Consider the following 57,671-nt stretch of genomic DNA (forward strand, 5'->3'; position numbering starts at 1 on the left):
ATAAAATGGATGAGAATAATCCGTTCTTGCGTTTTGAAGAAATTGAAGATCACATTCGTGATTTAGAGCTTCGCATGAATGAAGATCATGAGCGTGATACATTTGATATGAAAATTGCAAAACTTGAGCGTGAAATGAAAGAAAAAAATGAAGTATCTTTAGACAAAGAAGTAATAAAATAATTGTAGTATATTATAAAACGAGCTTATGATATAGTGATAGAAGAAAAGGTGTTGGCAGGCAATACCTTTTTCTTCTATTTATATGTAACAAGAAGGGGGGAGCTGAAATGAAGAAACAATTTTCAAAATCACAACTAGTGGGGATGCTCCTCATCATATTTGGATTTGGTCTTTTTCTTGATATGGTTCTCGGGCATTTTGAACCAGGGGCTCTTATTTTTGCGTTTATTATGATTATGTTCGGAAGGCACTATCGAAAAAAGAATCGTTATGTGAGAGGGAATGTATTTTTATTTGTCGGGGGGATTGTTTTTTTATTCTTCCTGTTTTCATCAGCGGCCTTCGTACTCGTTGTATTTGCTTGCTTAGCTTTCATTGGTTATCAGCTTATTCAAGGACAGCAGAAGCCCAAAGCGATACAAGTAGAAATTAAGGAAAAAGGATATATAGATGAAGAAAAGCAAATCTATCGCACAGAACCATACCTTAAAAATATAATGGTTGGTAACATAAGAATGATGGATCATATTTATGAGTTAGAAGATATTAATGTCCAGTATGGAGTCGGTGATGTTGAAATCGATTTGACGACGGCAATGATTCCAGAAGGGGAAACGGTCATTGTTATTCGTGGCGTTATTGGTAACATTCGTTTGTATGTTCCATATGATATTGAACTATCTTTAAACCATTCTGTCATCATGGGGAGAGTTTTGCTTCCGGGTCATGAAGAAACAGGTTTTAATCGAAATGTTACGTTTAAGACAGAACAGTATAAAGAAGCTCCTCGACGTATTAAAATTATTTCTTCGCTTGTCGTAGGCGATACGGAAGTGAGGAAAGTATAATGAAAAAGCAAGGAAATATTTCATGGATGTATATTCGTTATTCTATGTTATCTTCTGTTAGTATTGCACTTATTTGTACAGTTGTATATGTATGGAAAAGCGGGCAAGGTGTATATGATTTATTATGGAAAGAATCCATTGCTTCTGTTCCAATTGGCTTGTTAATTATCAGTACAAGTCTTCTTATGGGTGGAATTGTAGGGTATGCGATTGGTTATTATATGCAGCAGCGTATTCAAGGCTTGAATACTTTCTTGTTTGAAGTAGAGCGTGGGAATTTCCCAAAGGATGTTTCGTTTACTGCAGAAGATGAATTTCATGAAGTAGAGCGAAAAGTAATTGCGCTTGCTCGAAGATTAGAGGAACAGGCTGGGCTATTTCAAAAAGTAACGAATGAACGAGCTCATTGGAATGAAGAAATGAGACAAGAAGCGATTTCACAAGAAAGGCATCGACTAGCAAGGGAACTGCATGATTCAGTGAGTCAGCAGCTTTTTGCAATGTCTATGATGATGTCAGCGATTAATGAACAGGTAGATCATATGCCAGAAACAACGAAAAAGCAATTGCAACTTGTGGAAAATATGGTTGTAAATGCGCAATCGGAAATGAGAGCATTACTTTTGCATTTACGTCCTGTACAATTAGAAGGTAAAAAATTAACAGAAGGCATAGAAGAACTGTTAACAGAACTTTCTAGAAAACAACATATGAAAATAGAATGGTTGATTGAACCGATTCAATTAAAAAAAGGTGTGGAAGATCATTTATTCCGTATTGTACAAGAGGCGTTGTCTAATACATTACGACATGCAAAAGCAAAGAAAACAGAAGTACGTCTTCGCCAAATTGACCAATATGCTATTTTAAAGATAATTGATGATGGTGTTGGATTTGAAGTAGGTGTTAATAAGGCAGGGTCATATGGCTTAAGATCTATTCAAGAACGTGTTCATGAAATTGGAGGAACATTAAAAGTACTTAGTTTTCCGAATAAAGGCACGCAAATTGAAGTAAAAGTGCCAATTATGATAGAGAGAGGGGAGGAACATCATGATTAAAGTATTGCTTGTTGATGATCATGAAATGGTTCGGATGGGTGTATCCGCCTATTTATCGACTCAACCGGATATTGAAGTGGTTGGAGAAGCCGAAAATGGAAGAAAAGGTTCAGAATTAGCATTAGCACTAAAGCCAGATATTATTTTAATGGACCTTGTTATGGATGAAATGGATGGTGTTGAGGCAACGCGTGCTATTATTCAAAAATGGCCAGAAGCAAAAATTGTAGTCGTGACAAGCTTTTTAGACGATGAAAAGCTGTATCCTGTCATCGAAGCTGGGGCAACAAGTTATTTATTAAAAACATCAAGAGCAAGTGATATTGCTGATGCAGTGAGGGCGACTTATGATGGGGAAACGGTGCTAGAGCCGAAAGTTACTGGGAAAATGATGTCTCGTATGCGCCAAAAGAAAGAACAACCGCTTCATGAAGATTTAACGGAACGAGAGTCTGAAATTTTATTATTAATTGCAGAGGGAAAAAGTAATCAAGAAATTGCAGATGAACTATTTATTGCACTAAAAACTGTGAAGACACATGTAAGTAATATATTAAATAAATTGAATGTAAGTGATCGTACGCAGGCGGTTATTTATGCGTTTAGACACCAATTAACGAAATAAGATGGAACTTCCACTGGAGATGACTTGTTTCATTAGTGGAAGTTTTCTTTATTGACGCATTTATTTGAAAGCGTTATCATTTAGTTAGAAACACTACATACAAAGGGGGAGAGTGTATGTTAGTTCAAACAATATTTGAAAAGAGTAAAAAAGAAAAGTTAGAGAATTACGTGAATGCATTGCAAGCACTTCAGGAGCAATATGATATTGAAACAGATTGTATAGCAATCATTGAAGCGACAGAAGAATATTATTTATTTTTAGTAAAACAAATAGAATGTTATGATGTTGTAAAAGTAGAAACAGTTGATACGAACCTTGAGTATTATACAAAAGCATATAAAGTAAGTAGTTTTAATCATAATTCTTATCAAGTATAAAAAAACTCCCTTAAATGGGAGTTTTTTACATTAGGATACTTTAGGTTTAGAAGGGGTTTCCATTAATGGTACTGGTTTTGTACCTTTTAACTTAGCGACTACAAGACCGATGATTGCACCAGCTAGTGCAGGTAAGACCCAACCGATTCCTTCGTTATAGAATGGAATAAATTCAAAGTAAGAAGTAATGAATGTCACTGGCATATTCCCTTGTTTTAATCCATCAAATATACTTACGACTGCAGCTCCAATTAAAGAGCCAACATAAACAGAACGATAACCACCGAAGTACTTATGAAGTAGTGATAATAGCACGAGCACGATAGCGATTGGATATACCACTAGTAAGATCGGTACAGAGATTGCAATGATTTTTGTTAAGCCTAGGTTTGCTACTAGAAGTCCTAATGCACAAATGGTGCCTGCTAGATTTTTGTATGAAAATTTTGTAAATAAAGTTGAGAAATATTGGCTACATGCAGATACAAGTCCAACGCATGTTGTTAAACAAGCAAGTGTAACGATGAGTGCTAATAAGGAAAGTCCATATGGACCAAATAATTGTTGAACGATAACTGTAAGTAATTGTCCGCCATTTTTTGCATACCCAAGTGAAACACTCGTTACACCTAGCCATCCAAGTGCTCCGTATACAAGAACGAGCCCTGTAGCTGCAATTAGCCCTGCTTTTGTCGTTGCGATTGCAACTGCCTTGCGATCTTTTACACCTTTTGAGCGGATTGCATTCACGACGATAATTCCAAATGCAAGAGCCGAAATTGTATCCATTGTTAAATATCCTTCCATAAATCCTTTGAAAATTGGAGAAGTTTGATACTCTTGCATTGCTGGACCGGATTGTCCTAGTGGTGTAAAGACACTTTTTACAAATAATACGAAAATAGAAAATAATAAAATAGGTGTTAACACATTTCCAATGCGATCCACTAGTTTAGAAGGGTTTAAGCTGAGCCAATATACAATGGCAAAGAAAATGATTGTATAAATCAATAATGTGAATCCGCTAGCACGAACTTCTTCTGGTAAAAAAGAACTAACACCCATTTCGTAAGCGACGTTAGCGACACGCGGAATTCCCATCGACGGACCAATGGCAATATAGACAACAACTGTAAAGAAGATTCCGAACATTGGATGGGCATGACTTGCAAGCTGCTGCATTCCATTTCCTGAAAGAGAGATGGCAATAACAGTTAATAGAGGTAGACCAACCCCTGTTAGTAAAAAGCCAAGCATTGCTGACCAAAAGTGCTCACCAGCATTTTGTCCAAGCATTGGAGGGAAAATTAAATTACCTGCTCCAAAAAATAAAGAAAATAGCATAAGACCTGTGGAAAAAACATGTTTTTTTGATACAGTGTTCATTGTTTTCCTCCTTTTTATAAAAATTCATTTGTAAGAACACAAAAAACTCGCCCCTTAATAAAGGGACGAGTTATATTTACCCGCGATACCACCCTAGTTCATACATGTAGAAATACATCTATATGCATGCGGCTTTACAACGTACAACATGATACGTGTTCCTTGTAACGGGGGACGACCGGTAAGAACTTACTACATCGTTCGGTTCTACTTCTCGGAGATGATTTTCGGTTACGCACTGAACATTGGCTTTCAGCAAAATACCAACTCTCTGGGGAACAGCTTTATAACGTACTCGTTCTCGTCAATGAATTTTGTTCAAGTATTCTGAAAGTATTTTCACATGTTTTTTTAATAAAGTCAATAGATTTTTTGAATAAAATTTTGAGGAAATGTATCTATATGAGAAATAGAGCGAATATAATTGGCAAAAGCTTCTTGATCTGTCGGATATTCAGTACGATTTCTTCCTGTTTTAAAAGTTGTAAATTTATCTCTCCCATTTGCTAAATCAGCTAAAGCTCCGTTTGTGTTACCGCCTGTTGTATTACCACCAAGGTGGGCAAGAATAACAAATGCATGAATACCTTTCTTTTGTAGTTGATGTACATAGGAGTTAATGGAAGAAGCTTCATCCAAAAAGAGAATAGAGCGAAAAAAATCAGTTTGATAAGAAAAGGGAGCAATAGAAAATAGTTCATATTAACACCCCTCTATTAAACTTATTTTAGGGTGTAGATTTTACTGGTTGATCGCGTGTTTCTCGTGCGCCGATGGGGAGCAAATATGTAAATTAAAAAACGACATGAAACCATTCTTTTCTTGCCCCGTACGAAGTGAAAAAAGGAGAAAATGAGTATGGTTTTTTTGTTTTTTTCATAGCAGCGATTTATGTGCCAGCAAATCAAAACGGATTTATATAAAATGCTTAAAAATTTAGATGGGAGCTGGAGAAAACCTGCATTGCTGAAGTTTCACTTTATTGTATGAGGAGTGGGAGGGAATCTTTTATAAAAAGTACGTAAAAGTATAGAGGAAATGTAAATTTTTTTGATAAATATGACAATTTGAAGCGGAAAGGCAGGAATCTTTTTTATCAATAGAGAATAATACTACAATCCACTTGCTGGAAAGAACAAACCAAGAAGAGGTGACGGAAATGCTTGCGATGGGTGTATTGTTTGGAATTATAGTAATTTGTGGTTTCATATGGTTATATTATTCGCGTTCGTTTAAACAAGCAGAGGTGTTACTCTTTCAAAAAGGAAGTTTGTTGACAAGTCAATCTAGATATTTAGTATGTTCCAAATGTGGAAGTGCACAGGCCAGAAGTGGAGGATATCAAGAGTGTTGCAAAATTAGGTTATGAAAGAAGCCTCACAAAATTATGTGGGGCTTTCTTCAGATTTTGTGGCACTCCAAATGGTCCAGCGATCTTGTTCGATAATTGGAGCTATGTTGTGTAGCTCAGTATGAATATGATGTAGAAGCTGAGAAAGTTCATTATCCGTTAATTCGTATAAAATAGATCGACCTGTTCGTGGTGATAAATCTTGTAGCAATGCTTCAATAGAATCATGGATTTTTCGAACTTCCCATATTGTTTGAAGGGGAAGTGGATGCATACCGTTTTGTGCTATTAATTGCTGTATATGCGTTGCTTTCGGTCTTCGTTTTTCCTCTATTTGAATGAGCTTAGGATAGACGGAGAAAAAATATCCACGAATATGTTCTGGACTTCCAGGAATTGTACAATCTTCGATGGTGCGATCTTGAAGAATAAGTATTCCATTTTTCTTTAAGATACGTGAGGCCTCTTGCAAAAATTTCGGGATGTCTTGTAAATGATGGATAACAGCACGAGAAATGACAACATCAAAAGTTTCATTAGTAAATGGCATATGGTGGGCATCACCGTGAATGAATGAGATATTTTGGATGGAAGTGCAATTTTCTGCTGCTGCTTGCAACATCTTTTCGGAAAAATCGAAGCCAACGACATTGTTAGCTCCCATAAGAGCCAGTTCTTTCGTATAAATACCACCACCGCAGCCAATATCAATTATGTTTTTACCACTTATATCAATAATATTTCGAATCATTTCACACCAAGAAAAATCTGCTTTTCGTGTAGCGTAGGTGTACTTATTGTTCGCGTCATGAAAATTAATGGACATATGAAAACCTCCCTTCGTTTTTAGTATAACTCATTTCATCATACATAACGTTTTTGTTTCATTTTGGGTAACAATAAGTTTTTCTTATTGTGCTAGATAGGAGGATTCGGAGTGAGCAGAAAATGTTTGGTAATGATATTTATTTTTTTATTAGTATCGTGTAGCCAAGTTGAACAAAAAAAGGAGAAAAAACAAGTAGAAGAGACGGTGAATTCTATGCAGGAAAGTATACAAGTAACAATTATGCAGAAAGGAAAGGTCGAAAAGGTTTTCAAACAAGAGGAAGCGAAGAGGATAGTGAATATTCTGGATAATGCTGAAAAACAACAAATAACAGGGAGTTTTGGAGAGCCAGAGTACGAAATTCAAATTGAGAACAACGGAAAGAAGAAAACATATCGTGCATGGTTAAGAGGAGAAGATCGGAAAGGTTGGTTACAAGATGAAAAAGGTACGTATATGCTTACAAAATCTGATACAGAACAACTTTTATCTATACTCCCACTTGTTCCTAAATCAACAAGTGATGATACAAAAGTGAATGTATTAACAGAAGTGACAAAAAAGGATTTGCAAATTACCGCTTTTCATATTAAAACAAATGAAAAGAACATAAATTATACAGTATTTTATACGATTTCGGATTCTTTATATAAAATATTAGAAAAAGAAAGAGAGTACTATTTTCAGTTGATTTTTCCTACTAAAATACAACAAGTGATTGGAAAGAAAACAAGTGAAATAATGAAAGGTGAGAAAGTGAAAGAGGGGTATAAACAATATGAAGTGAATATTGTTGTACCAATAGAGAATGCATCAGCTTCTCAAATAAAAGCATTAGAAACTTACTATGATAATTATGATTTACAAGTATTGAATCATAAAAAAGAAAAAGTAGGTGCATTTCAAAATATTATTCAAATTGTAAAAGATTATGGTGAAAAAATGAATTTACAAAGATAGCGAAACTCTTTCCTAGGAAATGATAATAGAGTGAACCGAAAAGGTTCACTCTATTATTTTGTTTTTGTAGATGGCTCATTTAGTGATTTTCGCGTAATAAGATAGGAAATCATAAGAGCAGAAAGAATAATAAGAATAATAAATAGATGCTTTGGTAACAAATCGAATAGTAAGGCATAGCCAACGGTATAAAAGATTAATGACGAAGCCAAAAAGGAAAGGGTGCTAATCATAAAGGATTGTAATGTCATTTCTTTTCTACCTCCTTTCGTTATTAGTTTTGGCTAAAATTGGATGAAATAAACGTGATTTCCAATAAAAGAAAAAAATATGGCATAATAGAGAAAAAAAGATGAAGGAGAGAGGTATGAAAAATAATACAAAAGGATTATGGGGAATTGTAGCGGCCGTGGGCATATTTTTGCTTTCTAAGTTGAAATGGGTATTTGCGATTTTTAAACTCGCAAAATTTTCAACCGTATTTAGTATGCTATTATCACTTGGGGCATATGCGGCTATATATGGATGGAAATTTGGTGTAGCACTGATTTATCTGCTTTTTGTTCATGAAATGGGGCATTTGTGGGCAGCGAAACGAAAAGGTATACCTACGTCTCCAGCAATCTTTATTCCGTTTATGGGTGCTCTTATTGGAATGAAAGAGATGCCAAAAAACGCAAAGGATGAGGCTTACCTTGCTTATATGGGCCCTCTTTTTGGTTTGTTATCATTTTTACCAGCAATTCCGCTCTATATGATAACAAAGGAACCATTTTGGGCTCTTGTTATTTTACTTGGAAGTATGTTGAACTTTTTTAACTTGATTCCAGTTTCTCCGCTAGACGGGGGACGAATTATTTCTGTTGTAAGTACAAAAATTTGGATGTTAGGTCTCGCTGTATTACTTGGATATTCTATTTTCTTTAAGAGTATCATGGGTGGGTTCATCTTTATAATTGGTTGTATGGAGCTCTATCGGGTGATGAAGCGAAATAAACCAATTGAAGAATTGGGATATAAAGTAGATGTGATGAGAGTTTATCTTGCGAAACTTCAAGAAGAACAAGAGGAAACAGAAGCTGTTCATCGAACGCTCTATATGATCCATCATGAAATGAAGCTGTTAAAGCAAAAAGAAAAAGAGAAGCAACTAGAAGTAGAAGAGCGTCAAAAGATTGAAGTGTTGGAGTACGTACTACCAAAGTTTGAACCGCTTGACTATGTACCATATGAAGATGAAAAAGAAGAATATTTCATTCGGATAAGAGAAGCTTTAGAAGTCTCAGAAAGAAAAATGAACGAATGGGAAAAAGAAAAGAAACAACAAGAAGATTATTATAAAGTAGATGCTAAAACAAGGTGGACGGTGTTTGCTTGTTATATTGGTTTACTTGCGATACTCGGTTACACTGCTTATGAAGGATATTCAGTTTTACAAGAATATTTGCCGCAGCGAAATGTGTAGAAAAACAGTGTCGAAATGGTCCGAAGAATTTATACAGGAATTTTTCTTCTACAAGAGAATGTTACAAATATAACGGCATATAGAAATAGATGTAACATTCATAGTAGAAAAGGAGCTTGGTACATGAAGAGAGTGTGGGCGATACTTGGAATTGTGATTGTGATGGGCATTACAAGCTATAGTTTAATGAGAGTATTGTTACATTATGCAAGTAAACCTGTTGGAATATCTGCACTGCCGCAAGTAGAAGATGTAGAAGAAAAGAAAAAAGTATTGCAATTCATCCGCACGACACACGAAGATTATAACAACCTCTTAAATTATGGAAAAGCTGAGAGATATACAGAAGGGGATTGGAACCATCTCGTGCAGTGGTTTCAAAAACAAGAACCGTCTTTAAAAGATATACATAGGGAAATAAAAGATGAAAAGATAAAGCGAGATGTAAGGAGAAGCTATGAGATATTGAAAAAGGGCATAGAAGTTCGGAAGATTGAATATGTAGTGTATGCTCATCGTGTTTACCACGACTTGGATATTTTAGTAAATAAATATACGGGTGAAACAAATATATGGGGGTATACAGAGTTTGGAAATGGAAAAGATGTAAAAGTGATTGAACAAATTTTGCAAACTTAGTAATAAGCTAGCTAAGATATTGGTTAGCTTATTTTCTTTTGGGAAAGATAGGAAAGTATATAAGGTGAGCATTAAATCAGTGTCTCACTAGTGTACGTAATGAAGGTCAAATTTAAATCGTTCATACATTTTTCACAAAAACACCATGTTTATAGTGATTAAAATCACAACCTTCCATTTTGGCTTCGTTTACAATAACAATATACAAGGAAATAGAGGAGTGGGATATAATGTTAAGTGAAAAAACAATTGAAATTGTAAAATCAACAGTACCATTACTACAAGAAAAAGGTGTTGAAATTACAACTCGATTTTATCAAATTATGTTCTCAGAACATCCTGAGTTATTAAATATTTTTAACCATACAAATCAGAAAATAGGAAGACAGCAACAGGCATTAGCAAGTGCAGTGTATGCCGCAGCAACGTATATTGATAATTTAGAAACTATTATTCCTGTTGTAAAACAAATTGGTCATAAACATAGAAGTTTAGGAATTAAAGCAGAACACTATCCAATTGTCGGAAAATGTTTACTACAAGCAATTAAAGAAGTTGCAGAAGCACCACAAGAAGTGTTAGATGCTTGGGGAGAAGCGTATGGTGTAATTGCGGATGCGTTTATTAGCATCGAAGCAGAAATGTATGAAGAAGCGGCAAAAAAAGAAGGCGGTTGGAAAGATTTCCGTAACTTTGTCGTTGTGAAGAAAGATAAAGAAAGCGATGTGATTACATCGTTCTATTTAAAACCAGAAGATGGAGAGGAGTTATCTTCATTCTTACCAGGTCAGTATGTAACGGTTCAAATAAATATAAACGGTGAAACGTATACACATAATCGTCAATATAGTTTATCGGACGCTCCTGGAAAAGGCTACTATCGTATTAGTGTGAAACGGGAGACAGCTGCAGAGACACCGGATGGAAAGGTATCTAATTATTTACACGATTATGTTCGAGAGGGAGATATATTGCCACTAAGTGCACCAGCAGGGGACTTTGTGTTAAATATGGATTCAAACTTACCAATTGTATTAATCAGTGGTGGCGTTGGTATCACGCCAATGATGAGCATGTTAAATACATTGGTTAAGCAAACTTCAAATCGTAAGGTATACTTTATTCATGCAGCATTAAATAGCAACGTGCATGCGATGAAAGAGCACGTGCAGCAGATAGAGAAAGATTATGAACAAGTAGAAGTATACACTTGTTACTCTTCACCAACAGAACAAGATTTACAAGCGAAAAACTTTGATAAAGAAGGTTTTGTTGATTTAGATTGGTTACAATCAATTATTCCTACAAATGAAGCGGACTTTTATTTCTGCGGTCCGGTACCATTTATGAAGCATATTAATAAGACTTTAGTAGAATGGGAAGTTTCGCCTGAACACATTCATTATGAATTTTTCGGACCGGCAGCAAGCTTAGCATAAGGTAAATAAAAAACGAGGTGTTAGTTCGCCTCGTTTTTTATTTGTTCTCGTAACAAGCGATTTACTGTTTCACGGCGTACGCCGATAAGTTGTCCAATTTCTGTTTGTGTTAAGATCTCATAGATAGGAATTCCATTTAAATACAGTGAGAACCACTCTTGCAAACGATGGAGACGTTCTTTTGGAGAAACAGTTGTTAATTGATCGATTCGCTGTTGCATCATGCGTAATTTTGTTTGCAGCTGCAGAGCGACATTCGCATATAACTCTGGATTCGCTTGTAATTTTTCGTACCATGTAGTTCCTATAATAGGTTCGACCTCTGTTTTAATTAAAGCAATTGCTGTACCATGATACTCTTTCGGTGAAATTAAAGAGTGGTGAGGGATTGTCTCACCAGGAACGATAATGTTAAATAAAAATGGTGTTCCATCTTCCTGTAATCGAACGACTTTTAATAGACCCGTTTTAATAAAGTATAAAGGTCCATCTTCACCTTGACGAAATAATATATCCCCTTTATGTAGAATCAATGTTAGCACCTCGTTTACGTGTTCCTATTTGTTCATTTTACTGATATATGTGTGTATACATATTAAAAGAAGAAAAGCCTACAAAACAGCAATTATATTGACGAAATGTATGCTATTACAGTAGTATACTATTTAGTGTGTAATAGTGCTAGCAATGAATACGCTGTAGGGGGTTTAGTATATTGTTAGATGCGAAGATGACTGATATGAGGATTCCAGCTAATGCCATCATACATGTAGAAGAGATGAAGGGTGGAGTCGTTCTATCAGTTGAAATAGACGGTCAAATTATCTATACAATGGCTTATGATGAAGAAACGGATAGCTACGCTGAATTGTATGATAGAAATGATAAGCGAGCACGTCAAGTACATGAAGATTTTATGGGGTGGTCACTCCTTCATTAGAAAGATGTCAATATGACATCTTTTTTTGTTGAATCGATAGATTATACGAATTCATGTAATAAATGGATGAGATTTGTAATAATTGCTTTTGCATTGTTAGCACTTTGTAACGGCAGAATGTCTCTTTTTTCGCTATTATAGGGATAACAGTCACAGCTATAGGAGTGATCAGCTTGAATAAATTATATATCTCCAACTTAATGTTGTTATGTGTGTGCGCAGTATTATGTGTCGTGTTAGGAACATTTTTATATTCTTGCGTATAAAAAACGCATTCTAAAAAGAACGCGTTATAGAAATGAAGTAATAATTAATCTAGTTCCAAGAATGATTAATGTAATACGTAATAAATTAATAATTGCATTACCGCTTAATTTTGTATTAATGAAAGCTCCAATTTTCCCGCCAATCCAAGCGCCTGGAATAAGAATTAATGCATAAATCCAGCTAACATTTCCAAGAGAAATATGAGTCAAAGAACTTACAATTGCTGATAAAAAGACAATAAACATGGAAGTTGCAACAGCAATTTGCGCAGGGAATGCAAAAAGAAGCATCATTGCTGGAACGAGCAAGGCTCCGCCACCAATTCCAAATAATCCAGATATGAACCCAACTACAAATGCGATAATAATTGAAAGAAACGGTGGAAATTGATAATGAACAGTATTACCTTCAGCATCTGTGAAAGAACGCTTAATAACAGTTGTATTTGAGAGGGAAAGAGGTTTCAATTTATCGCGCAACAAGAGAAGAATTGAGACAAAAATAAGGAAAATTCCAAAGTATAAAGAGAAAGAATCTTGATTCAAAAATTTGTTTGCCCACGATCCAATAATACCCCCAGGACCGCTCCCTATAAATAAAATAAGTCCACTTTTATAATCTACTCGCTTATGTTTCAGATAAGTAAGAGTAGAGGAGAGACCGGTGAAAACGACGGTCACCATTGATGTTCCAACTGCGAGTTGTGGTGATAAACTATGCAGTCCAATCAGTAAAGGTACAATGATAATCCCCCCGCCAAGTCCTACTAGGCTTCCGACTGTTCCTGCGATTAATCCAATAAAAAGTAACATGATGTATTCCAAAATTGCCAACTCCTCTGTATAACTAGTACAACATTTATTATACACACTTTTTCTAGAGAAATAGGATTGTTCACAAAAAAGTCGTCTTCCTAGAAAAATAAGGAAGACGACTTTTAATTAGAAAATTAAATGTAATAGGTAATAGAATAAAGCAGCCAAAGAAGCTGAAATTGGAAGTGTAATTACCCATGTAATTAACATGCGCTTTGCAGTTCCCCATTTTACACCTTTTACACGATGTGAAGCACCTACCCCTAAAATAGAAGAAGAGATAACGTGCGTTGTACTAACCGGTAAGTGAATGAATGTTGCCCCGAAAATTACAAGAGATGATGATAAATCAGCTGCTACTCCGTTTACAGGGCGAATTTTCATAATTTGTCCACCAACAGTCTTAATAATTTTCCATCCACCGACAGAAGTACCAAGCCCCATTGCGATTGCACAAGATAATTGTACCCAGAACGGGATATCGCTAGAAGTATGATAGTTATTTGCCATAAGAGCCATCGTAATGATTCCCATTGCTTTTTGTGCATCATTCGTACCATGTGTATAAGCTTGTAATGCTGCAGTGAAAACCTGGAATATACGGAAGTTTTTGTTCGTTTTCGTTAAGTTAAAGTTTTTAAAGACTACTTTAAAAATACTGTATACGATATAACCAATAACAAAAGCGACGATTGGTGAAATGATTAAAGCTTCAAGGATTTTTATGAACCCTTTAAAATTTAACGAGCTAAAACCAGCAGCAGCAATTGCTGCACCTGCGATTGAACCAATGATTGCATGCGAAGAACTACTTGGAATACCATAGTACCAAGTAATCAAATTCCAAGCTATTGCCGCAAGCAAAGCAGCTAAAATTACAAGAGAACCATTTGGTAAGGAAAATGGGTCAACGATATCTTTTGTAATCGTTTTTGCTACACCTGTAAATGTCATTGCACCTAAAAAGTTCATAATAGCTGCCATAATAATTGCATGTCTAGGCTTTAGAGCTTTCGTCGAAACAGCTGTTGCAATCGCGTTTGCTGTATCGTGAAATCCGTTAATAAAGTCAAAAGCTAAAGCGCAAATGACTACTAAAACAGTCAGTATCAAGAGTGTATCCATGATCAAACTCCTTACGCGTTCTTCATAATAATTGTTTCTAATACGTTTGCAACGCTTTGACAGCTATCAGCTACTTCTTCTAGCTCTTCATAAATCTCTTTGAATTGAATGATCTTAATTGGATCTTTTTCACGAGAGAATAAGTGCTTAATGGCATGGCGACGGATATCATCACACTGTGATTCGTAATCCTTAATTTTAATTGCATTTGTGCGAATGTCTACTAATTTCTTATTCGACATAAGTTCAACGGAATTTGCAATCTCAATCGCACATTGATTGATTGCTTCCACAAATTTAATCATGTATTCATCTGCCTCTGTAATAGAATACATTTCGAATAAACCTGCACTGTGATCTAATCCGTCTAGTACATCATCCATGCTCATTGCAAGTTGCAGGATGTCTTCACGTTCGATAGGAGTAATAAACGCTTTGTTTAGCTCCATAATGATTTCGTGAATAAATGAGTCACCTTTTGACTCATATTCTTTCATGCGCATAGAAAATTCTTTTAAATCGCTAGCATTTTTAATTTTATACTCCACGAAAAATTGCGCGCCTTCTTTTAAATTTTCGGAAACATTCATTAACATTTCAGAAAATTTATCTTTTTTAGATTTAAAGACCATTATTGTTACCCCCACAAAAGTAATATATGTAAAATATATTGGCTAGTCAATTCTAACAAAAAACTGTCGTTTTTTAAAACATTTTATCGAAAAGTTTACAAAAACTTAACATAACTCACGTTGATGTATTAATAATATTAATAATCAATAATGAATATCTTACTTGTAGAATGTCCTTTTCTTGTAAAAAGTATGAATGTGAAAGAAATACTTTACACTTGGCGAACTACTACGTTATTATAATAAATTTAAAAGGAGGGAGTTTCTTCCTTTTTCTAACGAAAGTGTAAACAAATGAAGGAAGTGAATAAATGAAATTGAACAACACTCATTTCAAGAAAATGCTTGAGTGGTTCAACAGGAGGAAGAAACTGCGCAATACATTATACGTTTTTGGTGGTTTTTTCGTTGCTCTATTTATTGTAGTAAATATAATAATCTCCATTCAAGACATATCCGCATTAAAACAGGCTGTTCCGCAGCCAACACTTATTTATGATGCAAATAAAGAAGTGGCAGCAAAGCTATCTTCTTCCAAGGCGGAAGGAGTTAAAAGAAAAGATATTCCTGATATTATGGTTCAAGCGATTGTAGCAGTAGAGGATAAGAAATTTTTTAATCACCATGGTATATACTATAGCGGGATTATGAGTGCAATATTAAAGAATATTACGGCTGGGGAAGTGGTGGCTGGTGGGAGTACAATTACACAACAGCTTGCCAAAAATGTATTTTTAACGCAAGAACGGACATTCTCACGCAAATTTAAAGAGTATTTTCTTACAAAAAAAATAGAACGTACGTATACCAAAGATGAAATTATTGAAATGTATATGAATCAAATTTATTTTGGTGAAGGAGCTTGGGGTGTAAAAAAAGCGGCTAAATCATATTTCGATAAAGAAGTAAAGGATTTAACAATAGCAGAAGCTGCGACGATAGCAGGATTAATTAAGGCTCCATCAACCTATTCACCATATAAAAATTTTAATAAATCCATTGAAAGGCGTAATGTTGTTTTAGCATTAATGAAAGAACAAGGATATATTACAGAAAATCAATACAAGAAAGAAAAAGAAACAGGCCTTGCATTACGCCGAGGTGTTGATGATAAATACAAAGGAAAATATCCACAGTATGTTGATTATATTGTCCGAGAGGCAATGGAGAAATATGAATTGACACAAAATGAAATTTTAGCCGGCGGATATCGTATTTATACAGAACTTGATCCTCAAAAGCAACAAGCGGTAGAAGATGTTGTGAATAATGATAAATATTTCCAAGGTGGTAATGCAGATCAGCTTATGCAAACAGGAATTGTGTTGATGGATCCGAAAACGGGTGGTGTACCCGCACTTGTCGGCGGGAGGGGGACGTATCAATTTCTACAATTTAATCATGCGACGCAGTTAAAAAGACAACCAGGTTCAACATTAAAACCTCTTGCAGTTTATGTACCCGCATTAGAGCAAGGTTACGAAGTGTATGATGTTTTAAAAGATGAACCACTTAATATAAAGGATTATACCCCTCAAAATAGTGACCATACTTTTCATGGAGATGTTACCATGTATGAAGCAGTTGCAAGGTCTTATAATGTCTCAGCTGTTTGGCTGTTAGAACAAATTGGATTAGAAAAAGGTTTGAAGTCATTAGAGCGTTTCGGTATTCCCTTGCAGGAGGAAGACCGCACTCTCCCTATTGCTCTAGGAGGAATGCATAATGGAACTTCTCCATTTGTAATGGCTCAGGCTTATGCAACATTGGCAAATGATGGAGTACAAATTGAAGGACATGCAATTCGTGAAATACAGAATGCTGAGGGAGAAATTGTAGGGAAATGGTATAAAAAAGAAACCCGTGTAACGAGTGAGAAGGTTGCTCAAAAAATGACGTATTTATTAAAAGGCGTTGTTGAAAAAGGAACGGGCGAAAAAGCAAAGGTGAAAAATATTGATACTGCTGGTAAAACAGGAACTACTCAGCTTGTAGATGGTCCAAGCAGTGGAGCGAAAGACTCATGGTTTGTTGGCTATACTCCGGATCTTGTTGGCGCAATTTGGGTCGGATATGATAAAACCGATAGTGAACATTATGTTTCAGGTGGTAGTCAAATTACAACGACAATGTTTCGAGATATTATGAAAAAGGCTGCCGGAAATTCCGCTCAAAAAGCATTTCAGTTGTCACTAATCTCAGAGGCTGACTATTCAAAACAATTAAAGACAATTGAAGAAGAAAAAAGAAGAAAAGAAGAAGAGAAAAAGCGTCAAGAAGAAGAAAAACTGAGAAGAGAACAACAAAAAGAGTGGATTGATAAAGTGAAAGAGTGGATTCCATTTTTGTAAAAATAAAAAGCGGCGAATGATTATGAGGCCACTGAAAAACATACGTTTTTCAGTGGCCTCGATTTTTTATGAACTGAAAGTTTTTTCAACAGGTGTAGTATTATTCATTGAGACGAACGGTTGCCTTGGAATGAGATTGTGAATTGTAAATAATCGAAATTGTTCCTTTACTGAGTGGCTCATAAGGTAGGTCCTCTTCATATCGTCCAGTATTTTTATTGTGAATAGATAATATGATTTCATCGATTTTCTGGTTTTTATATTGTTCTTTAATCTTTTTTGCAATCCGGTCCAGATCATGATGAGAAGAAGCTTCTGTAATCATCATCCCTTTGATAACTCTTTTTTCTTGAGATGAAGATAATTGGGGTACTGTATTTGGTGTTGCATATAGCAGTTTATATGGTGCTATACTACTGTTCTCTGCTGCTTTTGATGTAGAAGTGTATTCTAAAGTTAAAAAGAGTCCTGAACATAAAATGATGCATGACATAAGGGCGATCCAAAAGCGAATTGGCAATAAGACTTTCATTTTCATCCCTCTTTCATATCATTGTCTTCATTATCTATCATACAAAATAAGCATTAAGCTAGAGTAAATTTGAAGTAAAGAAAAGTAAAGAAGGAGATTAAGTATTTCACATATAGACAGATTGAAAAAACGAGATAAAACCTTTCCTTTTAGGTAGGAGAGAGTATCTGTCCATGCATAGAAGCGGTAGCCTCATGCCGTATGAAACCAAAAGGAGAAAACGAGTAGGAATCTCTTTTTATTTTCATAGCCATGACTTATATGTCGGAAAAACAAAATGAATATATATAGAATGGATAGTCGCTAGTTATTTCTTACTGTGTATACTGAGTTTGGAATAGAGGAAGAGACATTGTTTAAGCGTGTGCTTACAGCTAGAGTGGTTATATTGATATGTTGAAATAAAGTGAAACCTTAATCAGTGGGGGTTTTCCTCATCCCCCACTGATTATTAGCCCTCACCAATCGGGCCTTTACGGGCAGTTTATCTCCCACCTAACTTCTTTAGAAAAGCGGAAGCGGCTCACTCAGAATCGCAGGACGTTGGAACCCCCGACAGAGAGGCGCTTTTTGCCTCGTCCGAGGGGGCGAAACGACCGGAGATTCTAGCCGCTAGAGCTGGACTTTGCTCCCACCGAATTTTGAGGTGGGAGTATTACTGCCCGTTAGTGCGGGATAAATGAAAGAGTTGAAGAGACAGTGAGCCCTAATGAAGTTTTATAGTATTTCCTATGAAAGAGGAAAGGGAATTATAATACATGTTGGTTAGGGGACAAAATAGTGAAGAACTTGGGTCCTGTGCTGGAAGTTAATGAATCGTATATTTTGAATGTATTCACTTAATTATATCAGTGGGGCTTCATCCCCACTGATGGAAGTTTCTCTTTACTTTTAGGAAAAAACTATAAGCTCGGTATTTTTTTTGTTAACGGAATTGAGATGATAAAAGTTGTGCCATTTTCATTACTAGAAACTTTTAAAGTTCCATTGTGATTTTGAATGATTTTTTTTGTTACGCATAATCCGAGTCCAGTTCCTGCATCTTTTGTAGAGAAGAATGGATCAAAGATATATTCTTGAATCGCTGGAGGGATACCGGTTCCGTTATCTTGGAAAGTAATGCGAGCAAAATTATCTAAGCGATGACTAGCGATTCGAATGGAAAAAGGTTTATCACTTTTTGCATCCACAGCATTTTGAAATAAGTTTAGGAAAACTTGAACGAGCTCATGTCGATCAATATTCACTAATATGTCTTCTAAATCGGAGGATAAATTATATTCAATAGAAATGTTATGCAAAAATACTTCACTAGCTAGTAGTTGTTGGATATATTCACGTAAAAAAGTATTGATGGGAAAGGGCTCTCTTTTAAATTCGTGTGCTTTGGAAATAGATAAAAATTTAGTGATGATACTATTTGCACGATCTAATTCAGGAATGAGCAAATTTTGAAAAAGTTCTTTATTAGAAGGTGAGACACCTTCTTGTAAAAATTGCAAATAACCGCGTACTGTTGTAAGTGGATTACGAACTTCATGTGCAATTCCAGCTGCAATTCGACCAGCTAATGCGAGTTTTTCAGCATCGCGCTCGGTATTTAAATAATGAAAGACGCTAATCACACGGAAAATATCTCCATTATAATCACAAATAATGCGATTGTTACAAATACCGTAGTTCACGTCTAATACTTCTTCGTTGTAAATTTCTTGTCCGCTTCGTAATGTTTCTAAAGCTTTAATTTTTTCTTCTGGTAAGTTTAATAATTGTTGGATGGGTTTACCTATTATATCATTGCGTACTACGCCAAAATCATCTGCTGCAGATTGATTGCATAATGTAATGATACCTTTATTTTCAATGAAAGTGACATGGTGCGAAAATGCATCAAAAATATGGACAAAGTGCTTTTCAAGTTGTTCAAATAGAAATAAGGAATCACAATTTAGTACAAAGTTTGATTCTATATCTTCTTTTGGTATGTGAGTAATGGAATGAGAATTCCCTTTTTTATGTAATTGTAAACCTAGTTGTGAGTTTTCATATGTAAAATGATGTGGTAATTGATTCACCAACTGCTCATAAAACTGTACTTTTTTTTCTAATTCTTTTATTTGCTTTTCATGAGATAAAGTAGTATCCTCTTGAATCATAAATAACTCCTCAATTTAAAAATTCTTCCATCTAGTATATCATATTTTATAAAGATGCTCTTGAAGAAAATTGAAACTTTGTTCCGTAGGCTCAAGCGTTTGTTATCTTTAATTAGGTGTGTGCTGATTAATAGAAATAGGATAAGGAGGGGTAAGAGTGATTTCTATTGGATTAACAGGATGGGGAGATCACGATTCTTTATATACAGATTCATATGAAAATAGAAATAAGTTGCGAACATATAGTGAGTATTTTCCTATTGTTGAAGTCGATAGTTCGTTTTATGCTATGCAACCAGTTCGAAATTATATGAAATGGGCTGGGGAAACGCCAAAAGATTTTTCGTTTGTTGTTAAAGCGTATCAAGGGATGACGGGACATATGCAAGGAGAGATTCCATTTTCAAATGTCGATGAGATGTTTGAAACATTTAAACAATCGATTGTTCCCCTGCAAGAAGCACATAAATTAAAGACGATATTATTTCAATATCCACCTTGGTTTGATTGTCAAAAGAAAAATGTAGACTTACTTCGTTATACAAAAGAAAAAATGGAAGGATTACCATGTGCCATAGAATTCCGAAATCAAACGTGGTTTCATCCTAATATGCATGATAAAACATTACAATTTTTAGAACAGGAAGAGTGGATTCATACGATTTGTGATGAACCACAAGCTGGAATTGGTTCTGTTCCACTAGTATTAGAAGCAACGCATTCAGAAACGGCACTGATTCGATTTCATGGGCGCAATATTCATGGGTGGCTTGATAAAGGAGAAAATTGGCGAGCAGTTCGTTGTTTATATCGCTATAACAAAATAGAGCTTGAAGAATGGGTGGAACGATTAGGGAGATTGCAGAAGAAGACGAAGAACATATATGTTTTATTTAACAATAATTCAGGTGGAGATGCTGCGGATAATGCCAAGCAACTTATGCAAATGATGAATATTACATATGGAGAACCAAAGCCGGAACAGCTCAATTTATTTGAATAAATATAAAGTGAAACTTTAAATCAGTAGGGGATTCTTCATTGATTATTAGCCCACACCAATTAAGTTTTTACAGACAGTAATAAAATAAAAAGAAAAACACTGTACAAACAGGGGGAATGTACAGTGTTTTTCTATATGAAAAAGAGGGGTAACAATGTTACTGAGCGTTTGGTTGATTCATCAATTGTTGGCTTCATAATAAATGATAATGGTTATCATTATCATTGTCAATAGTTTTTCAGAAATAAAATAAAAAAATATTTTATCCTGCATTAATGGGTACTAAGACCTCAGCTTAAGATTCAGAGAGAAACAAGGAAGATAGGTAGGGGCAGTTCAATTTGTATACGTAAATAAAAATAAGAGTCTAGGTAAAAAGTGGGAAAGTTAGGAGGATATATAATGGATTATGTACGCAGCAAGGGAAGAAATTGAAAAAGAACAGCTACTAACGCTGTTCTTTTTCAATTACATATTGTTGTAGATCAAATGGAGTTATTTCTTGAATAAACTCTCTTGAGATAAGAGATTGAACGAGTGTGCTTTCTGAAATTGTAGTACCTGTTTTCTTTTGATAGGCTTGTTTTAACAATCCAAGTTTTTCTGCAGTTTCTTTTGGTAATTCAATTGTGAATGTGTTCATAATTTCTCCCCCTTATTACTAGAGTACCACTACAAAATAGGAGAAACAAGAATATGAAATATAAAAAAGGTTACCAAGTTTAAAGTTGGTAACCTTTTTTATGTATAAGAATGTATATTCTTTTATGCAATACCGATATACTTTAAAGTTTTTGATGGGGTGCTATGGTCAAAGAAGTGTTGTAAAAATGCAATGTCAACACCAGATTTGTATGCACAATATCCCCAAGTTTTGCGAAGTGTATGTGAGCTAATCCCTTCTAAACCAACTTCTTTTGCAGCTTTGTTTAAAATATACCATGCATGCTGTCTTGTAATGGATTTTGTTCCTTTTTGCGATTTCAATAAAGGTTCATTTCGTTTCCACGTTTTACGTTCTCTCATATAATCTTCGATTGCATGCTGTAAGTCTTCGTTTACAGCAAACCATTTATGTTTTTTTACTTTTTCATTGTAAAATAAAATGGAGTGACGAACATTTTCATTTTCATCGATAACATCACCGACTTTTAATTGTAAAATCTCACTTACTTTTAGACCAGAATTTACAGCTAATACGAATAGTAAGCCATCACGTTTCGAAGATTGTAAAAGTATATTTTTGATTTTTTCTAATTGTTTTTCGTTTTGAATAGGTTGTCCTGCTTGTTTCATTTCACGCACTCTCCTCTTTTGTATGTGTAAAGGAAAGGATTAACTTGTCTATTACTATAAAGGGAGAGTGTGAATTTCATGTGAACTCCTCGTGAAATTAAGACAAATTATTTGACTTCTTTTACTTTTTGTAAATCGAAATAAAAGACGACACTATTATCTGTATTATAAACACCATATTCGGCATGATGAAGTTCTAAAATGTTTTTTACAATAGATAGACCAAGTCCAGTTCCACCAGTATGACGGCTACGGGAAGCGTCTAGACGATAGAAGCGATCCCATATTTTTTGCAAACTTTCGTCTGGAATTGGATTACCAGTGTTCTCAATTTCTACTTTTACCTTTTGTTCATTTTCGATGACGCGAATACGAATCGCTTTGCCGTCAGGTGTATAGCGAATTGCGTTGCTGAGTAAATTTACAACAACTTGCTCAATGCGGTTGCGATTTGCCTTAACATATATAGAAGGATTTGCATCGATTTCTACTTGTAATTGTTTTTCTTCCATACTAAATAATAGCTTCGTATACACTTGTTGAACAAGTTCACCGATTGAAAAAGAATTCATTTCTAGTTTATACGTGCCAGATTCTAGTTTTGCTAATTCTAACATTTCGACGATGAGTCGATTCATGTTTTCGGTTTCCTCTAAAATAACATCTGTATAGTAAGTAGTATCTTTGCTGACACCATCTTTAATCCCCTCTGCAAAGCTTCTAATCACACTCAGCGGTGTTTTTAATTCATGGGATACGCCAGAAATAAATTCCTTTCTCGTTTTTTCTAATTGGCGTTCTCGTTCGATATCTTGTTGTAATTTTGTATTTGCAACATTTAATCGATCTATCCGATCTTTTAAGTTTACTGATAATGTATTAATGCTACTAGATAAACCGCCAATCTCATCATCTGCTGAAACTGGTAATTTTTCAGTGAAATCAAAATTAGCCATTTTTTTTGTAACACGATTCATTTTAATAAGCGGTTTAACAATGATTTTTGAATAATAAAAGGATAACAAAATAATAACAAGAAATACGATAATTAAAGCATAAACGTAATAATCTTTTAAAACGAGCATTGCTTCATTAACAGGCTGTAAGGAGGTCATTGCGAAAGCAAATTCTTTAATCTCTCCTTTTTCAATAACTGGCTGCACAAAAATTTGACTTTTGACTTCATCGTCCCCACCTATTGTATAAGTAGTCAATTTGTTTGAATTTGTTTTACCGAGTATAACAGACAGTTCCCAATGTTGAACGCCTTGTAAAGTTTCCAAGTTATTCGCAAGGCGAATGTCATTTTTTGATGGTAGGTGTATTTTAGATACAGTACCTTGAAATTTATGAATGCCAAGTTTTGCGTCTTTTGTATACCTGTTTCTTTTTAAAGCGCCCCAATCGATATCAAATAATTTAAAGTCAGAAATGATATTATCATTTTGCCATGAATTATAGCGATTTGTTAGTGTAACAGGAATAATCACGTTTTTCTTTAAAATACCTTCTATGAGGAGGACATCATTCACCTTTAACTGTAGGTTCATAAATTTCGTGTATTCATCGTTTGTTAAAATGTTGTTGAGTGGAATTGAATATGTTTTATTTGATTCATCTACAATTTCAATATAGTAATTATTTTCATCTTTTATAATTCCATATGGATCTAATAAAACAACGTCAGCGTTTGTTTTTTCATGAAATTCTTGTTTGAGTTTTCTTATTTCCTCAAATGTTTTATCACTTTTTTCATAACTTGATAAAAACTTTTCAAAAGCAGTTTGAACGGTTTGAACCTTCTTATTAATATAAAATTTTTCTAAAAACAACGATTGTCCTACGAAAAAAAGGAGGAAGGTCACCGTAAATAATGTTGATGTTAATAAAAATAGTTTAAAGACAATACTTCTTTTTTTCACTTCTTCACCTCACAACAGAGTGCTCGCATAAATATTTTCTTTATTATAACAAACGATAAAAGACAGTAGGGACTAAAAATCTGTCTCTATATGGAGCGGTTTTTTATAAAAAGTCATATAAGCTAGATAGTTAATTTAGAATAGGATAAGAAAAAAAGAACTCGCCAGACGTATGACAAGTTCTTTTGTGCATTATTGTTGGATCGCAGCATCTAAAGCGATTTCAATCATTTCGTTGAACGTAGTTTGACGCTCTTCAGATGTTGTTTCTTCTCCAGTGAAAATGTGGTCACTTACTGTTAATACAGATAATGCATTTACACCGTATTTCGCTGCTAATGTATAAAGTGCAGTTGTTTCCATTTCTACAGCTAATACACCGTATTCACCAAGTTTTTTCACCATATCCATACTTTCACGATAGAACACATCAGCTGTTAAAACATTACCAACTCGAACGTGTAATCCTTTTTCTGTTCCAGCGTCATACGCTTTCTTTAAAAGATCAAAGTTTGCTGCTGGTGCAAAGTCAAATCCAGGGAATGTTAAACGGTTCATGTTAGAGTCTGTACAAGCAGTCATTGCAATAATTACGTCACGCACTTTTACATCTTTTTGAATCGCTCCACATGTACCTACGCGAATTAAATTTTTCACTCCATAGCTTTGGATTAATTCGTTTACATAAATAGAGATGGACGGAACCCCCATACCTGTCCCTTGAACAGAGACACGTTTTCCTTTATAAGTTCCAGTGAATCCTAACATGCCACGTACGTTATTATAGCAAGTTACATCCTCTAAAAATGTTTCTGCAATATATTTTGCACGTAGTGGATCGCCAGGTAGTAAAATAGATTCAGCAATTTCACCTTGTTTTGCTTCAATATGAACGCTCATAAAAATCCTCCTTATTATGTATAGATATAAATTAACATCATCTGCATTATACACTAGGAATCCTGCCAATTAAAATCTTTTTCTTGTTTGTAGTATATACAAGATACACTGTTTTCAGTAATTCGTTATTCGTTTCCCGATTTATGGTTATTCTTTCTTTAAGTGGAAACTTTCCTTTATTTTATAGAGGATTTTTATAGGAAAAATAGAATGAATTTTGTAACAATATTCTATTTACAGGCATAGTTGTATGAATTGTTTCACGACTTATAAAAAGTATAGCAGGTGATGATTTGAAAAATCTTGTCATTGGAATAGTTGCTTTACTACTTATTGTAGCTGGTGGATTCTACATGCAAAAGTTTAAAGGAACAACAGAAACAGCAGGGGACATTCGAGAAGTAAAATGGGAGATGAAAAATAGAATAGGAAATGAAAAAATAGATATTACATTTCAACTGTTTAATAAAAATAAAAATGAGATTCGTGGAGTGAACGATCGTATTAGAGCGATTATTGTGGACGAGCAGTTAAAGGAAATTCAGCAAATCAACCCTGCATTTGCTGGAAATGGGTCTTATAAGCTAGCTTCAAAAGGAACGAAAGGTAAAGCTTATACGGTTTTCTTATATGAGGATCATGGTAAAACAGAACAGTCCTTTTCTAAGAAAAATTTTGGGGAAGAGGAAAAAGAGAAGAAACAAAAGAATTTAATAGAAGACACAGTGCTTACAAAAAAAATTGGCGATTACCAAATGTCGCTTTTATTTGGAGCGTTACACCCAAATGAAGCAGCTACACTTACATTTCAATTGCAAATGAAAAAAGGAGCAAGGGTGAAATTCGGCTCGAATACTGGGGAACAGGGGGCGCTTTATATAGTCGATGAAAAACGAGAACATTTTTTATATGCAGTCCCTGTAAATGAAGAAGAGCAACTACAGTATCGTATTACTTTCCCAGAAGAAGGAATATATAAAATATGGGGTACATTTTATATAAACGGAAAAAAGTATGAAAAAGAGTTTATCCTCCAAGTTCAGAAACGAAAAAGCAGCTAGTGATACTAGCTACTTTTTCGTTTTCCTATTAATTTTGTTACAGCAAGCATTGTAATTGGTAAGGAATGATTTTTGCGGAATGCTAAATATTTGCCGCTCCACGTAGGCTTATATTTTTCTTTAAAGTGCCGTAAACCGCTAAAACTATACGTATAACGAACGTTATTGAAAATTGCTGCTGCGACGCGCTCGGACCAGAAAGATTGTGTAGATAGACCAACATTAGAGAGCGGAGCCATACCGATATTGAAAGAATGATAATCGTTTTCTTTTGCCCATTGGAATAAATGGATGAAAATCGCATCCATAATTCCACCAGGTGCATCAGGGTAATAGCGCATTAAATCAACAGAAAGTTCACCAGCTTGGTAAACAGGCATAAAGGTTGTAAATGCGATGATTTTTCCTTCAGCATCAGATAAAGTTGCAATAGGGGCACGATTTATATAGTCACGATCAAAGTATCCAAGAGAAAAACTTTTTTCTTTTTTTCCTCCAAGCCAAGCATCTGAAACTTTTTTTAATTCCTCATATAACTCGTCTGAAAATGGTGGTTGATGAATGGAAAATGTATAACCTTCACGCTCAAAGCGGTTAAGAGTTGCACGTAATCCAGCACGTTTTTTACCTGATATAGTAAAGGTATTTAAATCAACAACAGCCTCTTCACCAAGTTTAAAGAAGTTATAGCCAAAATCATGATATAAGCTCATCCATTTACTTTCAATTTGATAGAAAACACAAATGTATCCAAAGCGATCTGCTTCAGCTAGAAATTCTTGTAGTACCGTGCGGAAAGAAGACGGATCGCCAATTGGATCACCGAGTATAACAAGACGTTTTCCTGTTGTTGAAAATAAAAGAAGTGCTTTTCCGTCGCTACTGAAGAAAAATTGTTTATCTCCTAAAAAACCTAAATGGCTTAGTACATTTCCGCCATATTCATCTAAGAAGTTTTGCAAACGTTTATCGTTTGCTGGTTGCCCAGGAAATACACTACGGTAGCGATTTGCAATAAGGGAACCGATAAGTAAAAAGGTTGGGACAAAGAAAGCTGCTGCAAGTGCGCTACGTTTTACTTGTGTAATATTACGAACAACAAAATCAGGTTTAAAAGCTTCCTTTGCTCCAGCAAATAAAATACCTAGGTTTTTGTACAAATATAATGTTAGTAATAAAAATATAAATACTTTGACTACATCAGAGAGTGATACTTCCATTTTCTCACGCACAAATCTTTTACGGAGCATATATAATACTGCCAGTACAATTAATAAAATAAAAGTCTCTTCAATATCAATTCCTTTTAATGTGTTAAAGATTGCTGCTCCAATTAAAGAAACAATCGTCATATAGTAGGAGCGTTTCGTTCCGTAATAAATCCCTCGTGATAGAATTAGAAGAAGGATACCAAAGGTTAAAGATAAGCTAAAAGAAAATTGAATGAGATGTTTTGGAGCTAAAATATGTAACGCGTGAGCACGGTTTATGCTTGTTGGTAAAATGGTTGATAAGATAACCATTAAGCCAGCAAAAACGGTTAATGCAGCGGATGCCCATGATCCTAATTTCCCTAAAAAATCACGTTGCAATGTCCAAATGACACCTGTTGTTTCTAAAGCAGGTGCGATAAATGGTTTATCTTCAATCTTTTTCAGTGCAGCTCCTGTCATTTCAAAAGCTGCAAAAATTAAACCGAGGCAAAACGGTAAAATATAGTATACAAGGCGGTATAGTAACATAGCGGGCAGTAATACGCCTGTATCAATACCGTATTGTCCTAAACCAGTCAAAAAGACAAGATCAAATGAACCAAGACCACCTGGTACAAGACTAACAACGCCAGCTAAAGCCGCAATGACATAAACTCCTAAAAACTTCCGGAAATCGATCTCAATTCCAAATAATATTAAAATAACATACATGACGATACCGGCAGATAGCCATTCCACTAAAGAAACAATGGAGTATAAAACAGTTGGGTTTTTCTCTTCCTCTTGTCCGTCTACGTTTTTTTGTTTTCGATTTTTAAGTTTAGAAAACCCGATATATATCGGTACAAAAAGAGCAAAGAAGACGAGTACAGGCCATAGCCAAGGTTTTTCATGCAGAATAAAACGTGTATCTAGTATTCCGATAAGACCGAGGAACGAGAGAAGGGCTAATCCGTTAATAAAGGCGGTTGTCATCCAAGCGATACTTTTGATAAGTTTACCATTCTCTTTTACGTGAGGCCGATATAACATTGTTCGTACGCCCGCTCCAACAAGGCCACCAAAGCCGAGAAATCCATTTAACGTGTTTGCAGTCCATGAAACCCGGAAAATCTTTTGAATAGGTACATCTGCTTTTAAATAGCGGAGCATAACAAAGTCATAAAAGAACATTGTTGAAACAGCAAATGCACCGAGCGTAATAGCTAAAAAGACTCCTCCAGTTGGAATGTTTTTAATTGTTTCAATTGCTTCTCGAAATGAAATACCAGATAATTCTTTTCGAGCTTGAAAGAATACAATTGTCAAGACAACAAATGGGAAAATAATTTTTCCGATTTGTAAGAAACGTTTCCACGAAAACGACATAAATACAACTCTCCTTGCATAAGAAAACTGAGACAATATTCTTATTATGACAAACTTCATGAAAAATAAAAAGGTAAATTGCAGGATATAAAATCTATTTTTTATATAAATATGGAAATATCATATATATTTTAATAAGAATTAATGAAGAATTAAAATTTTGTTTATTCAGAAAAATGAGTTAAAATAAAACAAAATAAGGAAGAGAGGTAAAGAGGATGGTTATAATAGGTTACGCAGGCTATGAGCTAGAAAAAGCACAACCTAATACGTCAGAAGATTTCTTTAATCGATCTGAAGTAACTTATATGTTGAATGAACAAGAAAAAACATTTTCTGTATTATATGTCCGTTATTTTGAAGAAATTTTGCAAGAAATTACTCCGTTTGAAGGAAATCCAGTTTTTAAAATAGAAGAACAAGACATATATTTACGTGATATCGTTGCTCTAGCTTGTTTTGTTAAAAATAAAGAACTTCGTGGGCAAAAGCGTGTGTATATTAATGGAATAGAAGATTTTCAAAAATATTTTGATGATAAGACAGTGGTAAAAGTACAAAACATAATGGCTGAGTTACATAAAAATAAAAAAGTAGAAATAGCGTAAAATGGCAAAGGAGAGAAAAGGGTATGTCTAATTCAATGGTTGAAAATCAAACGCATCAAATTTCGGGATTTTTAGAAGAGGTTATTACTTTAATGACTGATTTTGTAAATTATCATACATTACCTTCTTTATTAGAAGAGTCACCAGAAGGTAATAAGCATTATTATGAAGGTTTGTTATCGGCGTTAAGACGATTACTTGTATTTTGTGAAGAAGGATTGGATGCGTGCCTTGTTTTATTAAGTAGTCAACCATTTCGAAAAGCGGCTGCTGAGAAAACATTATATAAAATCTACCATCAAGTAATTGCTGAATTCTTTTCACCAAAGAGTGATCAATGGTATGAAAATAGTCGCTCAGCATATACAGGAAAAAATTCCATTGCTTTTCAGCAAGTACCACCTTACTCAATTGAAAAAGTAATGCAAGAATTAGAAGGTAAGTTTCAAACAATGCGTGAGGAATTGGAATATTATGAAACGGACTATCAAACGAAGATGTTACACAAGTATTAAAATAAGATTGAAAGAAACCTATAGATGGGAGAGAGGATCCGGCCGTGGATAGAAGCGGTCAGATCCTTTTTTAATCCCATGCGATGTGAGAACAGAAGGAAAGAAAGAGTGAAGGATTCTTTTGCTGTTTTGTACGGTATATACAATGCGGGAACTGAATATAGTTAAAGTGGATAGCATCAAGGAGGTGTCGCGTTGTATGAACCAGCAAAGTGTATTTACAGATTACTTTCATGAAGTAGAAAATTGGTGTGAAAGTGTTCTTCACGTACTAGATAGTCGTGCAACTGAAGTGTATGACGTTCATATGCTTGCCTATAAAATCCAAATACTATTAGACCGTATGAAAGAAAATGAATATGAAACAGATGCTGAATTACTGTATGAGATAAGTGAAGATGTGGAGCACATTCAAAATCATTTACAAGAAGTATTTATGTACGAAAATGAACAATATGAATTGTACGAAAGAGCGTATACGGAACGATCTGTTCCGATTGGAGGTCACACGCTCCCGCCGTTACCCTATCCATACAATGCTCTAGAACCATATATTTCTCGAGAAATTATGATGCTGCATCATGATAAGCATCATCGTAGTTATGTAGAAGGACTGAATAAAGCAGAAAAAATGATGGAAGAAGCAAGGAAAACAAACAAATTTGATTTAATAAAGCATTGGGAAAGGGAAGCGGCTTTTCACGGTTCAGGCCATTATTTACACACGATATTTTGGAATAACATGAAAAAAGATGGGGGCGGAAGTCCAAGAGGTGCATTATCTCGACAAATTGAGAAAGATTTTGGAAGCTTTTTACGTTTTCAAAAGCATTTTACAGAAGCTGCATCGAAGGTAGAAGGATCTGGATGGGCGATTCTTGTGTGGGTACCTCGTTCGGGAAGATTAGAGATTTTACAGAGTACCCTTCATCAATTATTCACACAGTGGGATACGATACCGTTACTTGTGCTTGATGTATGGGAACATGCATATTACTTGCAGTACCAAAATCGAAAAGATGAGTACATTAAAAATTGGTGGAATGTTGTAAATTGGCCAGATGTGGAAAAAAGATTTGAAAGTGCGAAGCAGCTTGAGTGGACACCGTACTAGACGCATATTTGTGCGTCTTTTTTGCTGGTATAGAATAGAATGTTTCGTTCATATTTTATAGGGCCAAGCATACACTTGTACAAAAAGTGCCAAAAGGACGTGGTGGGGGAATATGAGACGAACTTGGATTGTAATTGCACTTATTGTAATGTGTGCAAGTATTATACCGATTCATACATATGCACAAATGAATGATGTAAGCGCCCATAATGCCGTATTGATGGAAGAACATTCGGGTCGAATTTTATATGGAAAATTAGAACATGAACCACAGAAGATTGCTAGTATCACGAAAATTATGACCGCCTTACTTGCTGCTGAATCAGGAAGAATGAAAGAAGCTGTACCTATTAGCGATAAAGCTGTTCGAGTAGAGGGTTCGGCAATTTATTTAAAACCTGGAAACAAAGTGCCGCTAGAAGATTTAGTTTATGGTTTAATGCTTCGTTCAGGTAATGATGCAGCCCAAGCAATTGCTGAAAATGTGGGAGGAAGCATGGAAGGATTTGTGTATTTGATGAATGAAAAAGCGAAACAAATCGGAATGGAAGATACACATTTTTCAAATCCACATGGTTTAGATGGGGATGGTACGCACTATTCGTCTGCATACGATATGGCACTTTTGACACGCTATGCAATGGGGAATGAAACGTTTCGGAAAATTTTTGGAACAAAAACATATCAATCGAAAGCATGGGATTACCCGTGGAAAAACAAGCATAAACTTGTAACATCTTATTATGAATTTGCGACAGGAGGAAAGACGGGGTTTACAAAAAAAGCTGGGCGTACACTTGTTACAACAGCTTCGAAAGATGGATTAGATTTAATTGTAGTGACGCTTAATGCATCTAATGATTGGGACGACCATATGTATTTGTTTGATCAGGGATTTAAACAATATGAGTTAACGAAAGTTCTAGAGCAAGGAGCGCTCTCTGGACTGAAAGAAAAGAAGTATACAAATCACGTTTATACCAAAAATGATTTTTCTGTACCTTTAACAGTTGATGAGAAAAATGAAGTTTTATTAAAAGTTGAACTTGATAAAAATGTAAAGTTAAAAGATGGAGAAAAAATAGGGAAAACAAGTATTTATGTAGGTAACGAGAAAGTAGGCGAGCGCAATTTATTTTATAGCAAACGAAAGCTAGTTGCCACAACTGGAGTATATTGGAATGATGTGAGAGAGATTTTTTCTCATATGTTAGGTGTTAGAACAGATGGTTAACCTCGTATGGGTGGCGATGGCGATCATTGGGATTGTATATGCGATGGTGAACGGAACGATGGAGGAAGTGAATAAAGCAGTTTTTGAAGGATCGAAAGATGCAGTAACAATTTGTATTGGGCTGATTAGTGTTTTAGTCTTTTGGCTAGGTTTAATGAAAATTGCTGAAGAGGCAGGTTTATTAAAGAAATTAGTCTCATTTTTTATGCCGGTCGTGAAAAGGTTGTTTCCAGAAGTACCAAAAGACCATCCTTCGATGGGGTTTATTTTATCAAATATGATGGCAAATTTTTTTGGATTAGGAAATGCAGCGACGCCACTTGGTATTAAAGCCATGGAACAGCTTAAGGAACTGAATGGGGGAAAGGATTCGGCAAGTCGTTCTATGGTGACATTTTTGGCTTTAAATACATCTGCAATTACATTGATACCGACTACTGTAATTTCAATTCGGATGACGTATGAGTCGGCGAACCCGACTGAAATTGTTGGTGTTACGTTTATTGCACAAGTATTATCGATGATTGGAGCGATTTGGATTGACCGCTATTTTTACCGAAGACGGAGTAGAAAGGGGCGGAAAAAATGAGTATTGTTAATACAATTTCATTATGGGTGATTCCATGTGTTATTGGTTTTATTCTATTGTATGGGACGATAAAAAAAGTTCCAACGTACGAATCATTTGTAGAGGGCGGAAAAGAAGGAATCCAGATTGCTATTTCTATTTTACCATTTATGGTAGGGATGCTTGTATCTATTTCTATTTTCAGGGCATCAGGGGCGCTAGATGCTATGATTTCCGTCATGAAGCCAATGTTAGATATGATTCACGTGCCGGCAGAAATTGTGCCGCTTGCGCTTATACGTCCCATTTCTGGCTCTGCAGGATTAAGTATTACTACAGATTTAATTGCTACATATGGGCCGGATTCATTTATTGGTAGGCTTGCTTCCACGATGCAAGGAAGTACAGATACAACGTTTTATATTTTAACAGTGTACTTCGGAGCTGTTGGGATTCGTAAAATGGGAGATGCCTTAAAGGTAGGATTGTTTGCAGATTTAATTGGGATTATTTGTTCCATTGTGTTCGTTTCTTTATTGTTTCAGTAATCGGTATTCATTTTTTGCGTCAATTCGCTTATAATACGTATACGACCGCTATTAAGAGTAGGCTTAATAGTGGTTTTTTTGTGGAGTATTTTTGACAAAATAATGAACTTTTGTTGTGAACAACTGTATGAACGTAAACAATAATAAAGGATAAAAGTAGCATTCGACCTTTAAAAGTTTGCACTATAGCTATGTTGTTTATGATAGACGAGGAAAATCGCTTTAAACCTTAGGCGGTTGCCAAGTCTTTCTAATGAAGGTAAGATAAATTTGAGGTGAATTAAGGAAATGGAACGATTACAAAAAGTGATTGCGCAAGCTGGAATTGCGTCAAGAAGAAAAGCTGAAGAGCTTATTCAGCAAGGAAAAGTGAAAGTTAACGGTAAAGTAGTGACTGAGTTAGGAACAAAGGTAACTCCTCAAGATAAAGTAGAAGTAAATAATATTCCTCTTGAAAAAGAAGAACCTGTGTATTTCTTACTATATAAACCAACTGGTGTTATTTCGAGTGTGTCAGATGACAAAGGAAGAAAAGTTGTTACAGACTTTTTCCCTGAAATCACACAGCGTCTATTCCCAATTGGTCGTTTAGACTATGATACGTCTGGCGTACTCCTTATGACCAACGATGGTGACTTTGCAAACATATTAATGCATCCAAAATATAAAGTTGAGAAAACATATGTTGCAAAAGTAAAAGGACCATTAACAGGAGAGAAAATTCGAATGTTAGAAAAAGGTGTTGTATTAGAAGATGGAAAGACAGCGCCTGCACGTGTGAAAATTCTTTCTTGGGATAAACGTAAAGAGATGGCAATTGTTCAATTAACGATCCATGAAGGACGTAACCGTCAAGTTCGCCGCATGTTCGAAGCGCTTGGCTGTAAAGTAATGAAATTAAAACGTGAACGTTATGCTTTCCTAGAAGCAGGAAGCTTACGTCCTGGTGATGCGAGAGAGTTATCACCTCATGAAGTAAAACAACTACGGGCGCTTGCTTCTACAAAACCAAGATAAGTGGTAAAGTCAAACTTTCATCCGTGGGGAGTGTTATCTCCCGCGGGTGATTATGGATATATACATGAAAATAAACAAATGCTCGAAGTAAGGGACAAGTTAGTAGTTACAGAAATTGTTTACATACAAATTCATCGAAGAGAGGGGAGCGAGTATGAATAAGAATCGCTTACTATTTCGCATTGTTATTTTGCTTATTTTAAGCGTAGCAGTAGGATTTACACTCTATCAAGGCTTTTTTGTTGATAAGGAAAAAATGCAAATTGGGAAAAAAGCACCTAACTTTGTTGTTACAGATCTAGAAGGAAAGAAAATTGAGTTGGATGACCTGAAGGGAAAAGGAGTATTTTTAAACTTTTGGGGAACGTGGTGCAAGCCGTGTGAAAAAGAGATGCCTTATATGAATGAATTATATCCTAAATATAAAGAAAAAGGCGTTGAAATCATTGCGTTAGATGCAGATGAAACGAATATTGCAGTGAAAAATTTTGTGAATCAATATGGATTAAAGTTTCCTGTTGCAATTGATAAAGGGCAAGAAATAATCGGTACATATGGCGTGGGCCCACTGCCAACATCATTTTTAATTGATAAAGACGGAAATGTAATTGAAAAAATTACGGGTACACAAACGAAGGATCAAATAGAGGGATATTTAAAGAAGATTACTCCTTAATAAAGAAAGCCTTTACATAATGTGATAATCAATGTGTTTGCTAGGTGAAGGTGCTTTGCTTCGTCTTAGTACCTCTATTGAAAATTCTGAGTATTGCGGTAACTTGCGGTTGCAGGATACAATGATAAATAGAAACAAGAGGCGGTGAGAATATTGGAACAGATAAAGTGTGAATGTGGGCATGTAAATCCAATTGGTACAATTTTTTGTGAAGCTTGCGGTAAACCTTTTGAAAATAAGGAAGATACGAGATTACTAGATATGCGATATGAGGGAAGTGCTCGGCGTTCTCTTACTCATACGAAAACGATCGTGGATAAGATTTGGAGCTTCTTTTCTTCTGTTAAAGTAGGAGTATGGCTTATTGTTATCACTCTATTAGCATCGGCAGTTGGTACTATATTTCCGCAAGAAATGTACATACCTCCAGGTGTCACGCCGAGTGAATATTATGAACAGGAATATGGTTTTCTAGGACAACTATATTATCAATTAGGTTTTAATAAGTTATATAGCTCATGGTGGTATATGATTTTAATTGCTTCAATTGGTGTATCACTTGTGATATGTAGTTTAGATCGTGTAATTCCGCTTTATAAAGCTTTAAAAAAGCAGGGGGTAAAAAGACACCCAAGTTTTTTAAAGAGGCAACGGTTGTACGGGACCGGCTCTCCGAAAGAGGGGGATCTAGAACAGATTCAAGCTAATTTAAAGAAAAAAAATTATAATGTAAGAGTTGATGGTGAAAATATTTTAGCAGAAAAGGGCAGATTCTCTCGCTGGGGTCCATATGTAAATCATATCGGTCTTATTATTTTTCTGTTTGGAGCAATGCTACGGTTTCTTCCAAGTATGTATGTGGATGAATCGCTATGGTTACGTGATGGTGAAACGAAAGAGATACCAGGAACAGATGGAAAGTATTATTTAAAAAATGAAAAATTTATAAAAGAAGTTTATGACAAAAGTAAAGATAATCAAGTATTTAATGATGCAATTGATCGTGTGGGCGATAAAATGATTGCAAAAAACTATCAAACGAATGCCGTATTATACAAAACTGTAGGGGAAAGTGTTGCGGGACAAAAACCAAAGTTAGAGAAAGTAAAGGAAAGTGAAATTAGAGTAAATGAACCGCTTAAGTTTGATCAGTTTGCTCTATATCAATTAGATTTTAAAGAAAATGAATTTAGTAGTATGTCTTTTTCCTTACAGAAAAAAGATAATCAGCAAAAATGGGAACCTATTAAAGTTAACCTAGAAAATCCAAAAGAAACATATGATTTAGGAGATGGGTATTCTATAAAATTATTAAGTTATTTTCCTGATTTTTATTTTGATGAGAATGGTCAGCCGAATACAAAAACAAAGATTCCGAACAACCCAGCTTTCGTTTTTAAAATGTTTACACCAGAGACGCCAAAAGGAGAAGTGAGCTTTGTAGGTATACAACAAAACATAGAACCTGAGGGGAACAATCAATATAAAATGACCTTTGCAGGAGTAGAAATGCGAAATGCAACGGGGTTGATTGTAAGAAAAGATTTGACACTGTGGATTCTTGGTATTGGAGGGTTTATCTTCATGGTTGGCGTGATTCAAGGTATGTATTGGAATCATCGTCGCATTTGGATACAACGTGTTAAAGATGAATGGTGGATTGCTGGTCATACAAATAAAAACTGGTTTGGCTTGCGGAAAGATATTGAAAAAGTACTTGAAGGAACAACGATTCCACAACCATACGACAAAGTAAATAATCAAAAAATTAGTTAAGGTGGGGAGAATATATGGCGCAAATAAGCAGTAATTTCCTATTTACCGCTTTCATCTTATATTTAATTGCAACGCTGTTCTTTGGAGGAGCAATTAAAGAAAAAGGTCGGAAATGGGCGAATGTAGGCATAACCATAACAATTTTAGGATTTGCCGCTCAAACGGTGTACTTTGTAACAAGGTGGATAGCTTCCGGGCATGCGCCAGTAAGTAATTTCTTTGAGTTTGGTACATTCTTCGGTATGATGCTAGTTGGTGCTTTTATTGTTATGTACTTTATGTATCGTGTAAGCATAGTTGGATTATTTGCTTTACCAGTAGCGCTATTATTAATTGCATATGCTAGTATGTTTCCAAGAGAAATTTCACCGCTTATTCCATCATTGAAAAGTAATTGGCTACATATTCATGTAACAACAGCAGCAGCTGGACAAGCTATTTTAGCAATTAGTTTTATTACAGGAGTTATGTATTTGCTTAAAAATGTAGATCAATCAAAAAGGTCGAAACGGACATTTTGGTTAGAAACAGTCGTTTTTACACTCGTTTGTGCGGTTGGATTCATAGCGGTAACAACAGTTTATTCGGCAACGAAATATGAAGCGAAGTTTCAATGGGTGGATAAAAATGAACAAAAAGTAGAGATGAAATATAATCTTCCTGCACTGGTTGGTCCCCATGAAGGGAAGTTACTAACAACTGAAAAACTTGAACCGATTGCAGAAATGCCTGCTATCATAAATGCAAAGAAATTAAATACAGTGATTTGGTCATTGCTTATTGGAACAGGACTTTATATTGTATTAAGATTAATCTTACGAAAAAGGGTATCTGCGGCCCTTCAGCCAGTAGTGAGAAATGTTAACAGTGATTTACTCGATGAAATTGGATATCGCTCTATTGCGATTGGATTCCCAGTCTTTACATTAGGAGCGTTGATTTTTGCGATGATTTGGGCGCAAATTGCATGGACGCGTTTTTGGGGATGGGATCCAAAAGAAGTATGGGCACTTATTACATGGCTCTTTTATGCTGCATTTTTACATTTACGATTATCTAAAGGATGGCATGGTGAGAAGTCGGCATGGCTGGCGGTAATTGGGTTTGCGATTATCATGTTCAATTTTATAGTCGTGAACTTAATCATTGCTGGTTTACACTCATATGCATAAGATAGCATGTAATTCATTTAAGCATGATAAAATAGGAAAGTGTTTGTCACTTTCCTATTTTATTTTTGTCAATTTCTTTTCTTTTTTGAGAAAAACATGGCAAAATAAAGGTTGATTTTGTAAAATGATGTCGGGGCCTAAATGTCCTGTTCAAGTAAAATACATATTTTTGGAAAAGAAATGAACAAACTTTATTATTCTTGTGAAGTATAATGTCTAAGATGGAAGACTAACATTTTAGAATTATCTATTATGAGATAAGAGTAAAAACAGTATTACATTGTAGAAAGGTAGGTGTGAACCGTTGTCATATTTTTTATGGGCAGCGGGAAGCAATGGAAAACGAACCAAGAATTTTAATTGTGGATGATGAAGAGCGTATTCGTCGTTTATTAAAAATGTATTTAGAAAGAGAACAATATACGATTGATGAGGCTGATAATGGTGATACAGCGTTAGAAAAAGCATTGCAAAATGACTATGATTTAATCTTATTAGATATCATGATGCCTGGAAAAGATGGAATTGAAGTATGTAAAGGCATTCGTGAGAAAAAAGCAACACCAATTATTATGCTGACAGCTAAAGGTGAGGAAGTAAACAGGGTGCAAGGATTTGAAGTTGGCTCCGATGATTATATCGTAAAGCCGTTTAGTCCACGTGAAGTAGTTCTTCGTGTAAAAGCAGTATTACGCCGTTCTGTAACAACAACATTCTTTACACAAGATACAACAACAAAAGATATTATTGTATTCCCACATTTAACAATTGATAACGATGCGCATCGCGTTACAGCTGATGGTGATGAAGTCAATTTAACACCAAAGGAATATGAATTATTACTATTTTTAGCAAAGGCTCCTGATAAAGTATTTGATCGTGAACAATTGCTAAAAGAGGTGTGGCAATATGAATTCTTTGGAGATTTGCGTACAGTAGATACACACGTAAAGCGTTTGCGTGAAAAGTTAAGTAAAAAATCATCTGATGCAGCGAAGATGATTGTAACTGTATGGGGTGTTGGTTATAAGTTTGAGGTTGTGAACGACTGATGCTTTGGAGAAGTGTAGTAGGAAAGCTATGGATGACAATATTGCTTCTTGTTTCATTTGTTCTTGGCTTTGTTGCCATTTTGCTTTCACAGTTTTTTGATAATTACTATATTGAAATGAGTGAAACTCGGCTTACAAAAGTAGCGACAAGTGTTTCGGAATTAATTGAAGAAGGTGCAGACGAAGAAACGATTGAGAATATTGCATATAAGTTTGCTGATCCGCTCTCACGAATTATTATTGTGAAAGGGGATCATGAAGTTTCTTCTTCACCGAAACAAGAAGGACTGGTAGATCTTACAATAGAAGATCTGAAAAAGGATAAAGATTTAGCAGCTGTTTTTATAGATAAAAAAGAAAATAAAGAAAAAATAAAAAAAGTGTCTGATGACAAGACGAATAAGAATTCTGAAAATGATATTATGATTGTTGGTAAACCACTCCAATCATCAAATCATAGTGCGGTGTTTGTATATCAATCATTGCAAGTTCCAAAACAAGGTATGGAAAAAGCAACTGATTTCATTTTTCTATCAGCGGGAATTGCAATTATTTTAACAACTTTCTTTGCGTTTTTCTTATCGACACGAATTACAGCTCCTCTTCGTAAAATGCGTGAAGTAGCCTTTGAAGTGGCGCGCGGAAAATTTGATACGAAAGCACCTATGGTTTCGCAAGATGAAATAGGAGAGCTAGCAACGGCATTAAATCAAATGGGAAAACAACTGAAGTTTAATATTAATGCGCTGCAACAAGAAAAAGAACAACTTTCTAGTATTTTAAGTAGTATGGCAGATGGTGTTGTAACACTGAATCAAGAAGGTGAAGTTGTTGTTATCAATCCACCAGCGGAGCGCTTTTTACAAGTTTGGCAAGAAGAAAAAGAGTTAGAATTAAGTAGAAATTTACCACCTGAGCTTGTTGAGTTGTTCCATCTTGTAGTAGAGAGTGAGCAGCAACAAGTTATTGAAATTAATTTACAAAAGGGTAATTACGTTGTCCTTATGACTCCGCTATATAATCAAACAAAGATTCGTGGTGCTGTCGCAGTCCTTCGAGATATGACAGAAGAACGTCGTCTTGAGAAAATGCGTCAAGATTTTATTGCGAATGTGTCTCATGAATTGCGTACTCCGATGGTTATGCTTCAAGGGTATAGTGAGGCCATCTTAGATGATGTTGTTCAAACGAAAGAAGAAATAAATGAGTTTGTACAAATTATTTATGATGAGTCTGTTCGTTTAGGGCGCCTTGTAAATGAACTTTTAGATTTAGCTCGGATGGAGAGTGGTCATGTAGAACTACATATATCTGAAGTGGATATTCATCCGTTTGTTGAGAAAATTGGTCGCAAGTTCCAAGGAATTGCGCAAGATAAAGAAGTGCAGTTAACCGTTGATTTCCGTAATCCGATTGAGGAGCATCCGTTTGATCCGGATCGTATGGAACAGGTATTAACGAACTTAATAGACAATGCAATTAGGCATACAAACGCAGGTGGTCAAGTTAAGCTTATTATTGATACGAAAAATAATGGGCTTGTTTTTGAAGTGCAAGATTCAGGTGTAGGTATCCCTGAGGAAGATATTCCGTTCTTATTTGACCGCTTCTATAAAGCTGATAAAGCAAGAACACGTGGAAAAACAGGTGGGACTGGTTTAGGGCTTGCAATTGCTAAAAACATTGTGCAAGGTCATGATGGTAAAATTTCTATATCAAGTGTTGTTGGAGAAGGGACGACATTCTCTGTATATTTACCAGGTCAATCCATATAAGTGATATTGCTGTGAGTGAATATGGAAGTTCTAGTATTTTTTATTCCTTTTGAGTTTATAATATTCTCTCAATGGAATGAAGAATATTAGAGCTTTTTGTTTTATCCCATAAAATCCCCACTGTTGGAAACTTCGCTTTATCGTGCTATTTGTAAATGGTAGTCTCTCTATGAGAATTGAACGAAAGACAAAAAGGTTAGAGTAAGAAAAGAATAAATCCATATTGATTTGCTGACATATCATTCGCGGCTATGAAAACAAAAGGTAATGACTACTCATTTTCTCTTTTTGTTTTCACATGGCATGGGGCTAAAAAAGAAAGGTTTTAATTCGTTTTAAAATGTATACTTACATTTGTAATAGCTACTAGTGTAATGAATAAAGCTTACTTAAAAAGAGAGGTGTAGAAGATTTGAAATTATATACAAAAACAGGAGATAAAGGACAAACAAGTATTATCAGTGGGCGAGTTGATAAAGATCATATTCGTGTGGAAGCATATGGAACAATTGATGAGGCAAACTCTCATATTGGATATGCAATGACTATGATGCGAGAAGAACGCTTTCAAGACATATATGATGAGCTTGAAAAGATTCAGCATGAGTTGTTTGATTGCGGTGGGGATTTAGCAATTATGCAGCAAACAATGCCGTATAAAGTAACGGAAGAGATGGTTATATATTTAGAAGAACGAATTGATTGCTACATAGAAGAAGCTCCGCCGCTAGAGCGTTTTATTTTGCCTGGTGGGAGCGCAGCGTCTGCGATGATTCATGTTGCGCGTACGGTAACGAGAAGAGCTGAGCGTCATATTGTATCGCTAAGTAAGCAAGAAGAAATAAATGAAGTTGTATTACGATATGTCAATCGATTATCTGATTATTTATTTGCGATTGCTAGAGTGGTAAATGCTCGTCTTAATGTGGACGACGTTGAATATAAACGAAGTGCAATTGTTTTTCGTAATAAGGAAGTGGAGTAATTCACTTTCTTTTTTTGTATACTTTTTTCCGTAATATACCACAATAGAGAAAGTGTGACGGTTATTATAAAACGGAGGATGCATATGAAAGGCTTAAAAATCGGGATACTTGTCTTTGGGTTGTTTTTTAGTTCTCAAATATATGCTTTTGCTGAGGACGGGCGATGGACATGGCCTGTAGATGGAAGAATTAGTGATTATTTTGGAACAAGAAGTGGAAAACACTATGGTATTGATATAGCTGCTTCAATCGGAACCCCGGTTGCAGCGATTCGGAGTGGAACGGTAACAAAATCCTACTTTTCAGATAGTTATGGACATGTAGTGTTTATTAAACATGGAGAATATGAAGCTGTTTATGCTCATCTAAATAAGAGATATGTACTGCAGGGGGAACATATTACAAGAGGTGAGGTAATTGGTGAAGTAGGTAACACAGGTGAATCAAGAGGAGCACATCTGCACCTAGAAGTTCATAAAGGTGCTTGGACGTTCGGGAAAAGAAATGCAATGGACCCGTTGCTTGTTTTAAAGGAAGAGATGAATCAAGTAGCATCAGCATCACTATATGTTGTACAAAAAGGAGATACTTTGGTTAGTATTGCACATAAGTTCGGTATGACAGTTCATGAAATAAAAGTGAAAAATGCATTGAGGAAAGATCGGATTTATCCAAATCAAAAATTATATATAAATTAAAAAAGGGCTAGTCGAACTAGCTCTTTTTTACCAAAAAATAAAGACACATATAAATCCAGAAATAGCTAAATAGCTATAATAATAAAAGACCTTGGCCCTCGTTTTTTCGGTTGTTCGAAATAATACTATGGTTGGTTCGATTAGTCCAATTGTCAAACACAGTAGACCAAGGAGCATACAACCGATAGAAAAAGAATACAAGGCAACTTGTATTTGTTGGAATGGAATAATCCACTTTAATAAAAATGCAATAAGTGCTGTATAACAGATGCTGCCAATGTATTTGTTTAAGATTGTATTAGAACGAAAACCAGGAAGTTTTTTCAAAAAGGATCGAGAAACAACTTCTGTTTGTAAAGAAGTATGTTCTTCAATTATTTTTTGAGCTTCTTTTCCTTTATGAAAGAGAGAGAGAATCCAATTTCGTTTTCCTTGGAAAACAAATTGCGATGTTGTTAAATAGTGATCAATTTTCACTTTATCCCAACTGTTCCAAGGGTGACGTTCACATAGCTTTAGTTTACTTTCTGTTGTTTTATCATACTGATAAACACTAATCCCTTCTTCGTCAAAGGTAGCATAGTATGTTTCTTTTGAAAATGTGCCTAAATCAATTGGGCAGTAGAAAAGTAATTCTTTTTTTAAATAAAAGTATTCTTTTCTTAAGTTTTTTTTCATTGTTTCTTGAATAGAGTGTCTTTTTTCTTTCTTCATGACATTTCCTCCGTATTAAGAAAATGCTCTTATCTTAACAATTCAACATCTTATCACTTTTCTGTATGGATGACTAGGGAATTGCGAAGGAAAAAATCGAATTGTAAAAAATATGGATTGTGTTGTCGTATAATCCTATGACTGTTTTTATGTTGTCTTTATCCTACTATTCGTGTGCTGCCCGTAAAAGCCCGATTGGTGAGGGTTGATAATAAGTGGGGGATGAAGAACTCCCCCCACTTATTAAAGTTTCACTTTATAATGAAAATATTACTTACTATTTATAAGTTATAAACATTTTTGTTCACAACTGTATGATGATGTTGTATAATGGTGGAGAAAATAGAATATCGGTCTATCTTCGGGGCAGGGTGAAAATCCCGACCGGCGGTGATGAACAGTTTCTTTTCGTTCTAAGCCCGCGAGCCGTTAAGGCAGGATTTGGTGAGATTCCAAAGCCGACAGTATAGTCTGGATGGGAGAAGATGGAGGTTCAAGCGTTCAAAAAAGATAAGTATTTGAACGTCTGTTTGATGTGCCTAAAAAATTCTCCCTTTGTGTTTTACACAAAGGGTTTTTTCATGATAGGAAAAAATAGGCATAGCAGAACCTTTCCACTTTCCATGAGATGATCGATGGAAAAGGAGAGAGAAGGATGAAACAAAAAAACAGTGTAGTACAAATGGTGAGTGTAGCGATGCTTAGTAGTATTGCGTATTTGCTTATGATGTTGGATTTCCCATTCCCAGGACTTCCACCGTTTTTAAAAATTGACTTTAGTGATGTGCCGGCTTTAATTGCAGCGATTATTTTTAGCCCGATTGCAGGTGTAGTTGTAGAAGCGATAAAAAATATTCTTCATTACGGAATTCAAGGCAGTTTAACGGGAGTTCCAGTTGGAGAAATAGCAAATTTTATTGCAGGGTGTCTATTTATTGGACCAGCAGCTTTCCTATTCCGGAAGTATCGCACAGTAAAAAGTTTAACAACAGGGTTAATGTTAGGGACGGTTACTATGGCGGTAATTATGAGTGTGTTAAATTATTTCATCATTTTACCAGCTTACACTTGGTTTTTAAATCAGCCTGCTATGTCTAGTAGTGGTATGCGACAAATGATTGTAGCGGCAATTCTCCCATTTAATTTAATTAAGGGAATTGTTGTAACAGTTGTATTTGTAGCACTGTTCTCACGCTTAAAAGTGTGGGTATTTGCAAAAATGAAAAATGCATAGAAACTTTGGTCATCAGTGGGAGAGTACCGCTGATGGCTTTTTTATTTGTGAGTTAGATGAATAACAAAAAACCCCCCTCATAAAAATGAGGGGGGTTTTTTGAAGTTAATAAAAAGACTATTCGAATTTTAAAGCGTCGCCATCGAATGCTTCGTCAGCAACTTTAATTGAGTCAGTTGGACAACCTTCAAATGCATCCATCATGTCGTCAATTAATACGTCTGGAATTTCAACGATACCTTGGTTATCATCTAGTGTTACAAATGCAATACCTTCATCATCGTAGTCATAAATGTCTGGTGCAGCAGCTCCGCAAGCTCCACATGCGATGCAAGTGTCTTTATCAACAATTGTATATTTTGCCATATTTTTTTCCCTCCTGATAATATGTATGTGAAAATAGTCGCTATAAAAATTATAATCTTATTGTAAAACGGTTTTTCAAACTTTTCAACATAAAATTATAATGATAATGCTTATCAATTAGGGTGTCAACTTATTTTTGATTTATTTCATAAGATTTTCAAAATGCCTAAATGCTGTACAGTTTGATACAATAGAAAATATAGATGTAATTGAAAGGTGGAAGCGGCAATGCAGTTACAATATACTTTATTATATTGTATAAAACAATTAAATGGTGAACGGACTGTTTCTTCCATTTATCACCTTTTAAAAGGGAAACGTTCTTCACAAACATTACAAGACGGAAATATATTTCGCATTTCTTTTCTGTTTGGGATATATAAATCATTACAACGTTCTGATTATGATCAGGAAATTGAACATGTATTACATAAAGAATGGATTCAGAGCGTGCATGAAAATACGTACATTTTAACTGAAACGGGAAAACGACAGCTGGGAACTTGGGAAGAAACACTTTTTTTTCCGCAGTATTTACACGGTTTGCACTATGGTAATCTTGGTGAAATGTTTTGGAAACGACTTTCGTTAATTATTCAAACCGTATCAAATTTACAACAGCAAAATGCAAAGTTTATTCCAATCCAACAAGATACTGAGGTAATGATGTGGGTTAAGCAGTTTCTCATTGGGCTGCCATATGCAAGAAGTGAACTTGCAAAAAGTTTATGGAAAGAGATGCATATGCTATTACAAGATACTTTACCGATAGAAGCAACAATTTTTACATATCGATTAACTGGATATGAAAGGATTGGGTATACATTAAAGCAACTTGCGGAAATTACAAGTCAAGATGTATTTCGCGTACATCTTTTATTTTGGGGCACGGTTCATTTCTTTATTCAATCTGTTCGAGAGAATGAAAAAGAATTCCCGCTATTAACAAAAATTATTGCTTATCCGAATGAAAGAGCGGATTTGTTTAGTTTATCAACACAAAAAACATATCAACTTTGGAAACAAGGACGTTCTTTGGATGAAATTGCAACAATTAGAAATTTAAAGGTTGCAACAATAGAAGATCATTTTGTTGAAATTGCATTACGAGAAAGAGATTTTTCCATTGAAATGTTTATGGAAAAAAATAAAATCAAGCATGTGCAGCGCATTATTGAAACGTTACAAACACGTAAGTTGCGTGTGTTAAAACAAGCAGTAGGAGAAGCGATTTCTTATTTTGAAATTCGTCTTGTGTTAGCGCAGATGGGGGTTGTAAATGAGGCTTGAGGATTATTTGCATAAGTGGTTTGGTTATAACGAATTTCGTCAAGGGCAGAAAGAGGTTATTGCGGATTTATTACAAGGAAAAGATGTTGTAGCAATGCTTCCAACTGGAAGAGGAAAATCAATGTGTTATCAGCTTCCGGGCCTTATGCAAGATGGAACAGTATTAATTGTTTCACCATTACTATCCTTAATGGAAGATCAGGTAGCGCAGCTTAAATATGTAGTGAAGGACCGTGTGATCGCGTTTAATAGTTTTCGTACCTTGATTGAAAAAAAGAAAGCGATAAAAAGATTATCTTCTTATAAATTTGTCTTTGTCTCGCCTGAAATGTTGCAATCTGAAGTAATAGTAAGAGAACTAAAAAAGATTCATATCTCACTATTTGTGATAGATGAAGCACATTGTATTTCGCAATGGGGCTATGATTTTCGAACAGATTATAAAAAATTAGACCAAGTTATAGCAGGTATTGGACGTCCTCCTGTGTTGGCATTAACAGCTACTGCAACAAAAGAAGTATTGCAGGACATTATAAAAAGTTTAAAACTTACGAATGTAGCAGAACATTTGTATTCGATTGATCGCCCAAATATTGCAATGGAGGTACAATTTGTACAAACAATAGAAGAGAAAAAAGAAGCGCTTCTCAAGCATGTTACTTATTTGCAAGGACCAGGAATTATTTATTGTTCGAGCAGAGCTTGGACGGAGCGTCTGGCAGAATATTTAAGGAGTAAAGGTATAGCAGATGTTGCATTTTATCATGGTGGAATGGAACATGAAGAGAGAATGTTAATTCAGCAGCAATTTATGAATGATCAATTGCAACTTGTTATATGTACAAGTGCATTTGGTATGGGGGTAAATAAGTCGAATACAAGGTATATTATTCATTTTCATTATCCAGCAAATATTGCTTCTTATTTACAGGAGATTGGTAGAGCGGGAAGAGATGGAGAGGCGAGCATTGCAATTCTACTTTGTAGTCCGCTAGATCATGATCTACCGGTTTCTATCATTGAAGATGAATTACCAAATAAACAACAAATTCAATTTTTATTCTCCTTACTACAAGAAAAGATGTTTCACACGAAAGTATTGCCAATAGAAGATGTGGAAGAAATTTGTTATAATGCTGCAAGGTTTAGTGAGCAACATTGGCGTTTTGTACGTTATCACTTAGAAAAGATGAAAATCATACAACAGAAGAAGCTCATTATGGAATCCTTGTCAGATGAGACAAGGGAAAAAATAATGTTAGAAGTAGATGAGCGTCTTCGGAATAAATATAGTCAACTAGAAAATATGAAATCATGGCTACAGTATAAAGGGTGTAGACGGGAACAGATGCTACATCTATTTGGATATAAGAAGGAAGCGCAGGTAAAAAATTGCTGTGACTACTGTGGTATTTCAAAAGAAGATTACAAAAAAAGACGAGCAAGACAATCAATTTTCGACTATAATTGGGAAGCAGAGTTACAATTTCTCTTTGGTATGAGAGAACGGAGGAATGATTAACATTCAAAGAAGTAGTATTGAAGACATAGGTCCGAAAGAAATACGGCTGAATCTCTATATAACACAATTAATAATTATAGGTGTTGGCTGTGTGTTAGCCTATATATTATTTCCAAATAGGAGTGAATTTTATGATTTGTGGAAATGGGAACCCATTTCAATTCTTGTAATAGGTAGTGTGGTTGCGGGCATTGTTGTGTTATTTGATTATATTGCTATGCAAGTGCTACCAGAATCGTGGTTTGATGATGGGGGAATTAATGAGCGAATGTTCCAAGGAACTTCTGTAATACAATTATTCGGTATTACGTTTGTTATTGGATTTGCTGAAGAGTTTTTATTTCGAGGTGTATTACAGACGCATTTTGGACTTGTAGTTGCAAGCCTTATTTTTGCTGTTTTACATATTCGATATGTGAAGAAGCCATTTCTGTTTTGCTTTGTATGTATGATTAGTTTTCTATTTGGATATGTGTTCCAATGGACAGAGAATTTATTTATAACAATATTTGCACACTTTCTTGTTGATTTTATAATGGGACTTCAATTAAGAAAATAAGTGGAAGGTGGTGGTGAACAACATGAGAAAACAAATTCCTGATTTTGAAGAAGAGTTGGAAGAAGAGCAAACAGAAGAAGGTTTACCGCCGCGAAGTGAGATTCATAGAAATAAAGAGAAGAAAAAATCTAAATTTAAGATTAACCACTTTTTTGTTCGGGTTTTAACATTTTTATTTATTTTGTTGCCGCTTAGTATTTTATGGTATACAGATAAGTATATCGAAGTAAAAAGTGCAAACAAGAATGATACCTCTGGAAAAAATGCGTTTGAAGTGATTTTTTTCGATTCAAATAAACACGGTGAAGGTGAAAAGAAGCAGCTAGAAAAGTTTGAAACGCACATTGTAAAAGAAGGGGAGACATTTGAAAGTATTGGGCAACAGTATTTTCCAAATGAAGATGGGGCTACAATTATTAAAAGCTATAACAATTTACAAGATGACCAATTAGAAGTAGGAAAAGAATTAAAAATTCCTATTAAAGAAAAGATAGAGAAGGAATAGCAGCAGTAAAATAATTGTTGTATGAGTGAACTGAAAAAGGTGAATAAAGCCGTTCATATTTGATAAGGCATTATTCACCTTTTCGGCAATTTAGCCTGATGGGATTATATTTTTTGAGAGGGAAGTTGAGAAACGTATATGTTATGGATTGGATTAGGCGGCACATTCATATGTATTGGTTTCATTTTTCTTTTTTTGATGTATAGAGAAGCAGTGCGTAATACGTTGCTAGAACATACTTTATCATTTGTGAATTTCCCAGAAAGTTTTGGGAAAGTTAGGATATTTTTTATTTCAGATATTCATAGGAGAGTTATCGCACCTTCCTTAATTGAAAATGTAAAAGGAAATGCTGATTTTGTTATTATTGGTGGTGATTTAGCTGAGAAGGGTGTATCGTTATCACAAATTGCGGCTAATATTCAAACTCTAAGCGAAATTGGTCCTATATATTTTGTATGGGGAAATAACGATTATGAAATTGACTATCATGAATTGGATGCGTTATTACTAGAACATGGTGTGAAAATTTTAGATAATACACGAGTGCTGTTTGAATCAGAGAGTGGCGATAAGCTTTGTTTATTAGGGGTGGATGATGTTGGGTTAGAACGAGATCGTTTAGATTTGGCGCTAGCGGATTGTCAAGAAGATGGTTTTCGCATTCTTATTAGCCACAACCCTGCTATTGTAAACGAAATGTCTGGACAAGAGCAAATTTCTCTTGTATTAAGTGGTCATACTCACGGAGGACAAATTCGTTTATTTCATTCTAAACGTTACCTAAAAGGCGGCGTATATGAGTATCCATGTACAACTTTATTTGTGAGTAATGGGTATGGAACGACATTAATACCACTACGGTTTCGAGCCCCAGCTCAAACACACTTAATTACATTGCAAGGAGAAAATTAAGAGATATTCGGTTTAAAGGTGGGGAAAATATGCCAACTTTAAAAGGAAAGTATAATATAAAAGCTGTTTCGAATATGCTTGGGATTCAGCCAAGTACACTGCGGGCTTGGGAGAGACGATATCATATTATTGCTCCAAAGCGCAATGATGCAGGGTATCGTTTATATACAGAAGAGCATGTGAGAATCTTAAAATGGTTAATGAATAAAGTAAATGAAGGATTTACAATTGGTCAAGCAGTCCAGCTATTAGAAAGCAATCGATTGCAAAATCACAATCCAGCTGAGATGACGTATAGTAAAGAAATTTTATTAGTGGACGATATCCTTGGTTATTTGTTAAAATTTGATGAAATACATGCCCGTGAATTATTAAACGAGGCATTTGTTATTTATACAATAGAAAAAGTAATCACTCATATATTTATCCTGATTGCTGATAAGTTAGAGACTATGCGGAAAAATGATGAGATAACAGCTGTACAAGAGCGGTATGTGGAGGCGTTTTTATGTTCACGCGTTGGAATGATTTATCATAATACGCAAACTCATTTTACATTGCCAAAAGCTTTGTCAGTATGTGCACCAGGAGAAATGAATGCATTACATCTGTTTCTTTTTACAATATATTTACGTTTGAAAGGTTATCAAGCGATATATTTGGGGACAGGCCTAGAGGAAAATGAGATCTGTGCAGCCATCGAGCAATTCACACCTAAATATGTATTTATAGCATGTTCAAAAGAACGATATTTGAAAAGTTGGCTGAATTTGATTAAGAAGTTGCAAAGTCAGAATCCGAAAATCTGCACTGGACTTATTGGGTTTGCAAGCCAGCTTGTTTCAGATGAAGACGAGGCTGAACTTCAAAATATATGTATTGGCGATACAAAAAAAGAATGGGATGAATGGTTAAAAATGTCAGAATAGTTGTTCGAAAAGAACCATCTATTTTCTATTTCATATAATAAAAATTAGATACAACGGTTACGTAGGGAGGTTACAAGATGAGGTTGGAACGATTGAATTATAATAAAATTAAAATTTTCCTAACATTTGACGATTTATCTGAGCGAGGGTTGACGAAAGAGGATTTATGGAAAAATGCTCCAAAAGTGCAACAGTTATTTCGTGATATGATGCAAGAAGCAAATAAAGAACTTGGGTTTGAAGCAGATGGTCCAATTGCAGTTGAAGTTTTTTCTTTACAGGCACAAGGAATGGTTGTGATTGTTACAAAAGAAAATCATGAAACGGATACAGAAGATGAGTTTCGTGATGAGTTTATTGAAATGCAAGTAACTCTAGATGAGAGTGAGCATATATTGTATGAATTTGCAACGTTTGAAGATGTGATTACTTTGGCAAGTCGTTTGTATAATCTCGGTGTAACCGGAGGAAAACTTTACACATGGGATGGGCGTTTTTATCTTTGGATGGAAGAAGAACCAGCGTTATTAAAGGCGGATATTATTGCGATTTTAGCGGAATACGGTAATTCTTCTACAGTAACAATTTATCGTATTATGGAATATGGAAAAGAATTAATGGATTCTCAAGCAATTCAGCAAATATACAAGTATTTTATCTTAAAACAAAACCTCAGCTAATGTAATTGGCTTGAGGTTTTGTTAGTGTTTTATGATATTCGAGAGATTAAAATACATTATAGTATAAAAAATATTTAAATATTTAAGTATTTTACTTTTCTAAAAGTGATAAAAGGACTATAATGATATTGAAAACGCTTGCAATAAAAATAAGTTTGTATATATTTGTTAGCGTTTTCTATTGCATTCCAAATTTAACGGTGTATACTAGGCAATGAAGGTTTACTAAACAAGTGAAATTACAGGGGGTTTACTTACTATGGTAGCCGAAAAGGGAGCTCAAACACAAACACAAAAAAGGGAACAGCACTTTGAATTATTAAATTCAACACAAATTGTTATTAGTGAAGCCCTAGAAAAATTGGGTTATCCAAACGAGGTGTATGAATTACTTAAAGAACCAATTCGTATGATGACAGTGAAAATTCCAGTTCGTATGGATGACGGGACTGTTAAAATATTTACAGGATATCGCGCACAGCACAATGATGCTGTTGGTCCAACGAAAGGTGGAATTCGCTTCCATCCAAACGTAACAGAAAACGAAGTGAAAGCACTTTCTATTTGGATGAGTTTAAAATGTGGTATTGTTGATTTACCATATGGTGGAGGTAAAGGTGGTATCATTTGTGATCCACGAGAAATGTCTTTCCGTGAATTAGAAAGATTAAGCCGTGGATACGTACGAGCAATTAGTCAAATTGTTGGTCCAACAAAAGATATTCCTGCTCCAGATGTATTTACAAACTCACAAATTATGGCATGGATGATGGATGAATATAGCCGCATCGATGAATTCAATTCACCAGGATTTATCACAGGTAAACCACTTGTATTAGGTGGATCTCATGGCCGTGAAACAGCGACTGCGAAAGGTGTAACAATCTGTATTCGAGAAGCTGCGGAAAAACGCGGTATCGACATTAAAGGCGCTCGCGTTGTTGTCCAAGGGTTTGGGAACGCTGGTAGCTTCTTAGCTAAATTTATGCACGATGCTGGTGCAAAAGTAATTGCGATTTCTGATGCTTACGGTGCACTGCATGATCCAAATGGATTGGATATCGACTACTTACTTGATCGTCGCGACAGCTTCGGAACAGTAACAAAATTGTTTAACAATACAATTTCAAACAAAGAGCTATTAGAACTTGATTGTGATATTCTAGTTCCAGCTGCAATCGAGAACCAAATTACAGAGGAGAATGCTGCGGATATTAAAGCGAAAATTGTTGTAGAAGCAGCAAATGGTCCAACTACATTAGAAGCAACTAAAATTTTAACAGAACGCGGTATTTTACTTGTTCCTGACGTATTAGCAAGTGCTGGTGGTGTTACGGTATCTTACTTCGAATGGGTACAAAATAACCAAGGTTACTATTGGACAGAAGAAGAAGTAGAACAACGCTTAGAAAAAGTAATGGTAAGATCATTCGATTCCATTTATGAAACATCACAAGTTCGTAAAGTGAACATGCGTTTAGCAGCTTATATGGTTGGTGTACGTAAGATGGCAGAAGCTAGTCGCTTTAGAGGTTGGGTATAATAGAACGAGAAGTTTAGAGAGAACGTGGTTTCCTTCAAGGAAACCACGTTCTTTTATTGTTTAGAGTATGTATTGTTGGACCAGTGATTGCTATAGTCTAGAAATTATAATATTACTTTTCAAGTGGATTGGATAAAGTGAAATTTCTATCAGTCTGGGTCTTACTGCCTGTTAATACGGGATAAATTGTGACTCTTAATAGAAGGGAATATGTTAAGAATGGAAGTGCGTTCATAAAAAACAAAAAAGAACGCTTGTTCTATACGAACATTCGTGCTATACTCTCCTTAGATAAACAAAACGGAAACAAAATAAGGAGAGATTGATAATGAAAATGACAGCAAACCAAAGATTTATGATGCCAACAGATGTTATGGAACGGGTAGAAGTTTTACGAGAAAAACATGTGAAACGCTCATCTTTGTTACAATCCGTGAATAAATTTTTCGGTTTAGATACAAAAGAAGACTGTGTTTGGTTTTATGGGTTTTATGGAACTGCTGTAAGTATTTTATTATTTATGGTCTTTACTTCAAATATTTTTGATTTTCTCTTTGCGTAAGAAATGTGCCATATAGATATCGAGGTTGAATACATATATAAGGAAGAAAGGTAATTTTCTAGAGCGGAGTTGATAGACATGGTGATGTTCCCTATAGAGCGAAATTATATTGGGTACGGAAGCTCAAGGCCAGGAATCCGCCTTTCAAAGGTAAGATTTATTGTAAGCCATGATACGGGGAATCCTGGTAGCAATGCGATAGGAAATCGTGATTACTTTAACGAAGTACAACCGAAAGCATCGGCGCATACTTTTGTAGATGATACAACTATTTTAGAAATTATCCCAATTAATGAGGTAGCATATCATGTAAGATATGGCGTACCAACAGATAACGATTTGTTTGGTTATGATGCGAATAAAGCGTCAATTGGTGTTGAAATGTGTTATGGAGGTAATGTTAGTTTTTGGGATTCTTACACGCGGTTTACATGGTACCATGCTTATTTATGTCATACATTTAATTTAAATCCTAAAACGGATATTGTATCTCATAAAACACTTGATCCTACGAGAAAGATTGATCCGGAAAATGTATTTGGACAACAAGGAATAAGATTTAGACAGTTTTTAGCGGACGTCTATCGAATGTACGTATCGTTTAGATGACAAATATATGAAAAATGAATACAATAAAGATAGGTGCCTACTGCTGAAAGTAGGTTTTTTCTTGTTTTTTAATAAATAGAGATTGAAGCATAAGACTAGGAGTGAACCGAGTATGCAAAAAGAAACAGCTATAATAATCGGGGGCGGACCATGTGGGTTAGCGGCGGCGATTTCACTGCAACAAGAGGGAATCAATCCACTCGTAATTGAAAAAGGAAATATTGTGAACGCGATTTATCATTATCCAACTCACCAAACATTTTTTTCCTCTAGTGAAAAGCTTGAGATTGGTGATGTTGCGTTTATTACAGAAAACCGTAAACCGGTGCGTAATCAAGCACTTGCATACTATCGCGAAGTGGTAAAACGTAAAGGTGTGCGTGTCAATGCATTTGAACGTGTAGAACAAGTGCAAAAGGACGGAAACTTCTTTAGAGTAAATACGACGAAGCGTGATGGGAACAAGGAGACATATACTGCAAAATATATTGTAGTGGCAACGGGATATTATGATAACCCCAACTATATGAACGTTCCTGGAGAAAATTTAGACAAAGTATCCCATTACTTTAAAGAGGCACATCCGTATTTTGACCGTGATGTAGTTGTGATAGGAGGGAAAAATTCAAGTGTAGATGCGGCGTTAGAACTTGTAAAAGCTGGAGCACGTGTAACGGTGTTGTATCGCGGGGGAGAATATTCAAAGAGTATTAAGCCGTGGATTTTACCTGAATTTGAAGCATTAGTGCGTAATGGTACAATTCAAATGCAGTTCCATGCTCATGTGAAAGAAATTACCGAACATACACTTACGTATACAAGTAACGGAGAGTCATTTACAATTCAAAATGATTTTGTATTTGCGATGACGGGATACCACCCAGATCATAGTTTTCTAACAAAAATGGGAGTAGAAATTGATAAAGAAACAGGGCGCCCACTATTTATAGAAGAAACAATGGAAACGAATGTTGAGAATATCTTTATTGCGGGTGTTATTGCAGCTGGCAATAATGCGAATGAAATTTTTATTGAGAATGGAAGATTTCATGGTGGAGCAATTACACAAACAGTTGTATCAAGAGAACAAAAATAAGCTGTCGAATTTCGACAGCTTATTTGTTAATCCTGCATAAACATTTGTTGGATTTTTTCTTTAGAGTGCGCACATTCTAAAGCGACAAGTAGTTTAATACGGGCTTTTTGAGCGTTTAAACCGTATGTGAAAACAATACCCATATCTTTTAATTGCTTTCCTCCACCCTCATAGGAGTATACGTCTTGGACAATTCCATTAAAGCAGCGGGAAACGAGAACAATTGGAATGCCTTTATTTATTAAGCGTTGTAAACTAGGGAGTGTTCTTGGTGGTAAATTACCTTGACCAAGTGCTTCGATTACAATTCCGTCTACTGGTAAGGTTTCAATTGCTGCTAATAGTGTATCATCCATACCAGCGTATGCTTTTAACACAACAACGTTTTTAGAAATTTGTCCGACCACATATGTTTCATGATGTACGAGAGCGTGATGAAAGACAACGCCGCGCTTTGTCACCATACCGATTGGTCCGTATTGAGGACTTTGGAATGTTGCAACATTACTTGTATGCGTTTTTGTTACATTTGTTGCGCAATGAATTTCATCATTTAATACGACAAGAACACCTTTTCCAAGTGCTTCGTTGCTATTTGCAACCTTTACAGCAGATAAAAAGTTATATAAACCGTCAGCACCTAATTCGTTGCTAGAGCGCATTGCCCCTGTTACAACAATTGGAATGTTCGCTTGTACAGTTAAATCTAAAAAGTATGCAGTCTCTTCTAATGTATCTGTACCATGTGTAATGACAACACCATGGATGCCTTCGTTTTTTACTCTTTCGTCAATAATGACTTGTAATTGTAACATCTCACTAGGAGTCATATGAGGTGATGGAAGATGAAAGACATCTTCAACAATTAAATCAATATCATCCTCTAAATCAGGAATGAATTTTAAAAGAGGATTTTGTTCCCCTGGTTGTACAACCCCAGTTTCTTTATCTTCTTCCATTGAGATTGTTCCACCTGTGTGTAAAACTAGGATTTTTTTCAATGCTTATACCCCTTTCCATTCGAAAAAATACATTTAGAACATAACATGTTTTTACTAGATTCGACAATGAAAATGTATAAAAGTTTGTATTAGAAATGAAAATAAAGTTAGCTACTTTATACTCGGAAAGAATTGAAGTGATAGTTTTTTCTATCATAAGCTGTTGCAATGAGTGAGAAAAAATGAAAAGAGGATATTTTTGAAAAAAATTGAGGGAGTTTTAATTCGTATATTATTGGTTCAATTTATTTGTCTCTGTATTATTCAATTGCTTTTTATGCAAGAATCCACAGTGAAATATATATCAAAAATCGCATATTATGAAGGAGTTACAAGTAAAAACAAAACGGATATTTTACAAGTGAATAAGTAGTTTTCATTTCCTTCTAGTAAGGATTATGCTACAATAATTGAGGATTTAATCGACATGGAACAGGCACAGAGAAGCAGGGGATTTGTACCTGCTTTTCATTTTGTTTTATAAGTGAAAAAATGAGGTGTTACAATGGAAAAACGAATTTCAATTGCGATAGATGGTCCAGCAGCTGCTGGGAAAAGCACAGTTGCAAAGATTGTTGCGAAAGAACTTTCCTATGTTTATATTGACACAGGTGCAATGTATCGTATACTTACATACGCTGCTTTGGAGCAAAGTGTAGATATTGAAAATGAAGAAAGCCTAATGGCAGTTTTAAAAAATGTAAATATTGAGTTTCAACAAGGCGAAAATACACAATTAGTTTTCTTAAACGGCCAGGATGTATCTGAAGCGATTCGTACACCGAATGTAACAAATCGTGTATCAATTGTTGCCAAGCACCGTCTTGTTCGCGAAGAGATGGTACGTCGCCAACAGGCTCTAGCAGAAAAGGGCGGAGTGGTAATGGACGGTCGTGATATTGGTACGCATGTGCTACCTAATGCGGAAGTGAAAATTTTCATGCTTGCTTCTGTTCAAGAGAGAGCGGAGCGTAGACATCTTGAAAACACGAAAAAAGGTTTTGCTTCTAGTTTAGAGCAATTGAAAAAAGAGATTGCTGAGCGTGATAAGCTGGATTCAGAACGTGAAGTTTCTCCGCTGAAAAAAGCGGATGATGCATTGGAATTAGATACAACTTCTTTATCAATTGAAGAAGTTGTGCGAAAAATTATGGATATTGTTTCTGGAGCATTTGCAAAGTAAAGAAAGGGGAGTCCCCTTTCTTTTTTATTAGAATCGTGGGGAATGGTAGGACACTTTTCTTGACAAATAAGTCAATTTGTAAGAAGTTAGTAAAAGAAGAGGAACTGTCAGAATATATTCGCTATTATATTTTAAAACATACTTTATTCAAGGAGATTTTGCTGTATACTATTTATATAGGTTTCTATACCTTCTATGAAGTGTAGGACAAACAATAGGTTAGAATCGAGTATGTGCTAAAACATTCTTATAACATGCAAATGAAAACATTTGTTTTCATTTCGTATATACATAAAAAAGCTTTGTCAATTCTGTAGGGAGGTATTTCCATGGTAGAGAAAATGAATGAAGAAGTTGTGGATTCAAAAGCATTACAAGTGGGTGACGTTGTTACAGGTTCTGTAACGAAAGTTGAAGAAAAGCAAGTTCTTGTAAATGTTGGATACAAAACAGATGGCGTTATTCCGATTAGTGAAT

Annotated in this window: 60 protein-coding genes, 1 pseudogene, 1 riboswitch and 1 other annotated feature (1 of these 63 running past the window's edge); of the genes and pseudogenes, 43 read left to right on the top strand and 18 right to left on the bottom strand. The window is 35.2% G+C overall.

Going from position 1 to position 57,671, the window contains the following annotated elements:
* The 5 genes and pseudogenes from KFD70_RS01195 to KFD70_RS01215 form a co-directional block, all read left to right on the top strand.
* A pseudogene (locus KFD70_RS01195) lies at window positions 1-182 on the top strand (PspA/IM30 family protein); the annotation flags it as partial.
* Between the two features lie 107 nt (window positions 183-289).
* Window positions 290-1,030 (top strand): cell wall-active antibiotics response protein LiaF, encoded by a 741-nt coding sequence (gene liaF, locus KFD70_RS01200; RefSeq protein ID WP_336451717.1) that lies wholly within the window; start codon window positions 290-292, stop codon window positions 1,028-1,030.
* Complete coding sequence (locus KFD70_RS01205; RefSeq protein ID WP_336451718.1) at window positions 1,030-2,091, top strand: sensor histidine kinase; 1,062 nt, start codon at window positions 1,030-1,032, stop codon at window positions 2,089-2,091. Before liaF ends, KFD70_RS01205 begins: the two co-directional genes overlap by 1 nt.
* Window positions 2,084-2,716: a response regulator gene (locus KFD70_RS01210; protein WP_336451719.1), complete on the top strand. Its 633-nt coding sequence runs from the start codon at window positions 2,084-2,086 to the stop codon at window positions 2,714-2,716. The genes KFD70_RS01205 and KFD70_RS01210 overlap by 8 nt, the downstream gene beginning before the upstream one ends.
* A gap of 116 nt (window positions 2,717-2,832) precedes the next feature.
* On the top strand, window positions 2,833-3,096 hold the full coding sequence (locus tag KFD70_RS01215) for a DUF3992 domain-containing protein (RefSeq protein WP_336451720.1): 264 nt from the start codon (window positions 2,833-2,835) through the stop codon (window positions 3,094-3,096).
* Window positions 3,097-3,126: 30 nt separating this feature from the next.
* On the opposite strand, the gene brnQ3 is transcribed toward KFD70_RS01215, so the two are convergent.
* A complete protein-coding gene (gene brnQ3 / locus KFD70_RS01220) occupies window positions 3,127-4,482 on the bottom strand; it encodes a branched-chain amino acid transport system II carrier protein BrnQ3 (protein WP_336451721.1) in 1,356 nt (451 codons plus the stop codon).
* Between the two features lie 58 nt (window positions 4,483-4,540).
* Window positions 4,541-4,799 (bottom strand) — a binding site (T-box leader).
* 43 nt (window positions 4,800-4,842) lie between these two features.
* Window positions 4,843-5,121 (bottom strand): hypothetical protein, encoded by a 279-nt coding sequence (locus tag KFD70_RS01225; protein ID WP_336451722.1) that lies wholly within the window; start codon window positions 5,119-5,121, stop codon window positions 4,843-4,845.
* Between the two features lie 520 nt (window positions 5,122-5,641).
* Between KFD70_RS01225 and KFD70_RS01230 the strand changes: the two genes are divergently transcribed.
* Complete coding sequence (locus KFD70_RS01230) at window positions 5,642-5,851, top strand: hypothetical protein (protein ID WP_098339222.1); 210 nt, start codon at window positions 5,642-5,644, stop codon at window positions 5,849-5,851.
* A gap of 16 nt (window positions 5,852-5,867) precedes the next feature.
* On the opposite strand, the gene KFD70_RS01235 is transcribed toward KFD70_RS01230, so the two are convergent.
* Entirely contained in the window at window positions 5,868-6,659 is a 792-nt protein-coding gene (locus KFD70_RS01235) for a class I SAM-dependent methyltransferase (protein WP_336451723.1), read from the bottom strand.
* A gap of 111 nt (window positions 6,660-6,770) precedes the next feature.
* Here KFD70_RS01235 and KFD70_RS01240 point away from each other — a divergent pair, with 111 nt between their 5' ends.
* A complete protein-coding gene (locus tag KFD70_RS01240) occupies window positions 6,771-7,622 on the top strand; it encodes a YhfM domain-containing protein (RefSeq protein WP_336451724.1) in 852 nt (283 codons plus the stop codon).
* 53 nt (window positions 7,623-7,675) lie between these two features.
* On the opposite strand, the gene KFD70_RS01245 is transcribed toward KFD70_RS01240, so the two are convergent.
* Window positions 7,676-7,873, bottom strand: coding sequence for a hypothetical protein (locus tag KFD70_RS01245; RefSeq protein ID WP_336451725.1), 198 nt, complete (start codon window positions 7,871-7,873; stop codon window positions 7,676-7,678).
* A 116-nt stretch (window positions 7,874-7,989) separates the two neighbouring features.
* Here KFD70_RS01245 and KFD70_RS01250 point away from each other — a divergent pair, with 116 nt between their 5' ends.
* The 3 genes from KFD70_RS01250 to hmpA all read left to right on the top strand — a co-directional run bounded on the left by KFD70_RS01250 (window position 7,990) and on the right by hmpA (window position 11,165).
* Window positions 7,990-9,087 (top strand): site-2 protease family protein, encoded by a 1,098-nt coding sequence (locus KFD70_RS01250; protein ID WP_336451726.1) that lies wholly within the window; start codon window positions 7,990-7,992, stop codon window positions 9,085-9,087.
* Window positions 9,088-9,210: 123 nt separating this feature from the next.
* A complete protein-coding gene (locus tag KFD70_RS01255; protein ID WP_336451727.1) occupies window positions 9,211-9,726 on the top strand; it encodes a hypothetical protein in 516 nt (171 codons plus the stop codon).
* A gap of 230 nt (window positions 9,727-9,956) precedes the next feature.
* Window positions 9,957-11,165, top strand: coding sequence for an NO-inducible flavohemoprotein (hmpA, locus tag KFD70_RS01260; RefSeq protein ID WP_336451728.1), 1,209 nt, complete (start codon window positions 9,957-9,959; stop codon window positions 11,163-11,165).
* Between the two features lie 20 nt (window positions 11,166-11,185).
* On the opposite strand, the gene KFD70_RS01265 is transcribed toward hmpA, so the two are convergent.
* On the bottom strand, window positions 11,186-11,698 hold the full coding sequence (locus KFD70_RS01265) for a Crp/Fnr family transcriptional regulator (protein ID WP_336451729.1): 513 nt from the start codon (window positions 11,696-11,698) through the stop codon (window positions 11,186-11,188).
* A gap of 182 nt (window positions 11,699-11,880) precedes the next feature.
* Between KFD70_RS01265 and KFD70_RS01270 the strand changes: the two genes are divergently transcribed.
* Window positions 11,881-12,105 carry a hypothetical protein gene (locus KFD70_RS01270; protein WP_336451730.1) on the top strand — a complete coding sequence of 75 codons (225 nt, stop codon included), beginning with the start codon at window positions 11,881-11,883 and terminating at the stop codon, window positions 12,103-12,105.
* 290 nt (window positions 12,106-12,395) lie between these two features.
* Here KFD70_RS01270 and KFD70_RS01275 read toward each other — a convergent pair whose 3' ends face one another.
* The 3 genes from KFD70_RS01275 to KFD70_RS01285 all read right to left on the bottom strand — a co-directional run bounded on the left by KFD70_RS01275 (window position 12,396) and on the right by KFD70_RS01285 (window position 14,944).
* Window positions 12,396-13,196, bottom strand: coding sequence for a sulfite exporter TauE/SafE family protein (locus KFD70_RS01275; RefSeq protein ID WP_336451731.1), 801 nt, complete (start codon window positions 13,194-13,196; stop codon window positions 12,396-12,398).
* Between the two features lie 117 nt (window positions 13,197-13,313).
* A complete protein-coding gene (locus tag KFD70_RS01280; protein WP_336451732.1) occupies window positions 13,314-14,312 on the bottom strand; it encodes an inorganic phosphate transporter in 999 nt (332 codons plus the stop codon).
* An 11-nt stretch (window positions 14,313-14,323) separates the two neighbouring features.
* The gene (locus tag KFD70_RS01285; protein ID WP_000231447.1) at window positions 14,324-14,944 is read right to left on the bottom strand and encodes a DUF47 domain-containing protein; all 621 of its coding nucleotides are present in this window, start codon (window positions 14,942-14,944) and stop codon (window positions 14,324-14,326) included.
* 311 nt (window positions 14,945-15,255) lie between these two features.
* Here KFD70_RS01285 and KFD70_RS01290 point away from each other — a divergent pair, with 311 nt between their 5' ends.
* Entirely contained in the window at window positions 15,256-17,295 is a 2,040-nt protein-coding gene (locus KFD70_RS01290) for a transglycosylase domain-containing protein (RefSeq protein ID WP_336451733.1), read from the top strand.
* 100 nt (window positions 17,296-17,395) lie between these two features.
* Here the strand turns inward: KFD70_RS01290 and KFD70_RS01295 are convergent, their stop codons facing one another.
* Both KFD70_RS01295 and KFD70_RS01300 read right to left on the bottom strand, forming a co-directional pair.
* Window positions 17,396-17,827: a hypothetical protein gene (locus tag KFD70_RS01295; protein ID WP_336451734.1), complete on the bottom strand. Its 432-nt coding sequence runs from the start codon at window positions 17,825-17,827 to the stop codon at window positions 17,396-17,398.
* A 902-nt stretch (window positions 17,828-18,729) separates the two neighbouring features.
* Entirely contained in the window at window positions 18,730-19,983 is a 1,254-nt protein-coding gene (locus tag KFD70_RS01300; protein WP_336451735.1) for an ATP-binding protein, read from the bottom strand.
* Between the two features lie 157 nt (window positions 19,984-20,140).
* On the opposite strand from KFD70_RS01300, the gene KFD70_RS01305 reads away from it, so the two are divergent.
* Entirely contained in the window at window positions 20,141-20,986 is an 846-nt protein-coding gene (locus KFD70_RS01305; RefSeq protein ID WP_336451736.1) for a DUF72 domain-containing protein, read from the top strand.
* 448 nt (window positions 20,987-21,434) lie between these two features.
* Here the strand turns inward: KFD70_RS01305 and KFD70_RS01310 are convergent, their stop codons facing one another.
* The 4 genes from KFD70_RS01310 to deoD all read right to left on the bottom strand — a co-directional run bounded on the left by KFD70_RS01310 (window position 21,435) and on the right by deoD (window position 25,104).
* Window positions 21,435-21,629, bottom strand: coding sequence for a DUF3924 family protein (locus KFD70_RS01310; protein WP_336451737.1), 195 nt, complete (start codon window positions 21,627-21,629; stop codon window positions 21,435-21,437).
* A gap of 122 nt (window positions 21,630-21,751) precedes the next feature.
* Window positions 21,752-22,282, bottom strand: a complete 531-nt coding sequence (locus tag KFD70_RS01315; protein WP_018764243.1) for a tyrosine-type recombinase/integrase — start codon at window positions 22,280-22,282, stop codon at window positions 21,752-21,754.
* Between the two features lie 107 nt (window positions 22,283-22,389).
* Window positions 22,390-24,204 carry a sensor histidine kinase gene (locus KFD70_RS01320; protein WP_336451738.1) on the bottom strand — a complete coding sequence of 605 codons (1,815 nt, stop codon included), beginning with the start codon at window positions 24,202-24,204 and terminating at the stop codon, window positions 22,390-22,392.
* Between the two features lie 192 nt (window positions 24,205-24,396).
* Complete coding sequence (gene deoD / locus KFD70_RS01325) at window positions 24,397-25,104, bottom strand: purine-nucleoside phosphorylase (protein ID WP_000110708.1); 708 nt, start codon at window positions 25,102-25,104, stop codon at window positions 24,397-24,399.
* A 278-nt stretch (window positions 25,105-25,382) separates the two neighbouring features.
* Between deoD and KFD70_RS01330 the strand changes: the two genes are divergently transcribed.
* A complete protein-coding gene (locus tag KFD70_RS01330; protein WP_336451976.1) occupies window positions 25,383-26,165 on the top strand; it encodes a DUF8832 domain-containing protein in 783 nt (260 codons plus the stop codon).
* Between the two features lie 5 nt (window positions 26,166-26,170).
* On the opposite strand, the gene mprF is transcribed toward KFD70_RS01330, so the two are convergent.
* A complete protein-coding gene (gene mprF / locus KFD70_RS01335) occupies window positions 26,171-28,747 on the bottom strand; it encodes a bifunctional lysylphosphatidylglycerol flippase/synthetase MprF (RefSeq protein WP_336451739.1) in 2,577 nt (858 codons plus the stop codon).
* Window positions 28,748-28,965: 218 nt separating this feature from the next.
* Here mprF and KFD70_RS01340 point away from each other — a divergent pair, with 218 nt between their 5' ends.
* The 14 genes from KFD70_RS01340 (at window position 28,966) to KFD70_RS01405 (ending at window position 42,486) form a co-directional block, all read left to right on the top strand.
* Window positions 28,966-29,355, top strand: a complete 390-nt coding sequence (locus KFD70_RS01340; protein WP_336451740.1) for a hypothetical protein — start codon at window positions 28,966-28,968, stop codon at window positions 29,353-29,355.
* Window positions 29,356-29,378: 23 nt separating this feature from the next.
* Window positions 29,379-29,870, top strand: coding sequence for a YpuI family protein (locus KFD70_RS01345; RefSeq protein WP_336451741.1), 492 nt, complete (start codon window positions 29,379-29,381; stop codon window positions 29,868-29,870).
* 199 nt (window positions 29,871-30,069) lie between these two features.
* Window positions 30,070-30,984: a superoxide dismutase gene (locus tag KFD70_RS01350; protein WP_336451742.1), complete on the top strand. Its 915-nt coding sequence runs from the start codon at window positions 30,070-30,072 to the stop codon at window positions 30,982-30,984.
* A 112-nt stretch (window positions 30,985-31,096) separates the two neighbouring features.
* On the top strand, window positions 31,097-32,218 hold the full coding sequence (locus tag KFD70_RS01355) for a D-alanyl-D-alanine carboxypeptidase family protein (protein WP_336451743.1): 1,122 nt from the start codon (window positions 31,097-31,099) through the stop codon (window positions 32,216-32,218).
* Window positions 32,211-32,807: a nucleoside recognition domain-containing protein gene (gene spmA, locus KFD70_RS01360; RefSeq protein ID WP_207992703.1), complete on the top strand. Its 597-nt coding sequence runs from the start codon at window positions 32,211-32,213 to the stop codon at window positions 32,805-32,807. The genes KFD70_RS01355 and spmA overlap by 8 nt, the downstream gene beginning before the upstream one ends.
* Window positions 32,804-33,334, top strand: coding sequence for a spore maturation protein SpmB (spmB, locus tag KFD70_RS01365; RefSeq protein WP_033796016.1), 531 nt, complete (start codon window positions 32,804-32,806; stop codon window positions 33,332-33,334). The genes spmA and spmB overlap by 4 nt, the downstream gene beginning before the upstream one ends.
* Window positions 33,335-33,622: 288 nt before the next feature.
* Window positions 33,623-34,351 (top strand): 23S rRNA pseudouridine(2605) synthase RluB, encoded by a 729-nt coding sequence (gene rluB / locus KFD70_RS01370; RefSeq protein WP_336451744.1) that lies wholly within the window; start codon window positions 33,623-33,625, stop codon window positions 34,349-34,351.
* 154 nt (window positions 34,352-34,505) lie between these two features.
* Window positions 34,506-35,027: a thiol-disulfide oxidoreductase ResA gene (resA, locus tag KFD70_RS01375; RefSeq protein ID WP_336451745.1), complete on the top strand. Its 522-nt coding sequence runs from the start codon at window positions 34,506-34,508 to the stop codon at window positions 35,025-35,027.
* 150 nt (window positions 35,028-35,177) lie between these two features.
* Window positions 35,178-36,803: a cytochrome c biogenesis ResB family protein gene (locus KFD70_RS01380; protein WP_336451977.1), complete on the top strand. Its 1,626-nt coding sequence runs from the start codon at window positions 35,178-35,180 to the stop codon at window positions 36,801-36,803.
* Between the two features lie 14 nt (window positions 36,804-36,817).
* Window positions 36,818-37,975 (top strand): c-type cytochrome biogenesis protein CcsB, encoded by a 1,158-nt coding sequence (gene ccsB, locus KFD70_RS01385; RefSeq protein WP_336451746.1) that lies wholly within the window; start codon window positions 36,818-36,820, stop codon window positions 37,973-37,975.
* A gap of 335 nt (window positions 37,976-38,310) precedes the next feature.
* Entirely contained in the window at window positions 38,311-39,027 is a 717-nt protein-coding gene (gene resD, locus KFD70_RS01390; protein ID WP_336451747.1) for a DNA-binding response regulator ResD, read from the top strand.
* Window positions 39,027-40,802, top strand: coding sequence for an ATP-binding protein (locus KFD70_RS01395; RefSeq protein WP_336451748.1), 1,776 nt, complete (start codon window positions 39,027-39,029; stop codon window positions 40,800-40,802). Before resD ends, KFD70_RS01395 begins: the two co-directional genes overlap by 1 nt.
* Window positions 40,803-41,214: 412 nt before the next feature.
* Window positions 41,215-41,787, top strand: a complete 573-nt coding sequence (locus tag KFD70_RS01400; RefSeq protein ID WP_336451749.1) for a cob(I)yrinic acid a,c-diamide adenosyltransferase — start codon at window positions 41,215-41,217, stop codon at window positions 41,785-41,787.
* 84 nt (window positions 41,788-41,871) lie between these two features.
* Window positions 41,872-42,486 (top strand): peptidoglycan DD-metalloendopeptidase family protein, encoded by a 615-nt coding sequence (locus tag KFD70_RS01405; protein WP_336451750.1) that lies wholly within the window; start codon window positions 41,872-41,874, stop codon window positions 42,484-42,486.
* Window positions 42,487-42,513: 27 nt separating this feature from the next.
* Here the strand turns inward: KFD70_RS01405 and KFD70_RS01410 are convergent, their stop codons facing one another.
* Window positions 42,514-43,200 (bottom strand): hypothetical protein, encoded by a 687-nt coding sequence (locus tag KFD70_RS01410; protein ID WP_336451751.1) that lies wholly within the window; start codon window positions 43,198-43,200, stop codon window positions 42,514-42,516.
* A gap of 353 nt (window positions 43,201-43,553) precedes the next feature.
* A riboswitch (FMN riboswitch) is annotated at window positions 43,554-43,691 on the top strand.
* Between the two features lie 164 nt (window positions 43,692-43,855).
* Between KFD70_RS01410 and KFD70_RS01415 the strand changes: the two genes are divergently transcribed.
* Window positions 43,856-44,434 (top strand): ECF transporter S component, encoded by a 579-nt coding sequence (locus tag KFD70_RS01415; RefSeq protein WP_174099601.1) that lies wholly within the window; start codon window positions 43,856-43,858, stop codon window positions 44,432-44,434.
* A gap of 117 nt (window positions 44,435-44,551) precedes the next feature.
* Here the strand turns inward: KFD70_RS01415 and KFD70_RS01420 are convergent, their stop codons facing one another.
* Window positions 44,552-44,800: a ferredoxin gene (locus KFD70_RS01420; RefSeq protein ID WP_017152544.1), complete on the bottom strand. Its 249-nt coding sequence runs from the start codon at window positions 44,798-44,800 to the stop codon at window positions 44,552-44,554.
* A gap of 228 nt (window positions 44,801-45,028) precedes the next feature.
* On the opposite strand from KFD70_RS01420, the gene KFD70_RS01425 reads away from it, so the two are divergent.
* The 11 genes from KFD70_RS01425 to KFD70_RS01475 all read left to right on the top strand — a co-directional run bounded on the left by KFD70_RS01425 (window position 45,029) and on the right by KFD70_RS01475 (window position 55,010).
* The gene (locus tag KFD70_RS01425) at window positions 45,029-46,090 is read left to right on the top strand and encodes a YpbB family protein (RefSeq protein ID WP_336451752.1); all 1,062 of its coding nucleotides are present in this window, start codon (window positions 45,029-45,031) and stop codon (window positions 46,088-46,090) included.
* The gene (locus KFD70_RS01430; RefSeq protein WP_336451753.1) at window positions 46,080-47,612 is read left to right on the top strand and encodes a RecQ family ATP-dependent DNA helicase; all 1,533 of its coding nucleotides are present in this window, start codon (window positions 46,080-46,082) and stop codon (window positions 47,610-47,612) included. The genes KFD70_RS01425 and KFD70_RS01430 overlap by 11 nt, the downstream gene beginning before the upstream one ends.
* Window positions 47,608-48,171, top strand: coding sequence for a CPBP family intramembrane glutamic endopeptidase (locus tag KFD70_RS01435; RefSeq protein WP_336451978.1), 564 nt, complete (start codon window positions 47,608-47,610; stop codon window positions 48,169-48,171). The genes KFD70_RS01430 and KFD70_RS01435 overlap by 5 nt, the downstream gene beginning before the upstream one ends.
* 22 nt (window positions 48,172-48,193) lie before the next feature.
* Window positions 48,194-48,676, top strand: coding sequence for a LysM peptidoglycan-binding domain-containing protein (locus KFD70_RS01440; protein ID WP_336451754.1), 483 nt, complete (start codon window positions 48,194-48,196; stop codon window positions 48,674-48,676).
* A gap of 138 nt (window positions 48,677-48,814) precedes the next feature.
* Window positions 48,815-49,591 (top strand): metallophosphoesterase, encoded by a 777-nt coding sequence (locus tag KFD70_RS01445; protein WP_336451755.1) that lies wholly within the window; start codon window positions 48,815-48,817, stop codon window positions 49,589-49,591.
* A 29-nt stretch (window positions 49,592-49,620) separates the two neighbouring features.
* Window positions 49,621-50,520: a MerR family transcriptional regulator gene (locus KFD70_RS01450; protein WP_336451756.1), complete on the top strand. Its 900-nt coding sequence runs from the start codon at window positions 49,621-49,623 to the stop codon at window positions 50,518-50,520.
* A gap of 77 nt (window positions 50,521-50,597) precedes the next feature.
* Window positions 50,598-51,200, top strand: a complete 603-nt coding sequence (locus tag KFD70_RS01455) for a genetic competence negative regulator (protein WP_336451757.1) — start codon at window positions 50,598-50,600, stop codon at window positions 51,198-51,200.
* A gap of 259 nt (window positions 51,201-51,459) precedes the next feature.
* Entirely contained in the window at window positions 51,460-52,743 is a 1,284-nt protein-coding gene (gene gudB, locus KFD70_RS01460; RefSeq protein ID WP_336451758.1) for an NAD-specific glutamate dehydrogenase, read from the top strand.
* Window positions 52,744-53,068: 325 nt separating this feature from the next.
* Window positions 53,069-53,305, top strand: coding sequence for a DUF3961 domain-containing protein (locus KFD70_RS01465; RefSeq protein WP_174099687.1), 237 nt, complete (start codon window positions 53,069-53,071; stop codon window positions 53,303-53,305).
* A gap of 78 nt (window positions 53,306-53,383) precedes the next feature.
* Window positions 53,384-53,914, top strand: a complete 531-nt coding sequence (locus KFD70_RS01470) for a peptidoglycan recognition protein family protein (RefSeq protein ID WP_336451759.1) — start codon at window positions 53,384-53,386, stop codon at window positions 53,912-53,914.
* Window positions 53,915-54,026: 112 nt separating this feature from the next.
* Window positions 54,027-55,010 carry a YpdA family putative bacillithiol disulfide reductase gene (locus KFD70_RS01475; RefSeq protein ID WP_336451760.1) on the top strand — a complete coding sequence of 328 codons (984 nt, stop codon included), beginning with the start codon at window positions 54,027-54,029 and terminating at the stop codon, window positions 55,008-55,010.
* A gap of 26 nt (window positions 55,011-55,036) precedes the next feature.
* Here the strand turns inward: KFD70_RS01475 and KFD70_RS01480 are convergent, their stop codons facing one another.
* Entirely contained in the window at window positions 55,037-56,011 is a 975-nt protein-coding gene (locus tag KFD70_RS01480) for an asparaginase (RefSeq protein ID WP_336451761.1), read from the bottom strand.
* 199 nt (window positions 56,012-56,210) lie between these two features.
* Between KFD70_RS01480 and KFD70_RS01485 the strand changes: the two genes are divergently transcribed.
* The 3 genes from KFD70_RS01485 to rpsA form a co-directional block, all read left to right on the top strand.
* Window positions 56,211-56,384, top strand: coding sequence for a DUF5359 family protein (locus KFD70_RS01485; RefSeq protein ID WP_336451762.1), 174 nt, complete (start codon window positions 56,211-56,213; stop codon window positions 56,382-56,384).
* 132 nt (window positions 56,385-56,516) lie between these two features.
* Complete coding sequence (cmk, locus tag KFD70_RS01490) at window positions 56,517-57,194, top strand: (d)CMP kinase (RefSeq protein ID WP_336451763.1); 678 nt, start codon at window positions 56,517-56,519, stop codon at window positions 57,192-57,194.
* A 329-nt stretch (window positions 57,195-57,523) separates the two neighbouring features.
* Window positions 57,524-57,671, top strand: partial view of a 30S ribosomal protein S1 gene (gene rpsA / locus KFD70_RS01495; protein ID WP_336451764.1) — the beginning only. Its footprint extends 1,001 nt past the window's final position; only the first 148 of its 1,149 coding nucleotides appear in the window; it begins with the start codon at window positions 57,524-57,526; its stop codon lies off the right edge, out of view.

It is taken from the genome of Bacillus pfraonensis, assembly GCF_050768835.1.
In the GTDB taxonomy this organism is placed as follows: domain Bacteria; phylum Bacillota; class Bacilli; order Bacillales; family Bacillaceae_G; genus Bacillus_A; species Bacillus_A pfraonensis.

Coding starts and splice junctions, on each gene's coding strand:
- mprF (WP_336451739.1), bottom strand. CDS start 28,747: ATGTCGTTTTCGTGGAAACGTTTCTTACAAATCGGAAAAATTATTTTC.
- KFD70_RS01440 (WP_336451754.1), top strand. CDS start 48,194: ATGAGAAAACAAATTCCTGATTTTGAAGAAGAGTTGGAAGAAGAGCAA.
- rluB (WP_336451744.1), top strand. CDS start 33,623: ATGGAACGATTACAAAAAGTGATTGCGCAAGCTGGAATTGCGTCAAGA.
- KFD70_RS01405 (WP_336451750.1), top strand. CDS start 41,872: ATGAAAGGCTTAAAAATCGGGATACTTGTCTTTGGGTTGTTTTTTAGT.
- KFD70_RS01245 (WP_336451725.1), bottom strand. CDS start 7,873: ATGACATTACAATCCTTTATGATTAGCACCCTTTCCTTTTTGGCTTCG.
- KFD70_RS01310 (WP_336451737.1), bottom strand. CDS start 21,629: ATGAACACATTCACAATTGAATTACCAAAAGAAACTGCAGAAAAACTT.
- spmA (WP_207992703.1), top strand. CDS start 32,211: ATGGTTAACCTCGTATGGGTGGCGATGGCGATCATTGGGATTGTATAT.
- KFD70_RS01340 (WP_336451740.1), top strand. CDS start 28,966: ATGGTTATAATAGGTTACGCAGGCTATGAGCTAGAAAAAGCACAACCT.
- KFD70_RS01455 (WP_336451757.1), top strand. CDS start 50,598: ATGAGGTTGGAACGATTGAATTATAATAAAATTAAAATTTTCCTAACA.
- KFD70_RS01395 (WP_336451748.1), top strand. CDS start 39,027: ATGCTTTGGAGAAGTGTAGTAGGAAAGCTATGGATGACAATATTGCTT.
- brnQ3 (WP_336451721.1), bottom strand. CDS start 4,482: ATGAACACTGTATCAAAAAAACATGTTTTTTCCACAGGTCTTATGCTA.
- KFD70_RS01215 (WP_336451720.1), top strand. CDS start 2,833: ATGTTAGTTCAAACAATATTTGAAAAGAGTAAAAAAGAAAAGTTAGAG.
- KFD70_RS01345 (WP_336451741.1), top strand. CDS start 29,379: ATGTCTAATTCAATGGTTGAAAATCAAACGCATCAAATTTCGGGATTT.
- KFD70_RS01250 (WP_336451726.1), top strand. CDS start 7,990: ATGAAAAATAATACAAAAGGATTATGGGGAATTGTAGCGGCCGTGGGC.
- KFD70_RS01410 (WP_336451751.1), bottom strand. CDS start 43,200: ATGAAGAAAGAAAAAAGACACTCTATTCAAGAAACAATGAAAAAAAAC.
- KFD70_RS01430 (WP_336451753.1), top strand. CDS start 46,080: ATGAGGCTTGAGGATTATTTGCATAAGTGGTTTGGTTATAACGAATTT.
- KFD70_RS01285 (WP_000231447.1), bottom strand. CDS start 14,944: ATGGTCTTTAAATCTAAAAAAGATAAATTTTCTGAAATGTTAATGAAT.
- KFD70_RS01205 (WP_336451718.1), top strand. CDS start 1,030: ATGAAAAAGCAAGGAAATATTTCATGGATGTATATTCGTTATTCTATG.
- KFD70_RS01355 (WP_336451743.1), top strand. CDS start 31,097: ATGAGACGAACTTGGATTGTAATTGCACTTATTGTAATGTGTGCAAGT.
- KFD70_RS01290 (WP_336451733.1), top strand. CDS start 15,256: ATGAAATTGAACAACACTCATTTCAAGAAAATGCTTGAGTGGTTCAAC.
- KFD70_RS01425 (WP_336451752.1), top strand. CDS start 45,029: ATGCAGTTACAATATACTTTATTATATTGTATAAAACAATTAAATGGT.
- ccsB (WP_336451746.1), top strand. CDS start 36,818: ATGGCGCAAATAAGCAGTAATTTCCTATTTACCGCTTTCATCTTATAT.
- KFD70_RS01235 (WP_336451723.1), bottom strand. CDS start 6,659: ATGTCCATTAATTTTCATGACGCGAACAATAAGTACACCTACGCTACA.
- KFD70_RS01230 (WP_098339222.1), top strand. CDS start 5,642: ATGCTTGCGATGGGTGTATTGTTTGGAATTATAGTAATTTGTGGTTTC.
- KFD70_RS01300 (WP_336451735.1), bottom strand. CDS start 19,983: ATGATTCAAGAGGATACTACTTTATCTCATGAAAAGCAAATAAAAGAA.
- KFD70_RS01445 (WP_336451755.1), top strand. CDS start 48,815: ATGTTATGGATTGGATTAGGCGGCACATTCATATGTATTGGTTTCATT.
- KFD70_RS01475 (WP_336451760.1), top strand. CDS start 54,027: ATGCAAAAAGAAACAGCTATAATAATCGGGGGCGGACCATGTGGGTTA.
- KFD70_RS01420 (WP_017152544.1), bottom strand. CDS start 44,800: ATGGCAAAATATACAATTGTTGATAAAGACACTTGCATCGCATGTGGA.
- resA (WP_336451745.1), top strand. CDS start 34,506: ATGAATAAGAATCGCTTACTATTTCGCATTGTTATTTTGCTTATTTTA.
- resD (WP_336451747.1), top strand. CDS start 38,311: ATGGAAAACGAACCAAGAATTTTAATTGTGGATGATGAAGAGCGTATT.
- cmk (WP_336451763.1), top strand. CDS start 56,517: ATGGAAAAACGAATTTCAATTGCGATAGATGGTCCAGCAGCTGCTGGG.
- hmpA (WP_336451728.1), top strand. CDS start 9,957: ATGTTAAGTGAAAAAACAATTGAAATTGTAAAATCAACAGTACCATTA.
- KFD70_RS01350 (WP_336451742.1), top strand. CDS start 30,070: ATGAACCAGCAAAGTGTATTTACAGATTACTTTCATGAAGTAGAAAAT.
- KFD70_RS01470 (WP_336451759.1), top strand. CDS start 53,384: ATGGTGATGTTCCCTATAGAGCGAAATTATATTGGGTACGGAAGCTCA.
- liaF (WP_336451717.1), top strand. CDS start 290: ATGAAGAAACAATTTTCAAAATCACAACTAGTGGGGATGCTCCTCATC.
- KFD70_RS01280 (WP_336451732.1), bottom strand. CDS start 14,312: ATGGATACACTCTTGATACTGACTGTTTTAGTAGTCATTTGCGCTTTA.
- KFD70_RS01450 (WP_336451756.1), top strand. CDS start 49,621: ATGCCAACTTTAAAAGGAAAGTATAATATAAAAGCTGTTTCGAATATG.
- KFD70_RS01210 (WP_336451719.1), top strand. CDS start 2,084: ATGATTAAAGTATTGCTTGTTGATGATCATGAAATGGTTCGGATGGGT.
- KFD70_RS01315 (WP_018764243.1), bottom strand. CDS start 22,282: ATGAAACAAGCAGGACAACCTATTCAAAACGAAAAACAATTAGAAAAA.
- KFD70_RS01255 (WP_336451727.1), top strand. CDS start 9,211: ATGAAGAGAGTGTGGGCGATACTTGGAATTGTGATTGTGATGGGCATT.
- KFD70_RS01295 (WP_336451734.1), bottom strand. CDS start 17,827: ATGAAAGTCTTATTGCCAATTCGCTTTTGGATCGCCCTTATGTCATGC.
- deoD (WP_000110708.1), bottom strand. CDS start 25,104: ATGAGCGTTCATATTGAAGCAAAACAAGGTGAAATTGCTGAATCTATT.
- spmB (WP_033796016.1), top strand. CDS start 32,804: ATGAGTATTGTTAATACAATTTCATTATGGGTGATTCCATGTGTTATT.
- gudB (WP_336451758.1), top strand. CDS start 51,460: ATGGTAGCCGAAAAGGGAGCTCAAACACAAACACAAAAAAGGGAACAG.
- KFD70_RS01415 (WP_174099601.1), top strand. CDS start 43,856: ATGAAACAAAAAAACAGTGTAGTACAAATGGTGAGTGTAGCGATGCTT.